The sequence below is a fragment of the Streptomyces sp. CRN 30 genome (genome assembly GCF_034105845.1).
This window is the reverse complement of record NZ_JAVRHI010000088.1, coordinates 1-40854: the sequence shown is the minus strand read 5'-3', so window position 1 is coordinate 40854 and position 40854 is coordinate 1. Positions and strand designations below refer to the sequence as shown.

Genomic DNA, 40854 nt, shown 5'->3' with positions numbered 1-40854 from the left:
CCGCCCGCCGCGGGGGCGACGGGGGCGGCGGCGGGGAGCGGCATGCCGGTGCCGGCGGTCAGGGGCGGGGCGGTGGCCTGGGCGGCCAGTCCCCGCATGCCGGAGCCGTTGGTCTCGCCGACCAGGCGGTCGACCGCCGCCGTGCCCGAGCTGTAGCCGGTCCCGGTCGCCTGCTCGGGCCCGGCGGCTCCCCTCCTGGTCCCGTAGAGCACCTGGTCCAGGCCGGACACCAGGCGACGTACGTCCACCTGGGGGCGGACCACGAGACGGACGAAGCGGCTGGAGGAGCCGATCTTGTTGCCGCACTCGCGGATCAGGACCCGGTGCTCGGTGAGGAGCCGGTCCCGGACCACGGTGCCCTCGGCGCCGACGGGAAGGCGCACGAAGAGGAAGTTGCCCTGTGAGGGGTAGACCGTGAGGCCGGGCAGGGCGGCGAGCTGGCCGGCCATGTCGAGGCGGTCGCGGCGCACCTCGTGCAGGCTCCGCGCGTACTCGGCGCCGTGCTCCTTCAGCATGAACACCACGTGCTCGGCGAAGGAGTTGAGGTTCCACTTCGGCAGCATCGAGCGGACCTTGCCCGCGAGCGCCGGGTTGGCGACGAGGTAGCCGAAGCGGATGCCGTGCAGGCCGAAGTTCTTGCCGAGGCTGCGCAGCACGATGACGTTGGGGCGGAGCATCGCCTCCTGCACCACCGACGGTTCGGTCTCCGCGTCGGCGAACTCCAGGAACGACTCGTCGATCACCACCAGGTCCAGGTCGGCCATCGCGTCCATGAACTGCACGAGCGCGTGCTTGTGCAGATAGCCGCCGTCGGGGTTGTTGGGGTTGCAGATGACGGCGACGCGCGTGCCCCGGGCGCGGATGAACTCGGCGTACTGCGCGAGGTCGAGGGCGAAGCCGCCCGCCTCCTGGAGCGGGAACATGTCGACCCGTTTGCCGGTCTCCATCGGCTGGTCGGTCCAGCGCCCGAAGGTGGGCACGGGCACGGCGAGGGACTCGCGGACCAGCAGGTGGTCGATCCAGGTGATCAGCTCGGTGGAGCCGTTGCCCATCGCCACGCACTGCGGCGGCAGCTGGAGCAGGCTGCACAGCTCGGCGGTGATGGTGTCAGCGCCGCTCGGGTAGTACGTGATGATGTCCCGCAGCCGGCCCGCCATGTCCTCGAACATCTCCGGGGTGGGGAAGTACGGGTTGCACGGGATGCAGAAGTCCACCGGGCCGGCCCCGTCGCTCTCGCGGGCCAGCGCCGCCATCGACGGACTGTGCGCCGCCGTGGAGCGGAACAGCGAGGTGACGTTGCCGGCCAAGGGGACCTCCGTAGCTGGGCGGCCCGCGCGGGGGAGCACGGGCCGCCCATCAATACGGACCGGCGTACGCCGTTGTTCAACTCATGTGAGGAAGTTGTGAACGGCCGTCACTGCCGGGGCCTACGCGTCGAACGAGTGGACCGTCGTCGTCCGGTACGTCTGGCCCGGCCGCAGCACCGTCGACGGGAACGACGGCTGGTTCGGCGAGTCCGGGAAGTGCTGCGTCTCCAGGCAGAGCGCGTCACCCTGCCGGTAGACGGAGCCGCCGGGGCCGGTCAGCGTGCCGTCGAGGAAGTTGCCGGAGTAGAACTGAAGGCCCGGCTGGTCGGTGGCGATCTTCAGCGAACGGCCCGAGGACGGGTCGCGCAGGGTGGCGATGTGCTCGGGGCGGGCGGTGATGCCCTTGTCCAGCACCCAGTTGTGGTCGTAGCCCTTGGCCAGGACCAGCTGCGGGTGCCCGGCGCGGATGTCCCGGCCGATCGGCTTGGCGCGGCGGAAGTCGAACGCGGTGCCCGCGACCTTCGCCAGCTCGCCCGTCGGGATCAGACCCGCGTCGGTGGGCGTGAACCGGGACGCGGCGATCGACAGCTCGTGGTCCTCGATGGTGCCGCTGCCCTCGCCGGCCAGGTTCCAGTACACGTGGCTGGTGAGGTTGACGACGGTGGCCTTGTCGGTGGTCGCCTCGTAGTCGATGCGCCAGTCGCCGGAGCGGGTGAGCGTGTACGTCACCTTCGTCTTCAGCGTGCCCGGGTAGCCCATCTCGCCGTCGACGCTCGTGTAGTACAGGTACAGGCCGACGTCGGAGCCCTTGGTGAACGGCTCGACGTCCCACACCCGGTAGTCGAAGCCGAGCGCGCCGCCGTGCAGGGAGTTCTCGCCGTCGTTGACGGAGAGCTGGTACGTGGTGCCGTCCAGCGTGAAGCGGCCCTTGGCGATGCGGTTGCCGTAGCGGCCGATCAGCGCGCCGAAGTGCGGGCTGCGGGCCACGTAGTCGTCGAGGTTGTCGAAGCCCGCGGAGACGTTGGCGTACCGGCCGCGCCGGTCCGGTATCTCCAGGGACTGCACGACACCGCCGTAGGAGAGGACCTTCAGCCGGGTGCCGCCGTTCTCCAGCGACCAGCTGTGGACCTTCGTGCCGTCGGCGAGTGTGCCGAAGAGCTTCTTCACCGGCTTCCTGCCTCCTGTGGCGTGTGCCGTGCCGCCGGCCGCGGCGGCGGCGAGTCCCGTCGCCGCCGCGCCCGCGATGACCGTGCGTCTGCTCAGTTCCATGTGCGGCTCCTGTACGGAAGTGCGGGAGTGAACCTACGAACCGACCTTGCGCTTGTTCCACACGTCGAAGCCGACCGCCGCCAGCAGCACCAGGCCCTTGATGACCTGCTGCCAGTCGGTGCCGATGCCGACGAGGTTCATGCCGTTGTTCAGCACGCCCAGGACCAGACCGCCGATGATCGCGCCGAGGACCGTGCCGACGCCGCCGCTCATCGACGCGCCGCCGATGAAGGAGGCGGCGATGGCCTCCAGCTCGAAGTTGAGGCCGGCCTTGGGCGAGGCCGCGTTGAAGCGGGCGGCGAAGACCAGACCCGCCAGGGCCGCGAGCATGCCCATGTTCACGAAGACCAGGAAGGTGACCTTCTTGTCCCGCACGCCCGACAGCTTGGCCGCGGGCAGGTTGCCGCCGATGGCGTAGATGTGGCGGCCGATGATCGCGTTGCGCATGACGTAGCCGAAGCCGACCAGCAGCACACCGAGGATCAGCAGGACGATCGGGGCGCCCTTGTAGCTGGCGAGCAGCATCGTGACGACCAGGATCGCGGCGGCCAGCGCCACCAGCTTCAGCGCCCACAGCTTGGCCGGCAGGACGTCGAGCGCGAAGTCCTGCTGCCGCTTGCGGTCACGCCACTCCTGGAAGAGGACGAACGCGATCAGCGCGATGCCCAGCAGCAGCGTCAGATTGTGATAGTTCGTGTTCGGGCCGACCTCGGGGAGGAAGCCGTTGGCGACCTTCTGCAGGCCCTCCGGGAACGGGCCGAGGGTCTGGCCCTCCAGGAAGATCTCGGTGAGACCGCGGAAGATCAGCATGCCCGCGAGGGTCACGATGAACGACGGTATCCCGCCGTAGGCGATGAAGAACCCCTGCACCGCGCCCGCGACCGCGCCCATCGCCAGGCACAGGATCAGCGCGAGCGGCCACGGGATGTCGTGTTTCACCATGAACACGGCGGCCATCGAGCCGATGAACGCCGTCAGCGAGCCGACCGACAGGTCGATGTGGCCCGCGATGATCACCAGCATCATGCCGATCGCGAGGATCAGGATGTAGCTGTTCTGCAGGACCAGGTTGGAGACGTTGCGCGGCAGCAGCAGGTCGCCGTTGGTCCAGATGGCGAACAGCACCACGATCAGGCCGAGCGCGAACAGCATGCCGTACTGCCGCATGTTGCGGCGCATGCCGTCCAGCATCAGCTGGAGCAGGCCGTCGCCGCCGGCTCCTCCGCCCTTCCCGGCCGGCGCGGGAGCCGGCGTCTTGGCGGTCACATCCGTGCTCATCGGGTTACCTCTTTGTCCTTCGTCATCTGACGCATCAGCGCTTCCTGCGAGGCCTCGGCCCGCGAGAACTCACCGGTCAGCCGCCCCGCGGCCATCGTGTAGATGCGGTCGCACATGCCGAGCAGCTCCGGCAGCTCGGAGGAGATGAAGACGACCGCCTTGCCCTGGGCGGCCAGTCGGTCGATGACCGTGTAGATCTCGTACTTGGCGCCGACGTCGATGCCGCGCGTCGGCTCGTCCAGGATCAGCACGTCCGGACCCGCGAAGATCCACTTGCTGAGGACGACCTTCTGCTGGTTGCCGCCGGAGAGCTTGCCCACCGGCTCGAAGACGGTCGGCGCCTTGATGTTCATCGACTTGCGGAAGTCCTCGGCGACCTGGCGTTCGCCGTGCTCGTCGACGATCCCCCGCTTGGCGACCTTGCCCAGGGCACTGAGCGAGATGTTCCGCCCGATGGTGTCGATGAGGTTGAGCCCGTAGTGCTTGCGGTCCTCGGTGACGTACGCGATCCCGTGCCCGACCGCCTCGGAGACGGTCTTGGTACGGATCTCCGTGCCGTCCTTGAGGACGGTGCCGCCCGCGTGCCGGCCGTAGGTGCGCCCGAAGACGCTCATGGCCAGTTCCGTGCGGCCGGCGCCCATCAGCCCCGCGATGCCGACGATCTCGCCCCGCCGGACGTTGAGCGACACCCCGTCGACGACCTTGCGCTGCTGGTCGATGGGGTGGTGCACGGTCCAGTCGCGGATCTCCAGGGCCGGCGCGCGGCCGTCCTCCGCGTCGTGCGGGGAGCGCTCGGGGAAGCGGTGCTCCAGGTCGCGCCCGACCATGCCGCTGATGATCCGGTCCTCGGTGGTCTCCTCGGCCTTCACGTCCAGCGTCTCGATGGTCCGGCCGTCCCGCAGGATGGTCACCGAGTCGGCGACGCGGCGGATCTCGTTCAGCTTGTGCGAGATGATGATCGAGGTGATGCCCTGTTCCTTCAGCTGAAGGATCAGGTCGAGGAGCTTTCCGCTGTCCTCGTCGTTCAGAGCCGCCGTCGGCTCGTCCAGGATGAGCAGCTTCACCTTCTTCGACAGCGCCTTGGCGATCTCCACCAGCTGCTGCTTGCCGACGCCGATGTCCGCGACCCGGGTCTCCGGGTGCTCGTCCAGGCCGACCCGGCGCAGCAGCTCGGTGGCGTGGCGGAGCGTGTCGTTCCAGTTGATGAAGCCCCGGGCGGCGTGCTCGTTGCCCAGGAAGATGTTCTCCGCGATGGAGAGGTAGGGCACCAGGGCCAGTTCCTGGTGGATGATCACGATGCCGTGCCGCTCACTGGCCCGGATGTCCTTGAAGGAGCAGGGCTGCTCCTCGAAGAGGATGTCCCCTTCGTACGTGCCGTGCGGGTGGACGCCCGAGAGGACCTTCATCAGCGTCGACTTGCCGGCGCCGTTCTCCCCGCAGATGGCGTGGACCTCGCCCTGACGGACGGTCAGCGTGACGTCCGACAGCGCCTTGACGCCGGGAAAGGTCTTGACGATCGAGCGCATTTCCAGGACGGGTCCCGCCATGGTCGTGCCTTCCAATCACTCGGTGCCGGCGGTTACTTGAGGTCGCTTTCCTTGATGTAACCGGAGTCGACGACGACCTTCTGGTAGTTCTCCTTGTCGACGGCGACCGGCTCCAGCAGGTACGCCGGGACGACCTTGGCACCGTTGTCGTAGGTCTTCTCGTCGTTGACCTCGGGCTTCTTGTCGTTGAGCAGGGCGTCGACCATGTTCGAGGACACCTTCGCCAGCTCGCGGGTGTCCTTGTAGACCGTCATCGACTGCTCGTCGGCGATGATCGACTTCACCGAGGCCAGCTCGGCGTCCTGGCCGGTGACGACCGGCAGCGGCTTGCTCTTGGACCCGTAGTCGTCCGACTTCAGGGCGGAGAGGATGCCGATGGAGATGCCGTCGTACGGCGAGAGCACCGCGTCGACCCGCTCGCTCTTGTACGCCGAGGTCAGGATGTCGTCCATGCGCTTCTGCGCGGTGCCGCCGTCCCAGCGCAGGGTCGTGACCTGGTTGAGCGCGGTCTGCTTGGAGCGCACGACCAGCTGCTTCTTGTCGATGTAGGGCTGGAGCACCTTCATCGCACCCGAGAAGAAGTACCGGGTGTTGTTGTCGTCGTTGGAGCCGGCGAACAGCTCGATGTTGAAGGGGCCCTTCTCGCTGCCGTCCTTCAGACCGAGCTTCTCCAGGATGTAGTTGCCCTGGAGCTCGCCGACCTTCTCGTTGTCGAAGGAGGCGTAGTAGTCGACGTTCTCCGTGCCGAGGATCAGGCGGTCGTAGGAGATCACCGGGATGTCGGCGTCCTTGGCCTGCTGCACCACGTTGTTCATCGACTTGTTGTCGATGGCCGCGATGATCAGCGCCTTCACGCCCTGCGTGATCAGGTTCTCGATCTGGGAGACCTGCTGGTCGGGGTCGTCCTCGCCGTAGACCAGCTTGGCCTTGTAGCCCTTGGACTCCAGTTCCTTGACGACGTAGTTGCCGTCGGCGATCCAGCGCTCGGAGGACTTGGTCGGCATCGCGACGCCGATGGTGGCGCCCTCCGCGCCTCCCTTGTCCTCCTCGCTGCCGCCCTCGCTGCTCTGGCCGCAGGCGGTCAGGGTCAGGGCGAGGGAGGCGGCCGAGGCGATGGCGGCGATGGCGGCTCTGCGGTTGCGCATGATCATCATCCTTGATGTGTGCGAGGAGGAACCGAGACGAGGTGTGTCGGATTGTGCGCGGTCATGTCTTCTTTTGAGAAGGGAGTTTCCAGAACGTTATGACGAGATCTCGAACCGGTTGAGCGAGCCGGGCAGTCGGGACCCCAGCGCGGCCATCTCCCCCTCGGCGCCGTGCCGTTGGAGCAGATCCAGCGCGAGCCGCCCGCGCCGCACCCGCTCCTTGGCGGTGGCCAGCGTCAGCTCCCGCAGGTGGTGGCCGTACGGATAGATCCCGGGCGACTTCGACAGCCCGAACTTCAGGTAGATCGGGGCGCCGCGCCGGATCAGCTCGGCCACCTCGTACATGCGCACATAACCGCCGAGATCGTCCGGCGCCTCGATGTACATGTCCAGCGGCGCCCCCGACACCCGGCGGATCTCGGTGAGGTGGTCAAGGGTGAGGTCGCTCGGCACATTGACGGAGTCGGCGCCGAGCCGCTCGTAGACGGCGAACGAGGCGGGGTTGACCGGCCCGACGAGCGCGGAGACCTTCAGCGTGGTGTCGGCGGGGATGATCCCGGCACTCCGCGCCCGGTGCAGCGTCCACAGCACGCCCTCGTCGGCGACCAGCAGGCACTTCACGCCCAGTTCGGTGGCGCGCACGGCGTCCTCGACGCACCCGGCGACGGCGTCGTGGCCGCGCGCCCGCGTCCCTCCGCCGCCGGAGTCGGTACGGGTGGACCCGCCGATGTCCCAGGTGCCGCGCGGCCCGGTGAACAGGCACAGCTCGATGTCGCGTTCGGCGGTGGCCTCGACCATCTCGGTGATCTCGGCGTCGGTGAGCATCCACACGCCGCTGCCCTGGCTGATCCGGTGGATCGGCACGTCGAGGCGGGAGGACTCCTTGAGCACCACCGCCAGCGCCTCGGGCCCCTCGCAGGAGGGGACCTCGGTGCGCCAGCGACCGCCGTCCGGGAAGGCGTGCGGCGAGGCGTCGGCGGGGTCGAGGGCGGGGGCGCCCAGGCCGAGGGCGGTGAGCGCCTGCTCACCGGGCCGGCGGGCTGCCGTGGCGGAAGCGTCGGTCACAAGCTGTCCTTCGTGTTCGGTATGCCGGACGAGGTTCGCGGCACGGGGCAGGCGGGGCGTTGGCGTGGGATGTACGCCGGTACGGGGGCCGTCAGGTCGCCCCCGTACCGGCGTACGGCTGAGGGCCCCTAAGGGCGGAGCAGAACCTTGCCGACCTTCGGATCGCCGGACCCCACCAGCTCGATGGCGTGGCCGAACTCGGCGAGCGGCAGCTCGTGCGTCACCAGCGGCAGCGGGTCGAGCAGCCCGGCGGCGAAGACCCGCACGGTGTGGGACCAGGCGTCCGGCGGCGCACCGAAGACGGTGTGCACCTCCAGCTGCCGCACCACGAGATCGGTCGGGTCGAGGCCGTCGGCACCGGCCGCCGGGATGCCGGTCAGCACCAGCCGCCCGCCGCGCCGCAGCAGCGACGCGGCGGTCCGGGCGGCGTCGGCGGACCCGGCGGTCTCGACGACGACATCGAAGTCGTCGGGGAGCGGCTGACTCTTCGTACGGAAATCGGTGGCCCCGAACTGCCGGGAGAGCGCCTCCCGGTCGTCCCGGCTGCCGACCACGAGCAGCTCGGCCGGCGAGGCGGCGGCGAGGAACTGCACGGCGAACATGCCGAGCGTGCCGGTGCCGACCACCGCCACCCGCTCACCCGGCCGGGCGTTCGCCTTCAGCGCGGCGGCGGCGATGCAGGCGGCGGGCTCCAGCAGGGCGGCGGCGGAGAGGTCGGCGTCGTCGGGCAGGACGTGCAGCAGCCGGGCCGGAAGCGTCAGCGTCGGCGCCATCGCGCCCGGCTGGGTGAACCCGGTCTCCTCGTACCCGGCCGTGCACAGCGTCGTCTCGCCCGCGTGGCACCGGTCGCAGACCTGGCAGTTGCGGAACCCCTCGCCGACGACCTTCCGCCCGACGAGCGAGTCCGGCACCCCGGCCCCGACCGCCTCGACCGTCCCGGACCACTCATGACCCGGGACGAGCGGATACCGCACGTACCCTTCCGGCCGGTTCCCCTGGTGCACCTCGCGGTCGCTGCCGCAGATACCGGCCGCGTGCACGCGGACGAGCGCCTCACCGGCGGCGGGTGCGCGCGACTCGTGCTCCGCGAGCCGGTGCTCACCGGGGCCCTGGACGACGACGTGGTGGCCGCTCACTGGGTGCCCTTGGGCTTGCGCTGCTCCCAGCCCTCGGCCCAGAGGTCGAACCGGGCCTGCTGCTGCGGGAACTCGGCGGCGGCGTCGGTGTCCAGCTCGACGCCGAGCCCCGGGGCGTCGGACAGGTGGAAGCACCCGTCCTCCGGGTCGACGTAGGGAGCCCCCTTCACGACCTTCTTGATGTCCGCGTCGGCGAAGTCGTTGAAGTGCTCAAGGATCTTGAAGTTCGGCGAGGTGAAACCGACCTGGAGCGAGGCGGCGGTCAGCACGGGCCCGCCGACGTTGTGCGGGGCGACGAGCGTGTAGTGGGTCTCGGCGGTGGCGGCGAGCTTCCGCGTCTCCCAGATGCCGCCGATGTGGCCGACGTCGGGCTGGATGATGTCGACGGACTGGTCCTCGAACAGCTCCCGGAACTCGATCCGGTCATGGATCCGCTCACCCGTCGCCACCGGCATGTCGACCTTCTCGGCGACCTTCTTCAGCGCCTTGAGGTTCTCCGGCGGTACGGGCTCCTCCAGCCAGGCCGGCTTGAACGGCGCCAGCTCGTGGGCGAGCCGCACGGCGGTGGACGGCGAGAACCGTCCGTGCATCTCCAGCATCAGCTCGGCCTCGGGCCCGATCGCGTCCCGCACGGCCTCGATCAGCGAGACGGCGTACAGGGTCTGCTGATGGTCCAGCTCGAAGTGGCCGGTCCCGAACGGGTCGATCTTCAACGCCCGGTACCCGCGCTCGATCACCCCCTGGGCGGCCTTGTGATACGCCTCGGGCGTCCGCTCGGTCGTGTACCACCCGTTGGCGTAGGCCTTGACCTTGTCGGTGACCTTCCCGCCCAGCAGCTGCCACACCGGCACGCCCAGCGCCTTGCCCTTGATGTCCCAGCAGGCCATCTCGATCACGGCGATACCGGACATCACGATCTCGCCCGCGCGCCCGTAGTCGCCGTACTTCATGCGCCGCACGAGGTCCTCGACAGCGAACGGGTCGGAGCCGAGAATGTGGTTGACCTCGGCCTCCTTCAGATAGCCGAGGAGCGCGTCGGTGTGCCCGAGCATCCGCGTCTCGCCGACCCCGGTGAGTCCCTCGTCGGTGTGCACCTGGACGTAGGTGAGGTTGCGCCACGGCGTTCCGACCACGTGCGTGCTGATTCCGGTGATGCGCACGGCAGTTGCCCTTCGCTACGTTCGATATTTCGTCACTCGTTCGAAATGCTGGCGTGACAGTAAGGAGGGGGCGGTGGGGGTGTCAATGGGTCGGACACATAACGCTTTCGATGACTTTCGAAACCTGCCGGACCCGGTTGCGGCCCGTTTCCCACACAACCTTCACAGCCACCTCTAGGAAGCCGGGTGACCCGGAACTTAACCTTCCCCCGACATGGACTACTGCGACCCGTGCCAACGGCACCTGAACGGCGCCCTGGCCTGCCCGGGGTGCGGTACTCCGGCCTCCGGCCGGCCCTATGACTCCGAGCCGGCCACGAAAACGACGCGCGCGCCCGCCGCCGACGCCCCCGCCGACGCCACCGGTGCCGAACCCGGCGCCGAGTCCGGCGAATCCGGTGAACCCGGTGAACCCAATGAAGGGGAACCCGGCGAGCCCGGCAGCCGACGCGACCGCAAAGCCGCGGCCCACCGCAGGCGCCGCCGCCGCGCCCTGCTCATCACCACCGGCTTCTTACTGGCGGCGGGCGGCCTGAGCCTGGCCGAACTGGGCGTGGACACACCGGGGTTCTCATCGACGTCCGAGCCGTCCGTCGACGGGGGAGAGGCCGGTGAACCGGAGACCGACGGGGGCACAGCGTCCCCCGGCGCGGTGGGCGCGTCCGACGCCCCGTCGACCGACCCGACCTCCGCCGAGGCATCCGCCACCGAGGCGTCACCGGACGCCTCCGACTCCTCGGCGTCCCCCGACCCGGACGAGTCGGACCCCGAGCGGGCGACGGACTCCGACTCCCCTGAGGACCCGGCCCCCTCCACCCCGGACGCCACGAGCCCGTCGGCCCCGGCGTCCCCCGGCGAGGAGACGACCCCGGCGGACGAGTCCCCGTCGTCCCCGGCCACGGACCCGCCGCCCTCCTCCTCCGACCCGGAACCTTCACCGTCGGAAACCTGCGACCGGTTCCTGTGGTGGTGCACGTAGCCGCCTGCTCGTCAGCGGGCGCCGCTGTCCCGCACCTCCAGCCGGATCACCGACCCGTCCAGTACGAGACTCACGCAGTACTCCCTACCGGGAGGCGCCCCGTGCAGCGGACTGGGACTGCGTGGATCGGCTGGACGGCATAACTCTGTGCCTCTCGGAGCTGCGCGGACCGCGTGTCCGCGCAGGATTGCGACCCAGGAGCAGTACCAGGCCCTCCGCCTCACCAGCAGCATGCCCGTGCTGCGGACCCTCCGGGTCGTCCACGGTGACGCGGACGACCCCGTCGAGGTGACGGTCATGGTGAAGGCCGGGCATCTCTACGAGGTGCGGTACGACTTCCCCATGGTGTGAAGGCACCCGGCGACGGCTCAGTCCCCGTCCCCGCCCCCGCCCCCGTAGCTCCCCACCATCACCCGCAACGCGTCCCGCAGTGCCACCCGCTGTTCCTCCGGCAGGCCCGCCAGTGGTGCCCGCGCGAAGTTCAGGGACTCGCGCAGGCTTCGGGCCACCCGGCGGCCCTCCTCCGTGACCGCCGCCACCTTCACGCGCCGGTCGCCGGGGTCGGAGCGCCGCTCCACCAGCCCTCGCGTCTCCAGCCGGTCCACGATGCCCGTGACGTTCGACGGCTCGCAGCGCAGCTTGCGGGCCAGGCGGCGCATCGGGAGGGGTTCCAGGGCCAGCAGGCTCAGCAGGCGGGCCTGCGCGCCGGTCAGGGCGTGCTCGGACGCCGCCTCCTCGTACTCCGCGTGGAAACGGGCCACGGCCTCGCCGATGAGCTGGACGACCTCCAGTGTGAGGGGGTCGTGTCGGCGGGTCTGATGCGGTGCGGCCATGGCTCCAGGGTACCTATTGTTTGACAACCTGAAATATTCAGTCGCACTGTTGTTTCAGGTAGTGAAGCAAGTGAAAGTATTTTCGACCCCCGCGACAAGCGACCACGAAAGGCACCCGCCATGGCCGAGTCCCCCGCCCTCCCCTCCGTCAACCGCGAATGGCACCTGCTGAGCCGCCCCGTCGGCTGGCCGAAGGAGGAGGACTTCACGCTGGCCGAGACGGACCTCCCCGCCCTCGGTGACGGCCAGGTCCTGGTCCGCAACGAGTTCCTCTCCGTCGACCCGTACATGCGCGGCCGGATGAGCGCAGCCAAGTCCTACGTCGCCCCCTACGAGCTGAACCAGCCCATGCAGGGCGGTGCCGTCGGCGAGGTCGTCGCCTCCAACGCCGAGGACATCGCCGTCGGCGACCGCGTCCTGCACTGGTTCGGCTGGCGCGAGTACGCCGCCGTGGACGCCAAGAACGCCGTCAAGGTCGACCCCGACGTCGCGCCGCTCTCGACGTACCTCGGCGTCCTCGGCATGCCCGGCCTCACCGCCTACGCGGGCCTGCTGCGCACCGCCTCCTTCAAGGAGGGCGACGCCGTCTTCGTCTCCGGTGCCGCGGGCGCCGTCGGCGGCCTGGTCGGCCAGATCGCCAAGCTGAAGGGCGCCTCGCGCGTCATCGGCTCGGCCGGCTCCGCGGAGAAGGTCAAGCTGCTCACCGAGGAGTACGGCTTCGACGCCGCCTTCAACTACAAGGACGGCGACGTCAGCAAGCAGCTCCGCGCCGCCGCCCCCGACGGCGTCGACGTCTACTTCGACAACGTCGGCGGCGACCACCTGGAGGCCGCGATCGGCTCCCTCAACCGGAACGGCCGGATCGCCGTCTGCGGCATGATCTCCGTCTACAACAACACCGAGCCCGCCCCCGGCCCGAAGAACCTCGCCCGTCTCATCCAGACCCGCGGCCGCATCGAGGGCTTCCTCGTCGGCGACCACTACGACCTCCAGCCGAAGTTCGTCGAGGAGGTCGGCCCCTGGGTCCGCGAGGGCAAGCTCAAGTACCGCGAGACGTTCGTCGAGGGCATCGAGAACAACCTGGAGGCGTTCCTCGGGGTCCTGCGCGGCGACAACACCGGAAAGATGATCGTCAAGCTCTGAGACGGCACCTTCGGCACCGTCGGCACCTTCCCGGCGGTTTCGGCATGCGGTAACTTTCTTCCGTACAACGAGATAATGGCATCGAGGAGGAAGGCACCCGCATGCCGATCACGCAGTCCGAGGTCCTGTACACCGCCGTCGCCACCGCCGAGAACGGCCGCGACGGCCGGGTCTCCACCGACGACGGCAAGCTCGACGTCGTCGTCAACCCGCCGAAGGAGATGGGCGGCAGCGGCGCCGGCACCAACCCGGAGCAGCTCTTCGCCGCCGGGTACAGCGCCTGCTTCCAGGGCGCCCTCGCCGTCGTGGCCCGCCAGGAGGGCGCCGACATCACCGGCTCCACCGTCACCGCGAAGGTCGGCATCGGCAAGAACGACGACGGCTTCGGCCTGATCGTCGAGATCTCCGCCGCCGTCCCGGCCGTGGACGCCGCCACCGCCCGCGACCTCCTGGCCAAGGCCCACCAGGTCTGCCCGTACTCCAAGGCGACCCGCGGCAACATCACGGTCACGCTTGTCTGACCGTTCCCCTGGGGCGCGGACCCGGCCGCTAGGCTTCCCCCCATGCGTGATCTTGGGGCGGGATTCGGCCATCTGCTGAAGGGCCAGCGCTGGGTGGCCCGGCACGGCAAGAGCTACGGCTTCGGGCTGCTTCCGGGGCTGATCACCCTGGTGCTGTACGCGGCGGCGCTGGTGGCGCTGGCACTGTGGGGCGCGGACTTCGTCGGCTGGGCGACACCCTTCGCCGACGACTGGTCGAGCCCGTGGCTCGGCCTCTTCCGCGGCCTGCTCACCGCCGTCCTCTTCGCCCTCGCCCTGCTGCTGGCCGTCCTCACCTTCACCGCGGTGACCCTGCTGATCGGCCAGCCCTTCTACGACGGCATCTCCGAGCAGGTCGACCGGGACGTCTCCCCGGACGGCACCGCCCCCGAGTCCGGCCTGCCGCTCTGGCGGGACCTGTGGATCTCCGGCCGCGACAGCCTCCGCCTCCTCGTCCGCGCCGCGGTCTGGGGCGTACTCCTCTTCGCGCTCGGCTTCATCCCGGTCGTCGGCCAGACGGTCGTCCCCGTGGTCGGCTTCTTCGTCACCGGCTTCTTCCTCACCGAGGAACTGACCTCCGTCGCCCTCCAGCGCCGCGGCATCGAGATGCGCGACCGCCTCACCCTCCTGCGCTCCCGCAAGATGCTCGCCTGGGGCTTCGGCACCCCTCTCGGCCTGGCCTTCCTGATCCCGGTCGTCGCGGTCTTCCTGATGCCGGGCGCGGTCGCGGGCGCGACCCTGATGGCCCGCGACCTCCTGAACGAGGAGACGAAGGGGACAGAGGAACACGCTCAGGTCCCCAGCGCCCCGTAAGGGGCGCGGGGAACTGCGCGCTCAGCCACGACGCACCCGCACCCGTCACCCCACCCGCACGGCCCCCGTCACCCCACCGTCCCCCCTCCGTCACCCCACCCCGGCGGCCACCGCCACGACCTCCCGCACCTGCGCCACGATGTCCCCCCGGTTACGGACGAACTCGTCATCGACGACCTCCGTCGTGTTCCCGGCGGCGAACTGGAGCACCGGCGTGTGCACATGCCCACCCGGCAACGAGCCCCCCAGCCCCAGCCGGTCGCGCAGCAGAGTCACCCGGTACGCGATCTCGTTGGAGAGATAGTCCCCGCCCCCGCCGGCCCGCGCCGCCGACCCGGGGGTGGGCCCGTCCGGCCGGACGACCGACGCGGTGCCGCCCGCCGGCACCTCCGTCACACTCGTGTTGTCGTACACCGGAAACCGCCCCGTGTCCGCCGCCACGATCTCCGCGTACGGCAGCGTGGTCGTCGTCCACTGCGGCTGCGTCGCCGGGTCGGCGACCGGCACCACGCCCGTACGCTCCACGTTCTCGTTGTCGGCGAAGCCGCCCCGCCACGCCCCGTTGGTCCGCTCCACGTCGAACCGGCCCACGCGGCCCTGGCTCACCGTGGTGAAGAGGTCGGCCCGGGGCAGATAGGGCCGCAGCGCCCGCTCCACCTCGCCGGCCGCGAAGTCGTCCCAGCGGACCGGGAAGACGGCCGTCTCCACCCTGGCCGGGCCGTCCGCCGTCTCGATCACCGTGCCGTCCAGCGCCAGCGCCGCCGCCCCGGACGGGTTCGAGATCCGGATGTCCCGGTCCAGCGTGAACGGGTCGAAGCCGGTCACCAGGACCCGCTTCAGGCCCTTCTCGCCCGGCTCCGCCTTCCGGGGCAGCCGGATGTCGTCCTGCCCGCGCGACGTCCGCTCCAGCGCTTCCAGGAGCGCCGCCCGCTGCCGCTCCGACACCCCGAACTCCGGGTCCCAGCCGCGCAGTTCCCGCGTCATCCCGAGCCGTGCCCAGTACAGCGGCCGGTCGTCGTCGCGCGGCAGGTCGCCGCGGGCCGGGCCGCGCCCCTGCACCCGGTCCACCGTCCGCCGCCACAGCGCCGACCCCTGCCGTACGACGGTCCGCCGCGCCTGCGCGTAGGAGTCCGCCCGGTCCAGCGCACGGGCGAACGCCGGTGTCACCGCGTCGAATCCGGAGCGCCGCAGGATCTCCCGCGGCACCGCCCGGTCCAGTCGTTCCTCCTCCACCGTGGTGGCCGCGGGAGCGTCCGCCGCTGCCGCCACCGGTGCCGCCAGCCCCGCCACCAGGGCCAGGGCGACTCCGCCGATCTGCACGCCTATGCCGGTCATGGCCGCAGTATCGCGTGACGCGAGTGACGCACGCTACGGGGCGTTGCTCAGGAGGACTCGCCCAGCAGCGTCAGGAAGTCCCGGAACACCGCCGGCATGTCCACCGACTCCGGATCGAGCAGCCACTGGTACTGCAGCCCGTCCAACACCGCCACCAGCAGCGGCGCCGCCCGCTCCGGCGTCAGGCCGCTCGGCAGCCGGTCGCCGTACTCCGCGCGCAGCAGCTCCGCCATGGAGCCGCGCACCTCCCCGTACCGCTCCGCGAAGTACCCGCGCGCCGGATGCCCCTCCGTGACGCTCTCCCCGAGCAGCGCGGAGAAGGTCTGGATGATCCCCGGCCGCATCGCGTTGTACTCGACCAGCGAGGAGAGCAGGTCGAGGCGGAGCCGTCCGCCGGGCAGCGCGTCCCAGTGGTCCCGTTCCCGCAGTACCGCGACGAGCAGCGCGTCCTTGGTGGGGAAGTGGTGCAGCAGCCCCTGCTGGGTGAGCCCGACCCGCTCGGCGACGGCGGCGAGGCTCGCGCCCCGGTACCCCCGCTCGGCGATCACCTCCAGGGCGGCCCGCACGATCTCCGCGCGCCGTTCCGCGCCTTTCGCCCTGGTCGTCATGGGCGTCACGGTACGGCATACGGAGGAGCGCCACATCACAGCAAGGTCACGAAACCTACCGATCACCAGGGGTCGGGTGCAGGATGTGACCGACGGAGCGGCTCACTACGCGGAGGTGGAGCGGTGGCGGATACAGCGGTGCCCCAAGGGCCCGAGGCGGCCCGTGAGGAGGCCGTCGAGGCGGCCCTCGGCAAACTCGACCTGGCGGCGAAGACCCGGCTCCTGGCCGGGCAGGACATGTGGTCCCTGCCGGCCCTCCCGGAGATCGGCCTGGACTCCCTGGTGATGTCCGACGGCCCGATCGGCGTACGGGGCGTGCGCTGGAGCGCCGACGACCCCTCCGTGGCGCTGCCCTCGCCGACCGCGCTCGCCGCGTCCTGGGACCCGGAGCTGGCCCGCCGCGCCGGCGTCCTGCTCGCCCAGGAGGCCCGCCGCAAGGGCGTCCACGTCCTGCTCGCCCCCACCGTCAACCTGCACCGCTCCCCGCTCGGCGGCCGCCACTTCGAGGCGTACAGCGAGGACCCGTACCTGACGGGACGCATCGGCACCGGCTATGTCACCGGCGTCCAGTCCGGCGGCGTCGGCACCACCGTCAAGCACTTCGTCGCCAACGACGCCGAGACCGACCGCTTCACCGTGGACAACCTGGTCTCCGAGCGCGCGCTGCGCGAGCTGTACCTGACCCCCTTCGAGATGATCGTCGCCGACGCCTCCCCCTGGGGCGTCATGACCGCCTACAACTCCGTCAACGGCCCGACGATGACCGAGCACCGCCGTCTCGTCCAGGACGTGCTGCGCGGCGAGTGGGGCTTCGACGGCTTCAACGTCTCCGACTGGACCGCCGCCCGCTCCACCACCGGCGCCCTGCGCGGCGGCCTCGACGTGGCGATGCCCGGCCCGGTGACCGTCTACGGCGACGCCCTCGCGCGGGCCGTGCGCGCCGGGCAGGTCCAGGAGAGCGAGGTCGACGAGGCCGTCCGCAACGTCCTGCGGCTCGCCGCCCGCGTCGGCGCCCTGGAGGGCGCCGCACCCGTCGTCACCGAGGTGCCCGCCCCCGTCGACGGCGCGGCCCTCGCCCGCGAGATCGCCCGCCGCTCCTTCGTCCTCGTCCGCAACGAGACCCGTGCCGGCGCCGCCAAGGTGCTCCCGCTGGAGCCCGGCCGCTCGGTCGCCCTCATCGGCGCCGCCGCCCGCGACGCCCGCGTCCTCGGCGGCGGCTCCGCCACCGTCTTCCCCGCGCACGTCGTCTCCCCGCTCGACGGCCTCACCGATGCCCTCCCCGACGGCACCCTCACCTACGCCGTCGGCGCCGACCCGAACACCGAACTCGCCGTCGCCGCCAAGGGCTTCGACCTGCGCGCCGTCTGCCACGACGCCGACGGCGCGACCCTGGGCACCGCCACCGCCCCCGACGGCCACGTCCAGTGGATGGGCTCCGACCTCCCCGCCGGAGTCACCCACGACAGGCTGCACACCGTCACACTCACCGGCACCTTCACCCCGCGCGAGACCGGCACCCACACCTTCGGCATCAAGGGCATGGGCGCCTTCGCCCTCACCGTCGACGGCACGACGTACTTCGACGACGTCCAGCGCCCCGCCAAGGAGGACCCCTTCCTGGCCTTCTTCGGCGCCCCGGAGCCCCGCGCCGAGGTGGAGCTGACCGCCGGGCGGCCGGTCGACGTCAGCCTCCGCTACACCGTCGAACTCCCCGACGACCTCGCCATGAAGGTCATCACCTTCTCGCTCTGCCACGCCGAGCCGGTCCGCGACCCGGACGAGCTGATCGCCGAGGCCGTGGCGGCCGCCCGCGCCGCGCACACCGCCGTGGTCGTCGTCGCCACCACCGAACGCGTCGAGTCCGAGGGCTTCGACCGCACCGACCTCAGGCTCCCCGGCCGCCAGGACGACCTGGTCCGCGCCGTCGCCGCCGCCAACCCGCGCACCGTCGTGGTCGTCAACTCCGGCTCCCCGGTGGAACTGCCCTGGCGGGACGAGGTCGCCGCAGTCCTGCTGTCCTGGTTCCCGGGCCAGGAAGGCGGCGCGGCGCTCGCCGACGTCCTCACCGGCGCCCACGAGCCCGGCGGCCGGCTCCCCACCACCTGGGGCTCCCTCGACGACGCCCCGGTCACCCGGGTCGTCCCGGAGAACGGCGAACTCCCGTACACGGAGGACGTCTTCATCGGCTACCGCGCCTGGGAGCGGGAACGCCGCACCCCCGCCTACCCGTTCGGCCACGGCCTCGGCTACACCGACTGGACCTACGACTCGCTCCAGGTCTCCGGCACCACCGTCAGGGTCCGCCTCCGCAACACCGGCGACCGCTCCGGCCGCGAGGTCGTCCAGTTCTACCTGGCCCCCGCCGTACCGGACAGTACCCGGCCCGCCCGTGTCCTCGCCGGGTTCGCGACCGTCGAGGCCGCCCCCGGCGAACGCGCCGAGGCCACCGTCGAGCTGCCGCGCCGCGCGTTCGAGACCTGGGACGAGGCGGCGGGCACCTGGTCGTTTGTGAAGGGTTCGTACGAACTCCAGGCCGGGCGCTCGATCGCGGACCGCCGGATCACCGCGACGATTACGGTCTGAGGCAGAGCGGGCTGCCGGTCGAGCGGCGGCCCGTTCGATCAGCCCCGGCCCGGACCTGACGACCGGGCCGGGGCTTGGAACCCTGCGGCGTCAGCGCACCGAGAAGCCGTACACCGTCTCCGACCGGTACACCTCGCCCGGCCGCAGCACGGTGCTCGGGAAGTCGGGCCGGTTCGGCGAGTCGGGGAAGTGCTGCGTCTCCAGCGCGATCCCGTCGCCGGGCGCGAACGGCTCGCCCAGGTGGTCGGCGGTGTACAGCTGAAGGCCCGGTTCGGTGGTCGCCACGGTCAGCACCCGCCCGGACGCCGGGTCGTACACCTCCGCGACCTCCTCGGCGGCCTCCGTCACCCCCTTGTCCAGCACGAAGTTGTGGTCGTACCCCGACCCCGTCTTCCGCGCCTGACGGAAGTCGAACCGCGTCCCGGACACGTCGTCGAGGTCACCGGTCGGGATGAGGCCCTCGTCCACCGGGGTGATCCGCGACGCCGCGAGCCGCAGCTCGTGCCCGCCCGCGTGACCGGCCTCGCGCCCGCCCAGGTTGAAGTAGCTGTGGTTGGTCAGGTTCACCACCGTCGGCACGTCCGTGACCGCCTCGTAGGCGATCCTCAGGGCGCCGTCCTCGTCCAGCGTGTACGTCGCCGACACCTCCAGGCGCCCCGGGAAGCCCTCCTCGCCGTGCGGGCTGACCCGGCGCAGCCGCACCCCGTGCTCCACCGGCGACACGTCCCACACGTACCGGTCGAAGCCGCGCTCCCCGCCGTGCAGCGCGTTCGGCCAGTTGTTGCGGGCGAGGGTGTACGTCTCCCCGTCCAGCGTGAAGCGTCCCCCCGCGATCCGGTTGGCGTACCGCCCGACCAGGGCGCCGAAGTACGGCTCCGGATGGGCGAGATACCCCTCCAGGCCGGCGAACCCCAGCACCACGTCGGCGCTCCGCCCGTCCCGGTCGGGGACCTCGACGGACTGCACGATCCCGCCGTACGACAGGACCCGTACCCGCACGCCCGCCCGCTCCAGGGTCCAGCGGTGGACGGGGGTGCTGTCGGAAAGTGTTCCGAAGAGTTCGTTCATGTGCGGAACTCTAGGACACCAGGACACGGCCGGGGTCAGGACGTCTTCGCGGTGACGGCGCGGTACGCGATCGCCGCCAGCCGGGCCTGCCCGTCCACGCTCGGGTGGAACCAGTCCCAGTGGCTCAGCTGCCCCGTACCGAACCGGTACGCGTGGACCGCGCCGCCGTCCGTACGGCACCGGCGGTCCTCGGCGCAGACGTCCCGCAGCACCTCGTTGTAGTCGTCGACCCGCTTCTCCACGGTCGCGCGCCGCTCCGTGGCCGCCGCGTCCACGGCGTCCGCGTCGCCCAGCATCGAGGGGCAGATCCCCAGCTTCCACACCTGCTTGCCGAGCACGCTGGTCCGCCCCTGGGACCACAGCCGCTTCAGGTCCGGGATGCTCGCCACGTACACCTGCGCCTCGGGCGCCTTCGCCCGCAGGACCCGCAGCGCCTCCTCGAACCGCGTACGGAACTCCGCCACCGGGGTCATCGCCTCCGCCGTCGCCCGGCAGGCGTCGTTGGCCCCCGCCATCACCGTCACCAGCTCCGGCCGGTGCGCCGCCGCGCGGGCCATCTGCCCGGCGAGGTCCGCCATCCGGGCGCCGGTCTCGGCGTGGTTCCAGCTCCGCTCGGCGGCCCGCTCCCTGCCCAGCAGCCGGACGGCGAGACTGTCGACCGCCGCCCGGTCGCCCGTCGCCCACGAGACCTCCGGGCAGTCCGACAGGACCGTGCAGGCGTCGAAGCCGCGGGTGATGGAGTCGCCGACCGCCGCGACCGACGCCGGACTCGTGTCCCACGCCGGAGTGCGCGCCGGAGAGGGTTTCGCGCTGCCGGCCCCCGACCCGGGGGAATCCCCGCCCACGACGTCACACCCCGTGACCCCTACGGCAGCCGCGGCGAGGACGGCGAACACGGCCCGAGCGCGACGGCGGCCCGGTCCGCCCCGGTACGTCCCCACTCCCATGCGCGTCCCGTCCCTCCAGCTCGCTCTCCCACGCTCTTCAACCCATGAGACCCCGTCAGGGTTCCCCGGGGCGCGCGGAGCAACGGCTCACACCCGTACAAGCGTCCTGCCGGGTGAACGGTGAAGGTTTCCCGCTACCGGGACCGACGGTACGTCACACTCCTCGCGCCCCCGCACGGTAGCCTCGCCATCAACACGGCCCGCCGGGCCGCTGCCGCTCGCCCCGTTCCGAGATGTCCCGCTCTGCCCGGAGGTTCCGGTGACGACACGTGGAGTTCTGTACGTGCACTCCGCTCCGCGCGCGCTCTGCCCCCACGTCGAGTGGGCCGTCGCGAGCGTGCTCGGCACGCGCGTCAGCCTGGACTGGATCCGGCAGCCCGCCGCCCCCGGCACCTGGCGCTCGGAGTTCTCCTGGCAGGGCCAGGCCGGTATCGCCTCCCAGCTCGCCTCGGCGCTGCGCGGCTGGCAGCTGCTGCGCTTCGAGGTGACCGCCGAGCCCGGCGCGTCCCACGAGGGCGAGCGCTACAGCTGCACCCCCGACCTGGGCATCTTCCACGCCGTCACCGGCATCCACGGCGACATCCTCATCCCCGAGGACCGCCTGCGCGCCGCCCTGACCCGGGCCCGGACCGGCGAGACGGACCTCCAGTCCGACATCGCCCGCCTCCTCGGCAAACCCTGGGACGACGAACTCGAACCCTTCAGATACGCGGGAGAGGGAGCCCCGGTCCGCTGGCTCCACCAGGTGGTCTAACTTTTCGATGCCGCGCAGGTGAAGCGCCCCTTAAGGGGCGCGGGGAACTGCGCGACCAGCCACGACGCACCCGCACCCGTGACACGACGACGGCCCGACCCCCTAAGACAAGGGACCGGGCCATCACTCTCACGCCAGTGAGATCACACGGACCTGAACGCCAGAACCACGTTGTGCCCACCGAACCCGAACGAGTCGTTCAACGCGGCGATCCGCCCGTCCACGGGCAACTTCCGCGCCTCCCCGCGGACAATGTCCGCGTTGGCCGCGGCCTCGGGATCCAGCTCCCGCACATTGATCGTCGGCGGCGCCAGCCGGTGGTACAGCGCGAGTACGGTCGCGACCGACTCGACACCTCCCGCCCCGCCCAGCAGATGCCCGGTCATGGACTTCGTACCGGAGACGGCCATGTGGTCGACGTCCTCGCCGAACACCTTCCGCAGCGCCTTCAGCTCGGCGATGTCACCGGCCGGCGTCGACGTGGCGTGCGCGTTGACGTGCACGATCTCCGCCGGGTCCAGGCCGGTGTTGTCCAGCAGGTTCTGGAGGGCGTGGGAGATGCCGCGCCCCTCCGGCTCGGGCTGCACGATGTCGTGGCCGTCGGCGGAGATACCCTGCCCGACCGCCTCGGCGTAGACCCGGGCACCGCGCGCGGCGGCGTGCTCGGCGGACTCCAGGACGATCACGCCGGCGCCCTCGCCGAGGACGAAGCCGTCCCGGCCGGTGTCGAAGGGACGCGACGCGCCCTGCGGGTCGTCGTTGTTCTTGGACATCGCCATCATGTTGCCGAACGCGGCGATGGGCAGCGGGTGGATCGCCGCCTCCGTACCGCCGGCGACGACGACGTCGGCACGCCCGGTGCGGATCATCTCGATGCCGTAGCCGATGGCCTCGGCGCCCGACGCGCAGGCGGAGACCGGGGTGTGCACGCCCGCGCGGGCGCCGACGGCGAGACCCACGTTGGCGGAGGGGCCGTTCGGCATCAGCATGGGCACGGTGTGCGGGGAGACGCGGCGTACGCCCTTCTCCTTCAGCACGTCGTACTGGTCGAGCAGGGTCGTCACGCCGCCGATGCCGGAGGCGATGACCGCGCCCAGCCGGTCGGGGTCGACGCTGCCGTCCTCGCCGGCCTTCGCCTCGAAGCCGGCGTCGGCCCACGCCTCCTTGGCGGCGATCAGCGCGAACTGCGCCGACCGGTCCAGGCGGCGGGCCTGCGGCCGCGGAATGGTCTCGGTCGGCTCGACGGCGACCGGCGCGGCGATACGGACCGCCTGCTCGGCGGCCCACTCCTGCTCAAGGGGCTTGACGCCGGACTTGCCGGCGATCAGGCCCTCCCAGGTAGAGGCTGCGTCGCCACCCAGCGGTGTGGTTGCGCCGATACCGGTGACGACCACGGTGCGATTGGTCGGGCTCACGGGAAATCTTTCTCCAACGGATACGAGGAGGACCATCCCCGCTGCTCACGGGGAACGGCGCCACCGCCGGGTGGCGGGGCAGTTCAGCCCAGGACGCTGACCGGGTGGATCAGCTCTGGTGCTTGAGGATGTACTCGGTCGCGTCACCGACGGTCTTGAGGTTCTTGACGTCCTCGTCGGGGATCTTGACGTCGAAGCGCTCTTCGGCGGCGACGACGACCTCGACCATGGACAGCGAGTCGACGTCCAGGTCGTCGGTGAAGGACTTGTCCGTCTGGACGTCCTCGACCGGGATGCCGGCGATCTCGTTCACGATCTCCGCGAGACCGGCGACGATCTCTTCCTGAGTGGCGGCCATGAGGGCGCTCCTTCGTTGTGTTCCGTAAGGGGGTGTGGCGGTGTGTGCCCGTACCGGACGCATGATCCGGCACGGAGTGCCTAGGGGAGGGTAACGACCGTCGCGGCGTAGACGAGACCCGCCCCGAAGCCGATGACGAGTGCGGTGTCGCCGCTCTTCGCCTCGCCGGTCGCCAGGAGCCGCTCCATCGCGAGCGGGATCGAGGCGGCCGAGGTGTTGCCGGTGGTGCGGATGTCACGGGCGACCGTGACGTGCTCCGGCAGCTTGAGCGTCTTCACCATCGAGTCGATGATCCGCACGTTGGCCTGGTGCGGGATGAAGACGTCAAGGTCGTCCGGGCTGATTCCGGCCGCTTCCAGCGCCTGCTGGGCGACCTTCGCCATCTCGAACACGGCCCAGCGGAACACCGCCTGGCCCTCCTGCGTGATCGCAGGAAACTTCACGTTGCCCTCGCGGTCGAGGGGCAGAGCGGACACGTCGCCGATCCGCCACGCGTCCCAGGGCACGGTCTGCTTGATCGTCTCGGACTTGTCGCCCTCCGAGCCCCAGACCGTCGGGCCGATCGCCGGCTCCTTGGACGGGCCGACGACGACCGCGCCCGCGCCGTCACCGAAGAGGAAGGCCGTCGCCCGGTCCTCCAGGTCGGTCAGGTCGGAGAGCCGCTCGACACCGATGACGAGGACGTACTCCGCCGAACCCTCGACGATCATGCCCTTGGCCAGCGTCAGGCCGTAGCCGAAGCCCGCGCAGCCCGCCGAGATGTCGAACGCGGCGGCCTTGTCCGTGCCCAGCTTGTCGGCGATCTCGGTCGCGACGGCCGGGGTCTGGCTGAAGTGCGACACGGTCGACACGACCACGGCGCCGATCTGCGAGGCATCGATACCGGCGTCCGCGATCGCCTTGCCGGACGCCTCGACGGACATCGCGGCGACGGTCTCCTCGGGGCCCGCCCAGTGCCGGGTCTCGATGCCGGAGCGGGAGCGGATCCACTCGTCGGACGAGTCGATCTTCTCCAGGATCACCTCGTTGGGCACCACCCGGGTGGGGCGGTAGCCGCCGACACCGAGGATGCGCGCGTACGGGGCTCCCTTGCTGGGCTTGATCTTCGACATGCTACTCGGGCTCCTTCTCACGCACCGTGTTCCGCGATCAGCTCGCGGGCGGCGTCGAGGTCGGCGGGGGACTTGAGCGCCAGCGTCTTCACGCCCGGCAGCGCGCGCTTGGCCAGCCCGGTCAGGGTGCCACCGGGGCACACCTCGATCAGGGCCGTGACACCCAGCTCCTTGAACGTCTCCATGCACAGGTCCCAGCGGACCGGGTTGGCGACCTGGCCGACCAGCCGGTCCAGGACCTCGGCGCCGCCTGCGACGGTCCGCCCGTCCTTGTTGGAGACGTAGGGCACGGCGGGGTCGGCGGGGGACAGCCCCCGGGCGGCCTCGGCGAGTGTCTCCACCGCCGGAGCCATGTGGTGCGTGTGGAAGGCGCCGGCCACCTTCAGCGGGACGACCTTGCGGACGCCTTCGGGCTTGTCCTCGTTCAGCGCGGCGAGCTGCTCCAGGGTGCCGGCCGCGACGATCTGACCGGCGCCGTTGACGTTCGCCGGGGTCAGACCGAGCTTCTCCAGGTGCTTGACGCTCAGCTCGGGGTCGCCGCCGAGCAGCGCCGACATGCCGGTCTCCGTGACGGCGGCGGCCTCGGCCATCGCCAGGCCGCGCTTGCGCACGAGGGTCAGCGCGGCGGTGTCGTCGAGGACGCCCGCGAAGGCGGCGGCGGTGATCTCGCCGACGCTGTGGCCCGCGACCGCGCCCGGCGCGAGGTCGGAGACGGCACCCAGTGCCGAGGCCGACAGGATCCCGGCGGCGACCAGCAGCGGCTGGGCGACGGCCGTGTCACGGATCGCGTCCGCGTCGGCCTCGGTCCCGTAGTGGGCGAGGTCCAGGCCGATGGCGTCCGACCACGCGGCGACGCGGTCGGCGGCGCCGGGGAGCTGGAGCCAGTCAGTCAGGAAGCCGGGCGTCTGGGCACCCTGGCCGGGAGCGACGAGTACGAGCACTCTCACACTCTCTCTTGGGAACGGGCGTGGCCGCCCGTGGGGACAGGGACGAAGAACGTGAAGGGGTTTTGTGGACCCCCGACAAAAGACTAGGTTCGGGGATCGCCATCGGCCAGACGCCCCAGGATCAGCGCGATCCGCAGGGTGAAGGCGGATCGTACATCGGAAGGCGACCAGCCGGTGACATCAGTCACACGTCGGAGCCGGTAGCGCACGGTGTTGGGGTGAACGAACAGCATCCGGGCGGCCCCCTCCAGACTGCTGGCCTGTTCCAGGTAGACGCTCAGCGTCTCCAGGAGCGCCGCGCCGGCCTCCTCCAGCGGTCTGTAGATCTCCTCCACCAACTGGTCGCGCGCCGCGGGGTCCCCGGCCATCGCGCGCTCCGGCAGGAGATCGTCGGCCAGCACCGGACGCGGCGCGTCCGGCCAGGCCGCGCCCGCCTTCAGACCGGCGGCGGCGGCCTGCGCGGACCGGGTCGCGGCGAGCAGGTCCGGCACCACGGGACCGGCCACCACGGCACCTTGCGCGAACGGCCCGATCAGGGACTTCGCGACGGCGAGGGGGTTGTCGCTGCCGCCCGCGATCACCACGAGCCGGCTGCCGAGCACCCCGGTCAGCACCTGGAGCTTGGCGTGCCGGGCGGCCCGGCGGATCGCCTCCACCGTCAGCTCCGAGTCCCCGTCGGGCGCCGTCCCCAGCACCACGCACACATGCTCCGGCGAGTTCCAGCCGAGCGCCGCGGCCCGGGACACGGCCCCCTCGTCGGCCTCCCCGCTGAGCACGGCGTTCACCACCAGCGACTCCAGGCGCGCGTCCCAGGCACCGCGGGCCTCGGCGGCCTGCGCGTAGACCTGCGCGGTGGCGAAGGCGATCTCCCGCGCGTAGACGAGCAGCGCCTCGCGCAGCACCGACTCGTCGCCGGGCGCCGCGACCTCGTCGATCGCGGACTCCATCACCTCGATCGTGGTCCGCACCATCTCCACGGTCTGCCGCAGCGTGATCGCCCGGGTCAGCTCGCGCGGCGCGGTGCCGAACACGTCGGTGGAGATGGCCTGCGGGGTGTCCGGGCGGCGGAACCACTCCGTGAAGGCGGCGATGCCCGCCTGGGCGACCAGCCCGATCCAGGACCGGTTCTCCGGCGGCATGGCCCGGTACCACGGCAGGGTCTCGTCCATCCGCGCGATCGCCTGCGCGGCGAGCGACCCGGACGACTGCTCCAGCCGCTTCAGGGTCGCGGCGTGCGGGTGTACGGAACGTTCTGCGGCGGGGGGCCTGCTGGCTTCGGGTTCGGGCACGGGACAAGACTGCCTTATCGGGACGGGCACCTGTGGTGCCGGGTCTACGGTGGAGGACGTGACGCACGCAGGGATGGACGTACGCCGCGCCGACGAGCGCTACCCGGGAGGTGACCCGGCGGCCGGCATCACCTCGCGGCACGCCTTCTCCTTCGGCCCCCACTACGACCCCGACAACCTCCGCTTCGGCGCGCTGATCGCCTGCAACGAGGAGCGCCTCGCGCCGGGCGCCGGTTTCGACGAACACCCGCACAGCCACACGGAGATCGTCACGTGGGTGGCCGAGGGCGAGCTGACCCACCGCGACAGCACGGGGCGGCGGTCGGTGATCCACGCCGGGGACGTGCAGCGGCTCAGCGCGGCGGGCGGCGTCCGCCACGTCGAGCGCAACGACGGGGCCACGCCCCTGGTCTTCGTCCAGATGTGGCTGGCCCCGCTGGAGCCCGGCGGCGAACCCTCCTACGAGATCGTCCGCGGCATCGCCGACTCCACGCCGTACGCCCTCCCGGAGGCGGGCGCGTTGCTGCACGTGCGGCGGCTGGGCGCGGGGGAGCGGACGGCGGTCCCGGACGCGGCGTACGTGTACGTCCACGTCGTACGCGGCACGGTCCTGCTCGCCGGGGCGAAGCTGGGCCCCGGTGACGCTGCGCGGATCACCGGCGCCCGGGACCTGGAGACGGAGGCCGCGACCACCGCGGAACTGCTCCTGTGGGAACTGACCGCCTGACCGCCCGGCCCGTGCGGCCGGGCGGCGCTCCGGTCAGCCGCGCCCGTGCCGCTCCCGCCGCTCCCTGACCGCCTTGCGGCGAGCCTCCTCCGCGTCCCACAGGGCCTTCAGCTCAAGGGTGCGCTCGTCGAGTTCGACCGGGGCGTCCTCGTCCTCCTCCCACAGGCCCTGCTCCTTGAGCCGGCGGACCTGGACCTCCACCGGGGGTTCCGGGTCGTAGTCGCTGGGGCGGGGGCCCTCCGGGCCGTCGGGGCCGATGCGGACCAGCCGCTCGACCCGGGTGACGCGGTACCGGGTCCCGTCCACGGTGATGCCGTTGGAGCGTTTCTCGTCGAGCTTGTCCGCCGCGCGGGCGTACTCCGCCTTCTTGTCGTCCGGCAGCCGCAGGGTGAACGGCGCCATGACCCGCAGCCAGCCCGCGAGGGCGTCGCGCGCGGCCTGCGGGGAGGAGTGCGAGGCACCCGGGTTGTGCGCCTGCCACTCGCCGTCCACCCGCTCGGCGACCATGAACACCGCCGGCAGCAGGACCCCGCCGGGACAGGTGTGGGCGGCCCGCCGCGCGTCGGCCCGTACCTCCTCGGGCGCGCCGGGGGCGGACACGACGAGCTGGACCAGGTCGAGCTTGAGCAGGCTGTCGGAGAGCCCGGTGTCGGTGTACGGGTCGACGACGAACCCCTTCGTGCGCGACTTCACCCGGTGGCTCTCCCCGGCCTCCGCCGGGTCGGGGTCGGAGGGACGGGGCGGCTCCGGCCCGCCGTTGCCCATCCGGATGAACCGGGACGCCCGTACGACGCGGAACCGCTCGCCGCGGACCCGGAGGTCGTCGACGACCTCCCGGTCCATGCGCAGGGCCGCCGCCATCCACGTCCCGCGGGCCTTCTCGTCCCCGGCCCGCTCGGCTTCCTGGGCCCGCATCCGGAAGCTGGAGCCCAGGGAGTCCCGGGAGCCCTGCGGGGTGTCGCTGCCGTACTCGGACAGCTCCCAGCCGCCGGTCTCCAGCTCACGGGCGTGGAAGAACTCCGCGAGACCCACCCCCAGCAGCCGGGGGTACCGCTCCCGCGCCTGCCACGCCTCCTGTTCGGCGAAGGCCGCGACGGGGCCCTCCTGTGGGGCCACCCGGAAGGTCAGGTAGCCGGGTGTTCTGTCCGAGGCGTAATCACTCATGTACCGAGCGTGCCCGAGAGCGGGGGCGGTTCGCCGCGGAACGAGAGGATCACACCGATTCGGAGAGCACCGCGTCCGTGAACGGCGGCCAGGCATCCACCGCCCACTGGCCGAAGGCCCGGTCGGCGAGGGCCACGCACGCGAGTCCCGCGTCGGGATCGATCCACAGGAACGTGCCCGACTGGCCGAAGTGCCCGAACGTGCGCGGCGAGGACGCCGACCCCGTCCAGTGCGGGGACTTGGAGTCGCGGATCTCGAAGCCGAGGCCCCAGTCGTTGGGGTTCTGGTGGCCGTAGCCCGGCAGGACGCCCTTCACGCCCGGGTACTGCACGGTCATCGCCTCGGCGACCGTGCGCGGGTCCAGCAGCCGCGGCGCCTGCACCTCGGCGGCGAACCGCAGCAGGTCGGCCACGGAGGAGACGCCGTCCTTGGCGGGGGAGCCGTCGAGGGCCGTCGCGGTCATGCCGAGCGGCGCCAGGACGGCCTGCCGCGCGTACTCCGCGAACGGGATGTCGGTGGCCTTCGCGATGTGGTCGCCGAGCTGCTCGAACCCGGCGTTGGAGTACAGCCGCCGCTCACCGGGCGGAGCGGTCGTACGGTGCTCGTCGAACGCCAGTCCCGAGGTGTGCGCGAGCAGGTGGCGGACGGTGGACCCGGGCGGACCGGCCGGCTCGTCCAGCTCGATGGCGCCCTCCTCGTAGGCGACCAGCGCCGCGTAGGCCGCGAGCGGCTTGGTGACCGAGGCCAGGGGGAAGGGCCGGTCGGACGGTCCGTGTACGCCCAGTACCGTCCCGTCGGCGCGGACGACGCCCGCCGCGGCGGTGGGGACCGGCCAGTTCTCGATCAGCGCGAGGCTCTTCAGCGACATGCCGTCGAGCCTAGGCGGCCTACAGGTAGAGCCGCATGGAGGGTTCGGTGTCGCGCGTGAAGCCCATCGACGCGTACAGCGGCTCGGCCGCCGCCGACGCGGTCAGCATGACCTGCCGGGCGCCCCGCTCCCGGAACCACTCAAGGAGTTCCGCCATGCAGGCCCGCGCGTACCCCCGGCGCCGCGCGTCCGGGTCGGTGGCGACGCTGAACACGTAGCCGACGATCCCGTGCGGATTGCCGGTCCGGCCGATCCGGTACTCCAGCGTCCCCACCACCAGCGCGCCCAGCGCGTCCGGCCGGTCCGGGTGGTCGACGACGAACGCCGCGAAGTCCCCGTCGGGGTCGGCGAGCCGCCCGCGCAGGGCCGGCCGCGACTCGGTCTGCCAGGCGGTCGGGGCGGGCTCGGGGGCCAGGGAGTCGATCATCACCTGGCGCAGGCGCAGGACTTCCCCGATGTCGGCGGGCACGGCACGGCGTACGAGACTCATGCGCCGCACGCTAGTTCGTGGCCGCGCGCGGCGTCGCCGGCTTTTCCCGTTGCTTGCCTGGAGCGCACTCCAGGGTTCTAGCGTGGACGCCATGACGGTGATGCAAAGCAGCACGGCCGCGACGTTCACGCCCGACACCGACACCGACACCGGCGCACCCGCCTCCTGTTCCGCGGCGCCCCGGCGGCACCCCCGCCCCGACGGCCAGGACCGCTACACGATCAGCGAGGTCGTCGCCTTCACCGGGCTGACCGCCCACACCCTGCGCTGGTACGAGCGGATCGGCCTGATGTCCCACATCGACCGCTCGCACACCGGCCAGCGCCGCTACAGCAACCGCGACCTCGACTGGCTCGACTTCGTCGGCAAGCTCCGGCTGACCGGCATGCCCGTCGCCGACATGGTCCGCTACGCCGAACTGGTCCGCGCCGGCGACCACACCTTCGGCGACCGCCGCGACCTCCTGGAGGCGACCCGCCGCGACGTCCTCACCCGCATCGCCGAACTCCAGGACACGCTGTCGGTCCTCGACCTGAAGATCAGCTTCTACGGCCGGGACGACAGGGCCTAGAGCCGGCCTAGAGCTCCGCCAGCAGTTCGGCCTTCTTCACGGAGAACTCCTCGTCCGTGACCAGCCCCGCCTGGTGCAGCTCCCCGAGGTGGCGGATGCGCTCGGCGATGTCCGCCGGGTCCCGGCGGGCGGGTGCCGTCGCGGCCGGAACCGCCACCGGACCGGCCCGGCGGACCGCCGCCAGCACCGCCGCGGCGAACGGCAGCGACTCGTGCACCGCCCCGTACCCCAGCCCGAACACCACGGACGCCGGGTCCTGGTCGACCTGTGCGGGAGCGGCCGGGGCGCCGTCGCGCGGCGCCAGCCGCAGATACCCCTCGAAGACCTCCGGCGAGCGCCACTCCACCCCGCCGAGCGCGGCCACCGGGAACGTCTGGTCGCCGGCCTTCCACTTCGCCGACGACGCCCCGGTCCAGAACCACCGGAAGGCCACCGCCTCCCCGTCGAAGGACGCCTTCGCGTCGTACGCCTTGAAGTGCAGCGGCGCCTCGGGTGCCGCCACCAGATGCCGCTCGGCGGGCCCGGCGCCGCCCCCGGCGACCAGCGGCCGCAGCTCGTCGGCGTAGTACTCCGCGAGCGTCTCCCGCTCGGCCGGCAGCACCAGCCGGTACGGGTCCGACGACTCCTTCAGCTGTCCCGCCGCCGCCTCCAGCAGCGGATCGGCGCCGGGGCGCGGCTCCATCCGCAGGACGACGGTCCCGCGTCTGCCCGGCGCCAGCGTCACGCCCGCGATCGCGTCGAAGGGAACGCTGCGCTCCCCGAGCGCCTGGAACAGCTTCGGTGTTCGAATCCCCCGTTCGTAGCGGATGAGCACGGAGTCGGACTCGAACTCCCAGGCGGCATGAAATCCGGCCAGTACGTCACCCATGCGGCTCATCGTATGCGGCACGAGCTGATACGTCCTATCCCCGCGCAAGCCGCGGTTTCGATCGTCTCTACGCGCGTCCGGCCTTGGCAGCGACGGACAAACCGGCCCGGCAGGTTCCGTCTTCGTCGGCACACTCCACCGAGCGGTATGCGCCAACGCCGATCACCGCGAAGTTGGCGAGACTGCCGGTCCCGGGCGCGAAGTAGCCGCTGTGCCCCTCGGCGCCCCGAGCGGAGAGCACCCGCGCGCCGAACGCCGCCGAGACCGGGTCGGCGCCGTGGCCGAGCCCGCCCCACTCCAGGTACGGCACCGACCGGATCCAGTCGTCGGCGTCCCGCATCGCCCACACCCGGGCGCCGGTGCGCAGCCGCGCGGCGCTCTCCACCCGCATCCCCGGGCTCCCCGCCACCGCCACGTCCGTGACCCGCTCCGGCAGCGAACGGGCGGCCAGCCCGCACACCACCGAGCCGTAGCTGTGGCAGAACAGCGACACCGGTTCCGTCGCCCCGGGCAGCGCGCGCACCAGCGCGTCCAGCCGCACCGCGCCGTCCGCCGCGAGCGTCGCCGTCGCCGCGTCCACCCCGAGCCCGCTGGGCGCGGTGTAGTCGGCCCAGGCGATCACCGCCGTACGCGTCGACGGGCGCGCCGCGCGCTCCGCCCGGTACAGGGAACGGGCCATGCCGACCGGGGCCGCGTACGGGCGCTCGGTGCGCTCGAAGGTGAGCAGGTCGGTGTCGGAGCCGGGGACGACGACGGACACCCGGTCGGCGCGGTCCAGGCTGCCGAACACCTCGGCGACCCGGCCGGAGCCGCTCGGATCGAAGGCGAGGACGTGCCGCCCGGGGCGCAGCAGCGCGTCGTAGCGGTGCACACGGGACCGCGCCTCCTGCTGGCCGGCCGGGGAGAGCCGGGGGTCGTGCACCCGGCGTCTCTCCTCGGCGCGCGCGGTGCCGAGCGCTGTCCGGTTGGCCCGGTAGCGCAGCGTCACGGGGGCGCCGTTCATGTTGCCGACGGCGAGGGGGTAGCGGCGGGCCAGAGAGCCGCGCTGCGCCTCGGTGAGCGAGGCGAAGAAGCGCGCGAGGCGGACGGGGCCGGCGCCGGTGTCCGGCAGTCGGCGTCCGTCGATCCGGCCGTGCTCCCACGCGGCGACCGACGCCTGGAGCGCCGTCGCCTGCCGCTGGTTGCGCAGGGCCGTCCAGCCGGTGGTCGCGAGCATCACGAACACCACGGCCAGCGCGAGCAGCGCCCGCCATACGTTCAGTTGCGGGGAGGAGGTGTCGAAAGAAGTCACTGGGAGGACACACTAGGAGAACGAGACGGTCTCGGGTGGGTCAAGTGACACGGATCACGTTTCGATCATGGCATAGGGGAACAGGGGGGCGGGGTTGCGCCCGTGTCGCGCCCGTGTCGCGCGAACTCACCATGAATTCCCTTTAGTTACTGATTCACCAATTGGTTTGTCAGTTGTCAGTGGCTGTCACTAGCCTCGAAAACATGACTAGTCAGACCACCGTCGAAGCGACAGGGCCGGGGGGCGACGGGCCGTCGGACTCCGGGCCGGCCAAGGGGCTGCGCGGCCACCCCTGGGTCACCCTCGTAACCGTCGCGGTAGGGGTCATGATGGTGGCCCTGGACGGCACCATCGTGGCCATCGCCAACCCGGCCATCGGCAAGGACCTCGGCGCGAGCTGGTCCGAGCTGCAATGGATCACCAACGCGTACTTCCTCGCTCTCGCGGTCACCCTGATCACCGCGGGAAAGCTCGGTGACCGGTTCGGTCACCGGCAGACCTTCCTGATCGGCGTGGCGGGCTTCGCCGCGTCGTCCGGCGCCATCGGGCTGTCCGGCAGCATCACCGCGGTCATCGTCTTCCGCGTCTTCCAGGGGCTGTTCGGGGCGCTGCTCATGCCCGCGGCGCTGGGGCTGCTGCGGGCCACCTTCCCGGCCGAGAAGCTCAACATGGCCATCGGCATCTGGGGCATGGTCATCGGCGCGTCCACCGCCGGCGGGCCGATCCTCGGCGGTGTGCTCGTCGAGCACGTCAACTGGCAGTCGGTGTTCTTCATCAACGTGCCGGTGGGTGTGCTGGCGCTGATCCTGGGTGTGCTGATCCTGCTGGACCACCGGGCGGAGAACGCGCCGCGGTCCTTCGATCTCCCGGGGATCGGGCTGCTGTCGGCGTCGATGTTCTGCCTGGTGTGGGCGCTCATCAAGGCCCCCGAGTGGGGCTGGGGCGACGGCAAGACGTGGCTCTTCATAGCGGTGTCGGTCGTCGGCTTCGGGCTCTTCGCGTTCTGGGAGACGCGGGTGCGGGAGCCGTTGATCCCGCTGGCGATGTTCCGCTCCGTGCCGTTGTCCGCGGGTGTCGTCCTGATGGTGCTGATGGCCATCGCCTTCATGGGCGGGCTGTTCTTCGTCACCTTCTACCTGCAGAACGTGCACGGCATGAGCCCGGTCGACGCGGGTCTCCATCTGCTGCCGCTGACCGCGATGATGATCGTCGGATCGCCCGCGGCGGGGGCGATGATCACGAAGGTCGGGCCGCGGATTCCGCTGGCCGGTGGCATGGCGCTCACCGCGATCGCCATGTACGGCATGTCGACGCTGGAGGCCGACACCGGCAGCGTCGTGATGTCCGTCTGGTTCGCGCTGCTCGGGCTCGGGCTCGCGCCCGTCATGGTCGGCGCGACGGAAGTCATCGTCGGCAACGCGCCGTTGGAGCTGTCCGGTGTCGCCGGGGGTCTCCAGCAGGCGGCCATGCAGATCGGCGGCAGCCTCGGCACGGCGGTGCTCGGTGCGGTGATGGCGTCCAAGGTGGACAGCGATCTCGCCGGGAACTGGGCGGAGGCGGGGCTGCCGCAGGCGTCGCCCGAGCAGTTGGACGCCGCGGCGGAGGCGGTGCAGCAGGGGATCGCACCGGTGCCGGAGGGTACGCCCGCGCCGATCGCGGCGAAGATCGCCGATGTCGCGCACGACACGTTCATCTCCGGGATGAGTCTGGCGTGCCTGACGGCGGCCGGGGTGGCGGTGGTGGCGGTGTTCGTCGCGTTCCTCACCAAGCGGGGGGAGAACGCGGAGGCGGGTGCGGGAGTCGGCCATATCTGACCGCACTTGATCTGATCCGGCCGGAGTCGGTCCGTGGAGCGGGGGTACTCGTACGTCGAACCCGAACTCGTCCGAAGGTTCAGGGAGTTGATGATGACGAGCTATGGACAAGGAACGCGCAAGTACCCCCGCTCACGCGGCCGGACGGGGTCTCGGAGCGGGCCGGATCGCGCGACGCTCGGGATCATCGGGACCATCTGCGCGATCGCCGGTTTCTTCGTGCTGGGGATCATCCTCGGGCCCGCGGCGATCGTCTGCGGCTGGTTGGCCATGGGCCGGTCATGGGCGCTCTCCCGGGCTGCTCTGCCGGCTGTCGTGGCGGTGGTGCTGGGAGCGATAGACACGCTGGTCGCGCTGCTCGCGTTGACGGGCAACGGCGTTCTCTGACTCGCTCCGCACAGAAGGTGCAAAAGGCACAGAAGACAGGGCCCCCACCGGCTTGGCCGGCAGGGGCCCGTCTTCATGTCTGCGGGTGCCTGCGGCGCATGTGCGGGCGGGGTGGGGTGCGCGTAGCGGCGGCGGTTGCGTCGTGGGGCGGGGCCGGGGCGGGGGTGTCCGTCCTCGGAACGGCGCGGAGCCGTCCTTCGCGGAGGTGTCCCGGCGTTGACGCGCCGTCCGCTGCGGGCGGACACCCCCGCCCCGTCCCCTCACCGCCGTACGCGACCGGCGGTCGCGTACGGCGGTGAGGGGACGGCCCCTACGCGTCGCCCCCTGCGGCCCCCGGCTCCGCGGCCGAGACGTCCAGTACGCGGTAGCGGTCCACCGCCTGCTTCAGGACCGAGCGGTCCACCTTTCCCTCCGCCGCCAGCTCCGTCAGGACGGCCACGGCCACCGACTGCGCGTCGATGTGGAAGAAGCGGCGCGCGGCGCCCCGTGTGTCCGCGAAGCCGAAGCCGTCCGCGCCCAGCGACTGGTACCGGCCCGGCACCCACCGCGCGATCTGGTCGGGTACCGCCCGCATCCAGTCGGAGACGGCCACGAACGGCCCCTGCGCCGCGGACAGCTTCCGGGTCACGTACGGGACCTGCTGCTCCTCCTCCGGGTGCAGCAGGTTGTGCTCCTCGCACGCCACCGCCTCGCGCCGCAGCTCGTTCCAGGAGGTCGCCGACCAGACGTCGGCCCGTACGTCCCAGTCCTCCGCGAGGATGCGCTGGGCCTCGACGGCCCAGGGCAGGGCGACACCGGACGCCAGGATCTGCGCCGGGATCGAGCCGCCCGTGCCCTCGCTGAAGCGGTACACGCCCTTGAGGATGCCGTCGACGTCGACGTTCTCGGGTTCGGCCGGGTGCTGGATCGGCTCGTTGTAGACGGTGAGGTAGTAGAAGACGTCCTCGCTGTCCGGGCCGTACATCCGGCGCAGACCGTCCTCGACGATGTGCGCGATCTCGAAGCCGAACGCCGGGTCGTACGCCACGCACGCCGGATTGGTCGACGCCAGGAGCTGGGAGTGGCCGTCCGCGTGCTGGAGGCCCTCGCCGGTGAGGGTCGTGCGGCCGGCCGTCGCGCCGAGGACGAAGCCCCGGGACAGCTGGTCGCCCATCTGCCAGAACTGGTCGCCGGTGCGCTGGAAACCGAACATCGAGTAGAAGACGTAGACCGGGATCAGCGGCTCGCCGTGGGTCGCGTACGCCGAGCCCGCGGCGATCAGGGAGGCCGTGCAGCCCGCCTCGGAGATGCCGTCGTGCAGCATCTGGCCGTTCGGCGACTCCTTGTAGGCGAGGAGGAGGTCACGGTCGACCGACTCGTACTGCTGGCCGAGCGGATTGTAGATCTTCGCACTCGGGAAGAAGCTGTCCATGCCGAACGTGCGGTACTCGTCCGGGGCGATGAGTACGAAGCGCTTGCCGATCTCCTTGTCCCGCATGAGATCTTTCAGGAGGCGGACGAAGGCCATCGTCGTCGCGATGGACTGGTTGCCCGAGCCCTTCTTCACGGTCGCGTAGGTCTTGTCGGAGGGGAGTCGCAGCGGCTTCGCGCGGACCACGCGGGTCGGGACGTAGCCGCCCAGCGCCTTGCGGCGGTCGTGCATGTACTGCATCTCCTCCGTGTCCCGGCCCGGGTGGTAGTACGGCGGCGGGCCGGACTCCAGCTCCTGGTCGGAGATCGGCAGGTGCAGCCGGTCACGGAAGCGCTTGAGGTCGTCGACCGTCAGCTTCTTCATCTGGTGGGTGGCGTTGCGGCCCTCGAAGTTCGGGCCGAGGGTCCATCCCTTGACGGTCTTGGCGAGGATGACCGTGGGCTGGCCCTCGTGTTCGAGGGCCGCCTTGTACGCGGCGTAGATCTTCCTGTGGTCGTGGCCGCCCCGGCCCAGGTGGAGGATCTGGTCGTCGGTCATGTTCTCGACCATCGCCCGCAGCCGGTGGTCGTCACCGAAGAAGTGGTCGCGGATGTAGGCGCCGGACTCGGTCGCGTAGGTCTGGAACTGGCCGTCCGGTGTGGTGTTCATGCGGTTGACCAGGACGCCGTCGCGGTCCTGGGCCAGCAGCGGGTCCCAGGTGCGGTCCCAGACCAGTTTGATGACGTTCCAGCCGGCGCCCCGGAAGACCGACTCCAGCTCCTGGATGATCTTCCCGTTGCCGCGGACCGGGCCGTCGAGGCGCTGGAGGTTGCAGTTGACCACGAAGGTCAGGTTGTCCAGGCCCTCGCGGGCCGCGATGGAGAGCTGGCCCAGCGACTCGGGCTCGTCCATCTCGCCGTCCCCGAGGAACGCCCAGACGTGCGACTTCGACGTGTCGGCGATCCCGCGCGCGTGCATGTAGCGGTTCATCCGCGCCTGGTAGATCGCGCCGATCGGGCCGAGGCCCATCGAGACCGTCGGGAACTCCCAGAAGTCCGGCATCGAGCGCGGGTGGGGGTAGGAGGAGAGCGCGTGGGGGGCCTTCGACTTCTCCTGGCGGAAGCCGTCCAGGTGGTCCTCGGTCAGGCGGTCCAGGAGGAACGCGCGGGCGTAGATGCCGGGGGAGGCGTGGCCCTGGAAGAAGACCTGGTCGCCGCCGTCGCCCTCGTCCTTGCCGCGGAAGAAGTGGTTGAAGCCCACGTCGTAGAGGGAGGCGGAGGACGCGAAGGTCGCGATGTGGCCGCCGACTCCGATGCCGGGGCGCTGGGCCCGGGAGACCATCACGGCCGCGTTCCAGCGCGTGGCGTTGAGGACCTTGCGCTCGATCTCCTCGTTGCCCGGGAAGAACGGCTCGCTCTTGGTCGGGATCGTGTTCACGTAGTCCGTGCTGCGCATCTCCGGCACGGCCACCCGCTTCTCACGGGCGCGCTCGATCAGCCGCAGCATCAGATACCGGGCCCGCTCCCGGCCGCGCTCGTCGACGGCGGCGTCCAGGGAGTCGAGCCACTCCTGGGTCTCCTCGGGATCGAAGTCAGGGACCTGACTCGGAAGGCCGCCAATGATGATCGGGTTGCGATCGGATGCGGAAGCCACGCTGTTCCTTCACTGTCAGAGGGCCGATGGGTCGGGCGTCCACCGGAGGTATCGGAGAGTGCCGGCGCCGTTCACCATCGTGGACCTACCAGGGACGAACGTCATCTCTACTCGGTGGTAATCAGTTCCTCCGCCGGTCCTGTGGGCACGTTCTTTCGGATCTCGTACCCCTGCATGGTTCCCAATTACGCAAACGGGGCAGATAGGTGTGGTGTACGTCACCTTCGGTGTCGAGGGGCGTGCCTGGAGTTGCGGTGACACGGTCGGGATCGTCACCGTTTCGGCGGTCCCAGCGGCCGGGTACTTGCGCGATCCGTCCCGCCCGTGTGGACTACGGCCAATGCTTCGCGCACGCGCGTGGCTAGACATTCCCGAAAACCATGATCAGGAGGCAACCCGTGAGCGCGACCGCGGACCACGCGGAGGAGCGGACGAACCCTGCCGCCAGGCTGGGGTTCCAGCCCGGGCAGGTGGTCCAGGAGATCGGCTACGACGACGACGTCGACCAGGAGCTCCGCGAGGCCATTGAGGGCGTCATCGCTAGCGACCTGGTGGACGAGGACTACGAGGACGTGGCCGATGCCGTCGTGCTCTGGTTCCGTGACGATGACGGCGACCTGACGGATGCGCTGGTGGATGCCACCACGTACATCGAGGAGGGCGGGGCGATCCTGCTCCTCACGCCGAAGACCGGCCGTCCCGGATACGTCGAGGCCAGCGACATCTCGGAAGCCGCGACGACGGCGGGCCTGACGGCGGCCAAGAGCGTCAGCGTCGGCAAGGACTGGAGCGGCAGCCGGCTGGCGACGCCGAAGGCCGCCAAGTCCAAGCGCTGACCGCGATACGGCACTGACCCCGGGAGCGGCGGCTCCGACCCCCCGGTCGGCCCGCCCGTTCCCGGGGCTGATCCCTGCGTAGGGTGTTCCGCGTGAGCAACCCCTCCGAAGGGACGGACCAGGCGATGGCGATCCAGGTCGGTGACAAGGCCCCCGACTTCGAGCTGAAGGACAACCACGGCGCGACCGTGCGGCTGTCCGCGTTCCGCGGCGAGAAGAACGTGGTGCTGCTCTTCTATCCGTTCGCCTTCACCGGCGTCTGCACGGGCGAGCTGTGCGAGGTCCGCGACAACCTGCCGCGTTTCACCGACCGCGACACCCAGGTGCTCGCCGTCTCCAACGACTCCATCCACACCCTGCGCGTCTTCGGCGAGCAGGAAGGGCTGGAGTACCCCCTGCTCTCCGACTTCTGGCCGCACGGCGAGGTCTCGCGCGCCTACGGCGTCTTCGACGAGGGCAAGGGCTGCGCCGTGCGCGGCACCTTCGTCATCGACCGGGAGGGCGTCGTCCGCTGGACGGTCGTCAACGGCCTCCCCGACGCCCGGGACCTCGGCCAGTACGTCGAGGCACTCGACCGCCTCCGGGACGACACCCCGTGAATTGTCGGGCGCAGGGCCTGCGGGGTGCGGGAACCCGTCACTAGGATCGAATCGTTGATCCGACATCCGACGCACTTCGGGGCTTCCCGCCCCCGGACACCAATGGAGGACCCGTGGGAGTCAGCCTCAGCAAGGGCGGCAACGTATCGCTGACCAAGGAGGCCCCCGGCCTGACGGCGGTCATCGTCGGTCTGGGCTGGGACGTGCGGACCACGACCGGCACCGACTTCGACCTCGACGCCAGCGCGCTGCTGCTGAACAGCTCCGGCAAGGTCGGCAGCGACCAGCACTTCATCTTCTTCAACAACCTGAAGAGCCCCGACGGCTCGGTGGAGCACACCGGCGACAACATCACCGGTGAGGGCGAGGGCGACGACGAGCAGATCAAGATCGACCTCGCCACCGTCCCGGCCGACATCGAGAAGATCGTCTTCCCGGTCTCCATCTACGACGCCGAGAACCGCCAGCAGTCCTTCGGCCAGGTGCGCAACGCGTTCATCCGGGTCGTCAACCAGGCCGGCGGCGCCGAGATCGCCCGCTACGACCTCTCCGAGGACGCCTCCACCGAGACCGCCATGGTCTTCGGCGAGCTGTACCGGCACGGCGCGGAGTGGAAGTTCCGCGCCATCGGCCAGGGCTACGCCTCCGGCCTGCGCGGCATCGCGCAGGACTTCGGTGTGAACGTCTAGGGCAGAACCTCGTGGTCCGGCGCCGCACGCCCGCGTGCGGCGCCGCCACGCGCACGAAGAGCACGGCAGAACCACCACCCGGGGAGGGACCAGCAGTATGGGCGTCACGCTTGCCAAGGGAGGCAATGTCTCCCTGTCCAAGGCCGCACCGAACCTCACTCAGGTGATGGTCGGGCTCGGCTGGGACGCGCGCTCCACCACCGGAGCCCCCTTCGACCTCGACGCCAGCGCGCTGGTGTGCGGCGACGGCCGCGTGCTCGGGGACGAATGGTTCGTCTTCTACAACCAGCTGAAGAGCCCGGACGGCTCCGTCGAGCACACCGGCGACAACCTCACCGGTGAGGGCGACGGCGACGACGAGTCGCTGCTGATCGACCTCTCCAAGGTGCCCGAGCGCTGCGACAAGATTGTTTTCCCGGTCTCCATTCACCTGGCGGACGAGCGCAATCAGACGTTCGGACAGGTCAGCAACGCTTTCATCCGGGTCGTCAATCAGGCCGACGGCCAGGAACTGGCCCGCTACGACCTCAGTGAGGACGCCTCCTCCGAGACCGCGATGATCTTCGGCGAGGTCTACCGCTACCAGGGCGAGTGGAAGTTCCGGGCAGTGGGGCAGGGGTACGCGTCGGGGCTCCGGGGCATCGCTCTAGACTTCGGAGTCAACGTTTCGTAAAGCCGAGTACGGCGCGGGGGAACCCCGTACACGACGATTGGGTAGCCAGTGCTTCTGAAAACCTTCGGCTGGTCGTTCGCGGTCACCGCGCTCGGCCTGGTCGCGGCGGTCTTCTACGGGGGGTGGACCGCTTTCGGTGTCGTGGCGATCCTCTCCGTCCTGGAAATCTCGCTGTCCTTCGACAACGCGGTGGTCAACGCCGGA

At 71.0% G+C, this 40854-nt stretch carries 37 protein-coding genes and 3 pseudogenes; 16 read left to right on the top strand and 24 right to left on the bottom strand.

What is annotated here, in order from left to right:
- The 8 genes from UW392_RS08235 to UW392_RS08200 form a co-directional block, all read right to left on the bottom strand.
- Nucleotides 1-1307, bottom strand: a 1307-nt coding sequence (locus UW392_RS08235) for a histidinol-phosphate transaminase (protein ID WP_320774221.1), incomplete at its 3' end; no start/stop codon positions are given.
- A 120-nt stretch (nt 1308-1427) separates the two neighbouring features.
- Nucleotides 1428-2576: an aldose epimerase family protein gene (locus UW392_RS08230; RefSeq protein WP_320774220.1), complete on the bottom strand. Its 1149-nt coding sequence runs from the start codon at nt 2574-2576 to the stop codon at nt 1428-1430.
- 33 nt (nt 2577-2609) lie between these two features.
- A complete protein-coding gene (gene mmsB, locus UW392_RS08225) occupies nt 2610-3854 on the bottom strand; it encodes a multiple monosaccharide ABC transporter permease (RefSeq protein WP_320774219.1) in 1245 nt (414 codons plus the stop codon).
- Complete coding sequence (gene mmsA, locus UW392_RS08220) at nt 3851-5401, bottom strand: multiple monosaccharide ABC transporter ATP-binding protein (RefSeq protein ID WP_320774218.1); 1551 nt, start codon at nt 5399-5401, stop codon at nt 3851-3853. Before mmsA ends, mmsB begins: the two co-directional genes overlap by 4 nt.
- A 32-nt stretch (nt 5402-5433) precedes the next feature.
- Nucleotides 5434-6546, bottom strand: a complete 1113-nt coding sequence (gene chvE / locus UW392_RS08215) for a multiple monosaccharide ABC transporter substrate-binding protein (RefSeq protein WP_414495772.1) — start codon at nt 6544-6546, stop codon at nt 5434-5436.
- A gap of 96 nt (nt 6547-6642) precedes the next feature.
- The gene (locus UW392_RS08210) at nt 6643-7611 is read right to left on the bottom strand and encodes a hypothetical protein (protein ID WP_320774216.1); all 969 of its coding nucleotides are present in this window, start codon (nt 7609-7611) and stop codon (nt 6643-6645) included.
- 128 nt (nt 7612-7739) lie between these two features.
- Nucleotides 7740-8747 (bottom strand): zinc-dependent alcohol dehydrogenase, encoded by a 1008-nt coding sequence (locus UW392_RS08205; RefSeq protein WP_320774215.1) that lies wholly within the window; start codon nt 8745-8747, stop codon nt 7740-7742.
- Nucleotides 8744-9907, bottom strand: a complete 1164-nt coding sequence (locus UW392_RS08200; RefSeq protein WP_320774214.1) for a mandelate racemase/muconate lactonizing enzyme family protein — start codon at nt 9905-9907, stop codon at nt 8744-8746. The genes UW392_RS08205 and UW392_RS08200 overlap by 4 nt, the downstream gene beginning before the upstream one ends.
- Nucleotides 9908-10121: 214 nt before the next feature.
- On the opposite strand from UW392_RS08200, the gene UW392_RS08195 reads away from it, so the two are divergent.
- Both UW392_RS08195 and UW392_RS08190 read left to right on the top strand, forming a co-directional pair.
- Nucleotides 10122-10886 (top strand): hypothetical protein, encoded by a 765-nt coding sequence (locus tag UW392_RS08195; RefSeq protein ID WP_320774213.1) that lies wholly within the window; start codon nt 10122-10124, stop codon nt 10884-10886.
- A 155-nt stretch (nt 10887-11041) separates the two neighbouring features.
- A pseudogene (locus UW392_RS08190) lies at nt 11042-11237 on the top strand (UTRA domain-containing protein); the annotation flags it as partial.
- A gap of 17 nt (nt 11238-11254) precedes the next feature.
- Here UW392_RS08190 and UW392_RS08185 read toward each other — a convergent pair.
- On the bottom strand, nt 11255-11719 hold the full coding sequence (locus UW392_RS08185; RefSeq protein WP_320774212.1) for a MarR family winged helix-turn-helix transcriptional regulator: 465 nt from the start codon (nt 11717-11719) through the stop codon (nt 11255-11257).
- A 120-nt stretch (nt 11720-11839) separates the two neighbouring features.
- Between UW392_RS08185 and UW392_RS08180 the strand changes: the two genes are divergently transcribed.
- The 3 genes from UW392_RS08180 (at nt 11840) to UW392_RS08170 (ending at nt 14214) form a co-directional block, all read left to right on the top strand.
- Nucleotides 11840-12862, top strand: a complete 1023-nt coding sequence (locus UW392_RS08180; RefSeq protein ID WP_320774211.1) for an NADP-dependent oxidoreductase — start codon at nt 11840-11842, stop codon at nt 12860-12862.
- Nucleotides 12863-12963: 101 nt separating this feature from the next.
- Entirely contained in the window at nt 12964-13383 is a 420-nt protein-coding gene (locus tag UW392_RS08175) for an organic hydroperoxide resistance protein (RefSeq protein ID WP_320774210.1), read from the top strand.
- A gap of 42 nt (nt 13384-13425) precedes the next feature.
- Complete coding sequence (locus tag UW392_RS08170; protein ID WP_320774209.1) at nt 13426-14214, top strand: EI24 domain-containing protein; 789 nt, start codon at nt 13426-13428, stop codon at nt 14212-14214.
- A gap of 90 nt (nt 14215-14304) precedes the next feature.
- On the opposite strand, the gene UW392_RS08165 is transcribed toward UW392_RS08170, so the two are convergent.
- Together UW392_RS08165 and UW392_RS08160 are read right to left on the bottom strand one after the other, a co-directional pair.
- Nucleotides 14305-15549, bottom strand: coding sequence for a pyroglutamyl peptidase (locus UW392_RS08165; RefSeq protein ID WP_320774208.1), 1245 nt, complete (start codon nt 15547-15549; stop codon nt 14305-14307).
- 47 nt (nt 15550-15596) lie between these two features.
- A pseudogene (locus UW392_RS08160) lies at nt 15597-16176 on the bottom strand (TetR/AcrR family transcriptional regulator).
- 104 nt (nt 16177-16280) lie between these two features.
- Between UW392_RS08160 and UW392_RS08155 the strand changes: the two are divergent.
- Nucleotides 16281-18740 carry a beta-glucosidase gene (locus UW392_RS08155; protein ID WP_320774206.1) on the top strand — a complete coding sequence of 820 codons (2460 nt, stop codon included), beginning with the start codon at nt 16281-16283 and terminating at the stop codon, nt 18738-18740.
- Nucleotides 18741-18830: 90 nt separating this feature from the next.
- Here UW392_RS08155 and UW392_RS08150 read toward each other — a convergent pair whose 3' ends face one another.
- Both UW392_RS08150 and UW392_RS08145 read right to left on the bottom strand, forming a co-directional pair.
- The gene (locus UW392_RS08150; protein WP_320774205.1) at nt 18831-19808 is read right to left on the bottom strand and encodes an aldose epimerase family protein; all 978 of its coding nucleotides are present in this window, start codon (nt 19806-19808) and stop codon (nt 18831-18833) included.
- 35 nt (nt 19809-19843) lie between these two features.
- Nucleotides 19844-20755: an SGNH/GDSL hydrolase family protein gene (locus UW392_RS08145; RefSeq protein WP_320774204.1), complete on the bottom strand. Its 912-nt coding sequence runs from the start codon at nt 20753-20755 to the stop codon at nt 19844-19846.
- A gap of 259 nt (nt 20756-21014) precedes the next feature.
- Here UW392_RS08145 and UW392_RS08140 point away from each other — a divergent pair, with 259 nt between their 5' ends.
- The gene (locus UW392_RS08140) at nt 21015-21509 is read left to right on the top strand and encodes a DUF3145 domain-containing protein (RefSeq protein WP_320774203.1); all 495 of its coding nucleotides are present in this window, start codon (nt 21015-21017) and stop codon (nt 21507-21509) included.
- A 143-nt stretch (nt 21510-21652) separates the two neighbouring features.
- Here UW392_RS08140 and UW392_RS08135 read toward each other — a convergent pair whose 3' ends face one another.
- The 5 genes from UW392_RS08135 to UW392_RS08115 form a co-directional block, all read right to left on the bottom strand.
- Nucleotides 21653-22924: a beta-ketoacyl-[acyl-carrier-protein] synthase family protein gene (locus UW392_RS08135; RefSeq protein ID WP_320774202.1), complete on the bottom strand. Its 1272-nt coding sequence runs from the start codon at nt 22922-22924 to the stop codon at nt 21653-21655.
- 109 nt (nt 22925-23033) lie between these two features.
- Complete coding sequence (locus UW392_RS08130; protein WP_320774201.1) at nt 23034-23282, bottom strand: acyl carrier protein; 249 nt, start codon at nt 23280-23282, stop codon at nt 23034-23036.
- An 80-nt stretch (nt 23283-23362) separates the two neighbouring features.
- Nucleotides 23363-24394 (bottom strand): ketoacyl-ACP synthase III, encoded by a 1032-nt coding sequence (locus UW392_RS08125; RefSeq protein ID WP_320774200.1) that lies wholly within the window; start codon nt 24392-24394, stop codon nt 23363-23365.
- Between the two features lie 17 nt (nt 24395-24411).
- Nucleotides 24412-25335 carry an ACP S-malonyltransferase gene (locus UW392_RS08120; protein ID WP_320774199.1) on the bottom strand — a complete coding sequence of 308 codons (924 nt, stop codon included), beginning with the start codon at nt 25333-25335 and terminating at the stop codon, nt 24412-24414.
- 89 nt (nt 25336-25424) lie between these two features.
- The gene (locus UW392_RS08115) at nt 25425-26630 is read right to left on the bottom strand and encodes a helix-turn-helix domain-containing protein (protein ID WP_320774198.1); all 1206 of its coding nucleotides are present in this window, start codon (nt 26628-26630) and stop codon (nt 25425-25427) included.
- A gap of 73 nt (nt 26631-26703) precedes the next feature.
- Between UW392_RS08115 and UW392_RS08110 the strand changes: the two genes are divergently transcribed.
- A complete protein-coding gene (locus tag UW392_RS08110) occupies nt 26704-27357 on the top strand; it encodes a pirin family protein (RefSeq protein WP_320774223.1) in 654 nt (217 codons plus the stop codon).
- A 33-nt stretch (nt 27358-27390) separates the two neighbouring features.
- Here the strand turns inward: UW392_RS08110 and UW392_RS08105 are convergent, their stop codons facing one another.
- The 3 genes from UW392_RS08105 to UW392_RS08095 are packed head-to-tail and all read right to left on the bottom strand — an operon-like array spanning nt 27391 to nt 29879.
- The gene (locus UW392_RS08105) at nt 27391-28521 is read right to left on the bottom strand and encodes a DUF5954 family protein (protein WP_320774197.1); all 1131 of its coding nucleotides are present in this window, start codon (nt 28519-28521) and stop codon (nt 27391-27393) included.
- 49 nt (nt 28522-28570) lie between these two features.
- On the bottom strand, nt 28571-29389 hold the full coding sequence (locus UW392_RS08100; RefSeq protein WP_320774196.1) for a serine hydrolase domain-containing protein: 819 nt from the start codon (nt 29387-29389) through the stop codon (nt 28571-28573).
- Nucleotides 29390-29408: 19 nt separating this feature from the next.
- A complete protein-coding gene (locus UW392_RS08095) occupies nt 29409-29879 on the bottom strand; it encodes a GNAT family N-acetyltransferase (RefSeq protein ID WP_320774195.1) in 471 nt (156 codons plus the stop codon).
- 91 nt (nt 29880-29970) lie between these two features.
- Between UW392_RS08095 and UW392_RS08090 the strand changes: the two genes are divergently transcribed.
- Nucleotides 29971-30450: a MerR family transcriptional regulator gene (locus UW392_RS08090; RefSeq protein ID WP_320774194.1), complete on the top strand. Its 480-nt coding sequence runs from the start codon at nt 29971-29973 to the stop codon at nt 30448-30450.
- A gap of 7 nt (nt 30451-30457) precedes the next feature.
- On the opposite strand, the gene UW392_RS08085 is transcribed toward UW392_RS08090, so the two are convergent.
- The gene (locus UW392_RS08085; RefSeq protein WP_320774193.1) at nt 30458-31318 is read right to left on the bottom strand and encodes a DUF4429 domain-containing protein; all 861 of its coding nucleotides are present in this window, start codon (nt 31316-31318) and stop codon (nt 30458-30460) included.
- A 67-nt stretch (nt 31319-31385) separates the two neighbouring features.
- Entirely contained in the window at nt 31386-32609 is a 1224-nt protein-coding gene (locus UW392_RS08080) for an alpha/beta hydrolase (RefSeq protein ID WP_320774192.1), read from the bottom strand.
- A 203-nt stretch (nt 32610-32812) separates the two neighbouring features.
- Between UW392_RS08080 and UW392_RS08075 the strand changes: the two genes are divergently transcribed.
- Both UW392_RS08075 and UW392_RS08070 read left to right on the top strand, forming a co-directional pair.
- Nucleotides 32813-34423, top strand: coding sequence for an MFS transporter (locus UW392_RS08075; RefSeq protein WP_320774191.1), 1611 nt, complete (start codon nt 32813-32815; stop codon nt 34421-34423).
- Nucleotides 34424-34513: 90 nt separating this feature from the next.
- Entirely contained in the window at nt 34514-34810 is a 297-nt protein-coding gene (locus UW392_RS08070) for a small hydrophobic protein (protein WP_320774190.1), read from the top strand.
- A 310-nt stretch (nt 34811-35120) separates the two neighbouring features.
- Here the strand turns inward: UW392_RS08070 and aceE are convergent, their stop codons facing one another.
- The gene (aceE, locus tag UW392_RS08065) at nt 35121-37853 is read right to left on the bottom strand and encodes a pyruvate dehydrogenase (acetyl-transferring), homodimeric type (protein ID WP_320774189.1); all 2733 of its coding nucleotides are present in this window, start codon (nt 37851-37853) and stop codon (nt 35121-35123) included.
- A 398-nt stretch (nt 37854-38251) separates the two neighbouring features.
- Between aceE and UW392_RS08060 the strand changes: the two genes are divergently transcribed.
- From UW392_RS08060 to UW392_RS08040, 5 genes and pseudogenes are all read left to right on the top strand, one after another.
- Complete coding sequence (locus UW392_RS08060; protein WP_320774188.1) at nt 38252-38689, top strand: DUF3052 domain-containing protein; 438 nt, start codon at nt 38252-38254, stop codon at nt 38687-38689.
- Nucleotides 38690-38814: 125 nt separating this feature from the next.
- Nucleotides 38815-39288 (top strand): peroxiredoxin, encoded by a 474-nt coding sequence (locus tag UW392_RS08055; RefSeq protein WP_320774222.1) that lies wholly within the window; start codon nt 38815-38817, stop codon nt 39286-39288.
- 113 nt (nt 39289-39401) lie between these two features.
- Nucleotides 39402-39977 (top strand): calcium homeostasis/redox stress adaptation protein, encoded by a 576-nt coding sequence (locus UW392_RS08050; protein WP_320774187.1) that lies wholly within the window; start codon nt 39402-39404, stop codon nt 39975-39977.
- Nucleotides 39978-40074: 97 nt separating this feature from the next.
- Nucleotides 40075-40650, top strand: coding sequence for a TerD family protein (locus UW392_RS08045; RefSeq protein WP_320774186.1), 576 nt, complete (start codon nt 40075-40077; stop codon nt 40648-40650).
- A gap of 48 nt (nt 40651-40698) precedes the next feature.
- Nucleotides 40699-40854, top strand: a pseudogene (locus tag UW392_RS08040) (DUF475 domain-containing protein); the annotation flags it as partial.

Coding starts and splice junctions, on each gene's coding strand:
- UW392_RS08230 (WP_320774220.1), bottom strand. CDS start 2,576: ATGGAACTGAGCAGACGCACGGTCATCGCGGGCGCGGCGGCGACGGGA.
- mmsB (WP_320774219.1), bottom strand. CDS start 3,854: ATGAGCACGGATGTGACCGCCAAGACGCCGGCTCCCGCGCCGGCCGGG.
- mmsA (WP_320774218.1), bottom strand. CDS start 5,401: ATGGCGGGACCCGTCCTGGAAATGCGCTCGATCGTCAAGACCTTTCCC.
- chvE (WP_414495772.1), bottom strand. CDS start 6,546: ATGCGCAACCGCAGAGCCGCCATCGCCGCCATCGCCTCGGCCGCCTCC.
- UW392_RS08195 (WP_320774213.1), top strand. CDS start 10,122: ATGGACTACTGCGACCCGTGCCAACGGCACCTGAACGGCGCCCTGGCC.
- UW392_RS08185 (WP_320774212.1), bottom strand. CDS start 11,719: ATGGCCGCACCGCATCAGACCCGCCGACACGACCCCCTCACACTGGAG.
- UW392_RS08180 (WP_320774211.1), top strand. CDS start 11,840: ATGGCCGAGTCCCCCGCCCTCCCCTCCGTCAACCGCGAATGGCACCTG.
- UW392_RS08175 (WP_320774210.1), top strand. CDS start 12,964: ATGCCGATCACGCAGTCCGAGGTCCTGTACACCGCCGTCGCCACCGCC.
- UW392_RS08170 (WP_320774209.1), top strand. CDS start 13,426: ATGCGTGATCTTGGGGCGGGATTCGGCCATCTGCTGAAGGGCCAGCGC.
- UW392_RS08165 (WP_320774208.1), bottom strand. CDS start 15,549: ATGACCGGCATAGGCGTGCAGATCGGCGGAGTCGCCCTGGCCCTGGTG.
- UW392_RS08150 (WP_320774205.1), bottom strand. CDS start 19,808: ATGAACGAACTCTTCGGAACACTTTCCGACAGCACCCCCGTCCACCGC.
- UW392_RS08145 (WP_320774204.1), bottom strand. CDS start 20,755: ATGGGAGTGGGGACGTACCGGGGCGGACCGGGCCGCCGTCGCGCTCGG.
- UW392_RS08130 (WP_320774201.1), bottom strand. CDS start 23,282: ATGGCCGCCACTCAGGAAGAGATCGTCGCCGGTCTCGCGGAGATCGTG.
- UW392_RS08125 (WP_320774200.1), bottom strand. CDS start 24,394: ATGTCGAAGATCAAGCCCAGCAAGGGAGCCCCGTACGCGCGCATCCTC.
- UW392_RS08110 (WP_320774223.1), top strand. CDS start 26,704: ATGGACGTACGCCGCGCCGACGAGCGCTACCCGGGAGGTGACCCGGCG.
- UW392_RS08105 (WP_320774197.1), bottom strand. CDS start 28,521: ATGAGTGATTACGCCTCGGACAGAACACCCGGCTACCTGACCTTCCGG.
- UW392_RS08100 (WP_320774196.1), bottom strand. CDS start 29,389: ATGTCGCTGAAGAGCCTCGCGCTGATCGAGAACTGGCCGGTCCCCACC.
- UW392_RS08095 (WP_320774195.1), bottom strand. CDS start 29,879: ATGAGTCTCGTACGCCGTGCCGTGCCCGCCGACATCGGGGAAGTCCTG.
- UW392_RS08090 (WP_320774194.1), top strand. CDS start 29,971: ATGACGGTGATGCAAAGCAGCACGGCCGCGACGTTCACGCCCGACACC.
- UW392_RS08085 (WP_320774193.1), bottom strand. CDS start 31,318: ATGGGTGACGTACTGGCCGGATTTCATGCCGCCTGGGAGTTCGAGTCC.
- UW392_RS08075 (WP_320774191.1), top strand. CDS start 32,813: ATGACTAGTCAGACCACCGTCGAAGCGACAGGGCCGGGGGGCGACGGG.
- UW392_RS08070 (WP_320774190.1), top strand. CDS start 34,514: ATGATGACGAGCTATGGACAAGGAACGCGCAAGTACCCCCGCTCACGC.
- UW392_RS08055 (WP_320774222.1), top strand. CDS start 38,815: ATGGCGATCCAGGTCGGTGACAAGGCCCCCGACTTCGAGCTGAAGGAC.
- UW392_RS08045 (WP_320774186.1), top strand. CDS start 40,075: ATGGGCGTCACGCTTGCCAAGGGAGGCAATGTCTCCCTGTCCAAGGCC.